Origin of the sequence: Veillonella infantium (assembly GCF_002959895.1) — a bacterium.
GTDB classification, from domain to species: domain Bacteria; phylum Bacillota; class Negativicutes; order Veillonellales; family Veillonellaceae; genus Veillonella; species Veillonella infantium.
Genome location: NZ_PPDD01000012.1, coordinates 173014 through 230684, shown reverse-complemented (window position 1 = coordinate 230684; position 57671 = coordinate 173014). Strand labels below are relative to the sequence as shown.

61 protein-coding genes and 2 riboswitches (2 of these 63 only partly in view) are annotated in these 57671 nt (G+C 38.9%); of the genes, 10 read left to right on the top strand and 51 right to left on the bottom strand.

Annotated elements, in window-relative coordinates; genetic code table 11:
• A protein-coding gene (locus VCHSUH03_RS08360; RefSeq protein ID WP_105094713.1) for an OPT family oligopeptide transporter crosses the window boundary here: on the bottom strand, positions 1–1438 show its 5' portion. 500 nt of this gene lie to the left of the window's left edge; only the first 1438 of its 1938 coding nucleotides appear in the window; its start codon is at positions 1436–1438; the stop codon falls past the left edge of the window.
• Between the two features lie 244 nt (positions 1439–1682).
• On the opposite strand from VCHSUH03_RS08360, the gene pepT reads away from it, so the two are divergent.
• A complete protein-coding gene (pepT, locus tag VCHSUH03_RS08355; protein ID WP_024065715.1) occupies positions 1683–2906 on the top strand; it encodes a peptidase T in 1224 nt (407 codons plus the stop codon).
• 184 nt (positions 2907–3090) lie between these two features.
• Here the strand turns inward: pepT and VCHSUH03_RS08350 are convergent, their stop codons facing one another.
• The 13 genes from VCHSUH03_RS08350 to VCHSUH03_RS08295 all read right to left on the bottom strand — a co-directional run bounded on the left by VCHSUH03_RS08350 (position 3091) and on the right by VCHSUH03_RS08295 (position 16129).
• Complete coding sequence (locus VCHSUH03_RS08350) at positions 3091–4341, bottom strand: MFS transporter (RefSeq protein WP_105094712.1); 1251 nt, start codon at positions 4339–4341, stop codon at positions 3091–3093.
• Positions 4342–4659: 318 nt separating this feature from the next.
• Complete coding sequence (locus VCHSUH03_RS08345) at positions 4660–5253, bottom strand: hypothetical protein (protein ID WP_005387830.1); 594 nt, start codon at positions 5251–5253, stop codon at positions 4660–4662.
• Between the two features lie 83 nt (positions 5254–5336).
• A complete protein-coding gene (locus tag VCHSUH03_RS08340; RefSeq protein WP_105094711.1) occupies positions 5337–6275 on the bottom strand; it encodes a hypothetical protein in 939 nt (312 codons plus the stop codon).
• A gap of 54 nt (positions 6276–6329) precedes the next feature.
• The gene (locus VCHSUH03_RS08335; protein ID WP_005387826.1) at positions 6330–7061 is read right to left on the bottom strand and encodes a COG3415 family protein; all 732 of its coding nucleotides are present in this window, start codon (positions 7059–7061) and stop codon (positions 6330–6332) included.
• Positions 7062–7348: 287 nt separating this feature from the next.
• Positions 7349–8098 carry a hypothetical protein gene (locus VCHSUH03_RS08330; RefSeq protein ID WP_105094710.1) on the bottom strand — a complete coding sequence of 250 codons (750 nt, stop codon included), beginning with the start codon at positions 8096–8098 and terminating at the stop codon, positions 7349–7351.
• An 8-nt stretch (positions 8099–8106) separates the two neighbouring features.
• Complete coding sequence (gene floA, locus VCHSUH03_RS08325) at positions 8107–9063, bottom strand: flotillin-like protein FloA (RefSeq protein WP_167388615.1); 957 nt, start codon at positions 9061–9063, stop codon at positions 8107–8109.
• Positions 9064–9099: 36 nt separating this feature from the next.
• Positions 9100–9564 (bottom strand): NfeD family protein, encoded by a 465-nt coding sequence (locus VCHSUH03_RS08320; RefSeq protein ID WP_005387820.1) that lies wholly within the window; start codon positions 9562–9564, stop codon positions 9100–9102.
• Positions 9565–9862: 298 nt separating this feature from the next.
• On the bottom strand, positions 9863–11146 hold the full coding sequence (uraA, locus tag VCHSUH03_RS08315) for a uracil permease (protein ID WP_105094708.1): 1284 nt from the start codon (positions 11144–11146) through the stop codon (positions 9863–9865).
• A gap of 110 nt (positions 11147–11256) precedes the next feature.
• Complete coding sequence (locus VCHSUH03_RS08310; RefSeq protein WP_105094707.1) at positions 11257–12600, bottom strand: FtsW/RodA/SpoVE family cell cycle protein; 1344 nt, start codon at positions 12598–12600, stop codon at positions 11257–11259.
• Between the two features lies 1 nt (position 12601).
• Positions 12602–13261, bottom strand: coding sequence for a tRNA (guanosine(46)-N7)-methyltransferase TrmB (gene trmB / locus VCHSUH03_RS08305; protein ID WP_105090170.1), 660 nt, complete (start codon positions 13259–13261; stop codon positions 12602–12604).
• Between the two features lie 161 nt (positions 13262–13422).
• Positions 13423–14106: a carboxymuconolactone decarboxylase family protein gene (locus VCHSUH03_RS08300; RefSeq protein WP_005387811.1), complete on the bottom strand. Its 684-nt coding sequence runs from the start codon at positions 14104–14106 to the stop codon at positions 13423–13425.
• A 278-nt stretch (positions 14107–14384) separates the two neighbouring features.
• Positions 14385–14987 (bottom strand): transketolase C-terminal domain-containing protein, encoded by a 603-nt coding sequence (locus VCHSUH03_RS09575; protein WP_241567169.1) that lies wholly within the window; start codon positions 14985–14987, stop codon positions 14385–14387.
• On the bottom strand, positions 14984–16129 hold the full coding sequence (locus VCHSUH03_RS08295) for a 1-deoxy-D-xylulose-5-phosphate synthase (protein ID WP_241567167.1): 1146 nt from the start codon (positions 16127–16129) through the stop codon (positions 14984–14986). The genes VCHSUH03_RS09575 and VCHSUH03_RS08295 overlap by 4 nt, the downstream gene beginning before the upstream one ends.
• A 241-nt stretch (positions 16130–16370) precedes the next feature.
• On the opposite strand from VCHSUH03_RS08295, the gene VCHSUH03_RS08290 reads away from it, so the two are divergent.
• Complete coding sequence (locus VCHSUH03_RS08290; protein ID WP_105094706.1) at positions 16371–16868, top strand: MerR family transcriptional regulator; 498 nt, start codon at positions 16371–16373, stop codon at positions 16866–16868.
• 92 nt (positions 16869–16960) lie between these two features.
• Here the strand turns inward: VCHSUH03_RS08290 and VCHSUH03_RS08285 are convergent, their stop codons facing one another.
• Complete coding sequence (locus VCHSUH03_RS08285) at positions 16961–17209, bottom strand: putative Se/S carrier protein (protein WP_105094705.1); 249 nt, start codon at positions 17207–17209, stop codon at positions 16961–16963.
• A 17-nt stretch (positions 17210–17226) separates the two neighbouring features.
• Positions 17227–18288: a YedE family putative selenium transporter gene (yedE, locus tag VCHSUH03_RS08280; protein ID WP_105094704.1), complete on the bottom strand. Its 1062-nt coding sequence runs from the start codon at positions 18286–18288 to the stop codon at positions 17227–17229.
• Positions 18289–18408: 120 nt separating this feature from the next.
• Between yedE and VCHSUH03_RS08275 the strand changes: the two genes are divergently transcribed.
• Positions 18409–19566, top strand: coding sequence for an aminotransferase class V-fold PLP-dependent enzyme (locus tag VCHSUH03_RS08275; RefSeq protein WP_105094703.1), 1158 nt, complete (start codon positions 18409–18411; stop codon positions 19564–19566).
• Positions 19567–19614: 48 nt separating this feature from the next.
• Here the strand turns inward: VCHSUH03_RS08275 and VCHSUH03_RS08270 are convergent, their stop codons facing one another.
• From VCHSUH03_RS08270 to VCHSUH03_RS08230, 9 genes are all read right to left on the bottom strand, one after another.
• Entirely contained in the window at positions 19615–20445 is an 831-nt protein-coding gene (locus tag VCHSUH03_RS08270) for a radical SAM protein (protein WP_105094702.1), read from the bottom strand.
• Positions 20446–20447: 2 nt separating this feature from the next.
• On the bottom strand, positions 20448–21254 hold the full coding sequence (locus VCHSUH03_RS08265) for a 4Fe-4S binding protein (RefSeq protein WP_105094701.1): 807 nt from the start codon (positions 21252–21254) through the stop codon (positions 20448–20450).
• Positions 21247–22110, bottom strand: coding sequence for a substrate-binding domain-containing protein (locus tag VCHSUH03_RS08260; protein WP_105094700.1), 864 nt, complete (start codon positions 22108–22110; stop codon positions 21247–21249). Before VCHSUH03_RS08260 ends, VCHSUH03_RS08265 begins: the two co-directional genes overlap by 8 nt.
• Before the next feature lie 329 nt (positions 22111–22439).
• Positions 22440–22670, bottom strand: a complete 231-nt coding sequence (gene rpsR / locus VCHSUH03_RS08255; RefSeq protein WP_004693795.1) for a 30S ribosomal protein S18 — start codon at positions 22668–22670, stop codon at positions 22440–22442.
• Positions 22671–22709: 39 nt separating this feature from the next.
• Positions 22710–23108: a single-stranded DNA-binding protein gene (locus VCHSUH03_RS08250; protein WP_004693797.1), complete on the bottom strand. Its 399-nt coding sequence runs from the start codon at positions 23106–23108 to the stop codon at positions 22710–22712.
• A gap of 19 nt (positions 23109–23127) precedes the next feature.
• Positions 23128–23412 carry a 30S ribosomal protein S6 gene (gene rpsF / locus VCHSUH03_RS08245; RefSeq protein WP_004693799.1) on the bottom strand — a complete coding sequence of 95 codons (285 nt, stop codon included), beginning with the start codon at positions 23410–23412 and terminating at the stop codon, positions 23128–23130.
• Between the two features lie 142 nt (positions 23413–23554).
• Complete coding sequence (locus tag VCHSUH03_RS08240) at positions 23555–24739, bottom strand: multidrug effflux MFS transporter (RefSeq protein WP_105094699.1); 1185 nt, start codon at positions 24737–24739, stop codon at positions 23555–23557.
• Between the two features lie 466 nt (positions 24740–25205).
• Positions 25206–26381 (bottom strand): MBL fold metallo-hydrolase, encoded by a 1176-nt coding sequence (locus VCHSUH03_RS08235; protein WP_105094698.1) that lies wholly within the window; start codon positions 26379–26381, stop codon positions 25206–25208.
• A 2-nt stretch (positions 26382–26383) separates the two neighbouring features.
• On the bottom strand, positions 26384–27460 hold the full coding sequence (locus VCHSUH03_RS08230) for a hypothetical protein (protein WP_105094697.1): 1077 nt from the start codon (positions 27458–27460) through the stop codon (positions 26384–26386).
• A 339-nt stretch (positions 27461–27799) separates the two neighbouring features.
• Between VCHSUH03_RS08230 and VCHSUH03_RS08225 the strand changes: the two genes are divergently transcribed.
• Both VCHSUH03_RS08225 and VCHSUH03_RS08220 read left to right on the top strand, forming a co-directional pair.
• Positions 27800–29029, top strand: coding sequence for an LL-diaminopimelate aminotransferase (locus VCHSUH03_RS08225; protein WP_105094696.1), 1230 nt, complete (start codon positions 27800–27802; stop codon positions 29027–29029).
• Positions 29030–29282: 253 nt separating this feature from the next.
• Positions 29283–30257 (top strand): diaminopimelate dehydrogenase, encoded by a 975-nt coding sequence (locus VCHSUH03_RS08220; RefSeq protein ID WP_105094695.1) that lies wholly within the window; start codon positions 29283–29285, stop codon positions 30255–30257.
• 194 nt (positions 30258–30451) lie between these two features.
• On the opposite strand, the gene VCHSUH03_RS09675 is transcribed toward VCHSUH03_RS08220, so the two are convergent.
• Positions 30452–30529: a putative holin-like toxin gene (locus tag VCHSUH03_RS09675; RefSeq protein WP_227721402.1), complete on the bottom strand. Its 78-nt coding sequence runs from the start codon at positions 30527–30529 to the stop codon at positions 30452–30454.
• Between the two features lie 245 nt (positions 30530–30774).
• On the opposite strand from VCHSUH03_RS09675, the gene ychF reads away from it, so the two are divergent.
• Positions 30775–31881 (top strand): redox-regulated ATPase YchF, encoded by a 1107-nt coding sequence (gene ychF / locus VCHSUH03_RS08215; protein ID WP_008602886.1) that lies wholly within the window; start codon positions 30775–30777, stop codon positions 31879–31881.
• 81 nt (positions 31882–31962) lie between these two features.
• Here ychF and VCHSUH03_RS08210 read toward each other — a convergent pair whose 3' ends face one another.
• The 10 genes from VCHSUH03_RS08210 to VCHSUH03_RS08165 form a co-directional block, all read right to left on the bottom strand.
• Positions 31963–33075: an IS1249 family transposase gene (locus VCHSUH03_RS08210; RefSeq protein ID WP_105094542.1), complete on the bottom strand. Its 1113-nt coding sequence runs from the start codon at positions 33073–33075 to the stop codon at positions 31963–31965.
• Between the two features lie 224 nt (positions 33076–33299).
• A complete protein-coding gene (locus VCHSUH03_RS08205; RefSeq protein WP_105094694.1) occupies positions 33300–33542 on the bottom strand; it encodes a CsbD family protein in 243 nt (80 codons plus the stop codon).
• Positions 33543–33606: 64 nt separating this feature from the next.
• Positions 33607–33846, bottom strand: a complete 240-nt coding sequence (locus tag VCHSUH03_RS08200) for a GlsB/YeaQ/YmgE family stress response membrane protein (RefSeq protein WP_105094693.1) — start codon at positions 33844–33846, stop codon at positions 33607–33609.
• Positions 33847–33999: 153 nt separating this feature from the next.
• On the bottom strand, positions 34000–34710 hold the full coding sequence (locus tag VCHSUH03_RS08195) for an NAD(P)H-dependent oxidoreductase (RefSeq protein WP_105094692.1): 711 nt from the start codon (positions 34708–34710) through the stop codon (positions 34000–34002).
• Between the two features lie 39 nt (positions 34711–34749).
• A complete protein-coding gene (locus VCHSUH03_RS08190) occupies positions 34750–35076 on the bottom strand; it encodes a winged helix-turn-helix transcriptional regulator (protein ID WP_105094691.1) in 327 nt (108 codons plus the stop codon).
• A 56-nt stretch (positions 35077–35132) separates the two neighbouring features.
• The gene (locus VCHSUH03_RS08185; protein WP_241567165.1) at positions 35133–35660 is read right to left on the bottom strand and encodes an SRPBCC family protein; all 528 of its coding nucleotides are present in this window, start codon (positions 35658–35660) and stop codon (positions 35133–35135) included.
• A gap of 133 nt (positions 35661–35793) precedes the next feature.
• On the bottom strand, positions 35794–36051 hold the full coding sequence (locus VCHSUH03_RS08180; RefSeq protein WP_105094690.1) for a putative Se/S carrier protein: 258 nt from the start codon (positions 36049–36051) through the stop codon (positions 35794–35796).
• A gap of 41 nt (positions 36052–36092) precedes the next feature.
• On the bottom strand, positions 36093–36689 hold the full coding sequence (gene yedF, locus VCHSUH03_RS08175) for a sulfurtransferase-like selenium metabolism protein YedF (protein ID WP_105094689.1): 597 nt from the start codon (positions 36687–36689) through the stop codon (positions 36093–36095).
• Positions 36690–36857: 168 nt separating this feature from the next.
• Positions 36858–37889, bottom strand: coding sequence for a selenide, water dikinase SelD (selD, locus tag VCHSUH03_RS08170; RefSeq protein ID WP_105094688.1), 1032 nt, complete (start codon positions 37887–37889; stop codon positions 36858–36860).
• 9 nt (positions 37890–37898) lie between these two features.
• Positions 37899–38102 carry a DUF951 domain-containing protein gene (locus VCHSUH03_RS08165; RefSeq protein ID WP_105094687.1) on the bottom strand — a complete coding sequence of 68 codons (204 nt, stop codon included), beginning with the start codon at positions 38100–38102 and terminating at the stop codon, positions 37899–37901.
• Positions 38103–38730: 628 nt separating this feature from the next.
• Between VCHSUH03_RS08165 and rbr the strand changes: the two genes are divergently transcribed.
• Positions 38731–39276: a rubrerythrin gene (gene rbr, locus VCHSUH03_RS08160; RefSeq protein ID WP_105094686.1), complete on the top strand. Its 546-nt coding sequence runs from the start codon at positions 38731–38733 to the stop codon at positions 39274–39276.
• 193 nt (positions 39277–39469) lie between these two features.
• Here rbr and thiM read toward each other — a convergent pair whose 3' ends face one another.
• From thiM to thiW, 3 genes are read right to left on the bottom strand one after another with little or no spacing between them, the layout of a single operon-like run.
• Positions 39470–40987 (bottom strand): hydroxyethylthiazole kinase, encoded by a 1518-nt coding sequence (gene thiM, locus VCHSUH03_RS08155; RefSeq protein WP_105094685.1) that lies wholly within the window; start codon positions 40985–40987, stop codon positions 39470–39472.
• 4 nt (positions 40988–40991) lie between these two features.
• The gene (thiD, locus tag VCHSUH03_RS08150) at positions 40992–41834 is read right to left on the bottom strand and encodes a bifunctional hydroxymethylpyrimidine kinase/phosphomethylpyrimidine kinase (protein WP_105094684.1); all 843 of its coding nucleotides are present in this window, start codon (positions 41832–41834) and stop codon (positions 40992–40994) included.
• On the bottom strand, positions 41834–42313 hold the full coding sequence (gene thiW / locus VCHSUH03_RS08145) for an energy coupling factor transporter S component ThiW (RefSeq protein ID WP_105094683.1): 480 nt from the start codon (positions 42311–42313) through the stop codon (positions 41834–41836). The genes thiD and thiW overlap by 1 nt, the downstream gene beginning before the upstream one ends.
• Positions 42314–42376: 63 nt before the next feature.
• Positions 42377–42471: riboswitch (TPP riboswitch) on the bottom strand.
• 81 nt (positions 42472–42552) lie between these two features.
• Positions 42553–42658, top strand: a riboswitch (TPP riboswitch).
• A 52-nt stretch (positions 42659–42710) separates the two neighbouring features.
• On the opposite strand from thiW, the gene cytX reads away from it, so the two are divergent.
• Complete coding sequence (gene cytX / locus VCHSUH03_RS08140; protein WP_105094682.1) at positions 42711–43907, top strand: putative hydroxymethylpyrimidine transporter CytX; 1197 nt, start codon at positions 42711–42713, stop codon at positions 43905–43907.
• A 289-nt stretch (positions 43908–44196) separates the two neighbouring features.
• Here cytX and VCHSUH03_RS08135 read toward each other — a convergent pair whose 3' ends face one another.
• From VCHSUH03_RS08135 to modA, 3 genes are all read right to left on the bottom strand, one after another.
• Positions 44197–44826, bottom strand: coding sequence for an ATP-binding cassette domain-containing protein (locus tag VCHSUH03_RS08135; RefSeq protein ID WP_105094681.1), 630 nt, complete (start codon positions 44824–44826; stop codon positions 44197–44199).
• 8 nt (positions 44827–44834) lie between these two features.
• Positions 44835–45503 (bottom strand): molybdate ABC transporter permease subunit, encoded by a 669-nt coding sequence (gene modB, locus VCHSUH03_RS08130; protein WP_105094680.1) that lies wholly within the window; start codon positions 45501–45503, stop codon positions 44835–44837.
• A gap of 122 nt (positions 45504–45625) precedes the next feature.
• Positions 45626–46414, bottom strand: a complete 789-nt coding sequence (modA, locus tag VCHSUH03_RS08125) for a molybdate ABC transporter substrate-binding protein (RefSeq protein ID WP_105094679.1) — start codon at positions 46412–46414, stop codon at positions 45626–45628.
• A gap of 379 nt (positions 46415–46793) precedes the next feature.
• Here modA and VCHSUH03_RS08120 point away from each other — a divergent pair, with 379 nt between their 5' ends.
• A complete protein-coding gene (locus VCHSUH03_RS08120) occupies positions 46794–47783 on the top strand; it encodes an AEC family transporter (protein WP_105094678.1) in 990 nt (329 codons plus the stop codon).
• Between the two features lie 106 nt (positions 47784–47889).
• Here VCHSUH03_RS08120 and VCHSUH03_RS08115 read toward each other — a convergent pair whose 3' ends face one another.
• From VCHSUH03_RS08115 to glmS, 9 genes are all read right to left on the bottom strand, one after another.
• Positions 47890–48180 carry an ArsR/SmtB family transcription factor gene (locus tag VCHSUH03_RS08115; RefSeq protein ID WP_024063797.1) on the bottom strand — a complete coding sequence of 97 codons (291 nt, stop codon included), beginning with the start codon at positions 48178–48180 and terminating at the stop codon, positions 47890–47892.
• A 193-nt stretch (positions 48181–48373) separates the two neighbouring features.
• Positions 48374–48820 carry a universal stress protein gene (locus VCHSUH03_RS08110; RefSeq protein WP_005387768.1) on the bottom strand — a complete coding sequence of 149 codons (447 nt, stop codon included), beginning with the start codon at positions 48818–48820 and terminating at the stop codon, positions 48374–48376.
• A gap of 169 nt (positions 48821–48989) precedes the next feature.
• Positions 48990–50261, bottom strand: a complete 1272-nt coding sequence (locus VCHSUH03_RS08105; protein WP_105094677.1) for a hypothetical protein — start codon at positions 50259–50261, stop codon at positions 48990–48992.
• 8 nt (positions 50262–50269) lie between these two features.
• Positions 50270–51028, bottom strand: a complete 759-nt coding sequence (locus VCHSUH03_RS08100; RefSeq protein WP_105094676.1) for an amino acid ABC transporter ATP-binding protein — start codon at positions 51026–51028, stop codon at positions 50270–50272.
• Positions 51029–51141: 113 nt separating this feature from the next.
• Complete coding sequence (locus VCHSUH03_RS08095; protein ID WP_005387763.1) at positions 51142–51798, bottom strand: amino acid ABC transporter permease; 657 nt, start codon at positions 51796–51798, stop codon at positions 51142–51144.
• A gap of 123 nt (positions 51799–51921) precedes the next feature.
• The gene (locus VCHSUH03_RS08090) at positions 51922–52734 is read right to left on the bottom strand and encodes an amino acid ABC transporter substrate-binding protein (RefSeq protein WP_105094675.1); all 813 of its coding nucleotides are present in this window, start codon (positions 52732–52734) and stop codon (positions 51922–51924) included.
• A gap of 199 nt (positions 52735–52933) precedes the next feature.
• Positions 52934–53410 carry a hypothetical protein gene (locus VCHSUH03_RS08085; protein WP_105094674.1) on the bottom strand — a complete coding sequence of 159 codons (477 nt, stop codon included), beginning with the start codon at positions 53408–53410 and terminating at the stop codon, positions 52934–52936.
• A gap of 36 nt (positions 53411–53446) precedes the next feature.
• Positions 53447–54433 carry a tryptophan--tRNA ligase gene (gene trpS, locus VCHSUH03_RS08080; protein WP_005387758.1) on the bottom strand — a complete coding sequence of 329 codons (987 nt, stop codon included), beginning with the start codon at positions 54431–54433 and terminating at the stop codon, positions 53447–53449.
• Positions 54434–54491: 58 nt separating this feature from the next.
• Positions 54492–56324 (bottom strand): glutamine--fructose-6-phosphate transaminase (isomerizing), encoded by a 1833-nt coding sequence (gene glmS / locus VCHSUH03_RS08075; RefSeq protein WP_105094673.1) that lies wholly within the window; start codon positions 56322–56324, stop codon positions 54492–54494.
• 538 nt (positions 56325–56862) lie between these two features.
• Between glmS and VCHSUH03_RS08070 the strand changes: the two genes are divergently transcribed.
• Positions 56863–57671: the 5' portion of a hypothetical protein gene (locus tag VCHSUH03_RS08070; protein ID WP_105094672.1), read on the top strand. It continues 667 nt past the right edge of the window; the window shows 809 of its 1476 coding nt (coding positions 1–809); the start codon lies at positions 56863–56865; the stop codon falls past the right edge of the window.

Sequence of the window (57671 nt, the reverse complement as noted above, 5' to 3'; positions counted from 1 at the left end):
TCAAGAGGATCATAACGCCTACAGAAAGGACTGCACAAAGAATGGTACCAACGATTTGCCATTGTTCCATTTTCTTAGGTGTCGCACCTGTCATGTGCGCTACTTTGAGTTCAGACATGAAGTTACCAGCCATACCGATGGTTGTACCGATGAAGGATGCCATCATGAGGACTGCAATCATGCCTACCTTACCAGTCATACCTGCAGCTGTTAAACATACAGCGGAAATGATAATCATGAAGATTGTCATACCAGATACTGGTTCTGTACCTGTATAAGCAATGGAGCTGATACCAACTACAGATAATAGGAAGGACATAATTAGAACGATTAAGAATGCTACGATTGTTTGGGAGAAGCTTTCAGCATACATAAAGTGGAAATATGCTGCAAATAAAACTGTACATAATAAGATGCCAGCGCCAATCCAAGATGTAGGAATGTCGCGTTGTGTACGAAGCAAGTTAACATCAACAGTTTTGGAACTGAAAATATCAAGTACTGCATTTTTAACAACACTAGCTACTACCTTGGACATATTGAGCAATCCGATGATACCTGCCATAGCAAGCATACCGATACCAATATGGCGAACATAGTCTAAGAATACTTTACGAATAGGAGCTTCTGCAAGTGGAACTGCATGCCCATTGATTTGCATGATGTGTTCCGGAGCTAAATAGTATACGATTGGAATACATACGAACCAAGAGAAGAAGGAACCAGCTGCGATAATCGCTGCATACCGTAAGCCTGTGAAGTAACCAAGACCAAGCAATGCTGCGTCAGTATCTACAGCTGCAGTCAATTTAGTTTGATCAGCAAGCGCTGTCCCCCATTTAAATGCGGTAGTACGGATAACCTCTTCCCACCAGCCGAGGCTGTTAAGAATAAAATCATATACAAGAGCGATAAGGCCAGAACCAAGCATGAGTTTCGCTTTGCTACCTTCATTACTCATTAGCACTTCAGCAGCAGCACGACCACTTGGGAACGGATACACATAGTGCATTTCCTCAACAAAGTAGCGACGGAACATAACGCATAATAGAACACCAAGTACGCCACCAAGGATAATAGGAATCGCCATTTGTACAAAGGTTACATCTGTAACATTCCAAATGTATAGAGCTGGTAAGAAGAACATGGCACCAGCTAATGTGTTCGTACTAGAACTAGCGATAGCCTGAATGTGAACCGTTTCGGCAAAAGCATTTTGCCGTTTCAAAATAACTGCTGTACCCATAGCAAGTACAGATACTGGAGCAAAGGCATCTACTGTTTGACCAATTTTCAAACATAAATACCCTACAGCCAGTGTGAAAATTGCCGCATAGAATAGGCCCCAGAATACTACATATGAGTTAATCTCTACGTAATCCTTCTTAGGATCTAATACGGGTTCTACGGGCGGAATAGAACGAGTTTCGTCCGACATGGTAAAACCTCCTCACAGAAAATGTACAAACGTATAACTATTCACCTTTATACTAACACGGCACTATATATGGTTCAATGGTTTTCTATGCATTATGCGAATAAAATATCACACCTTCCGTAAATATTTATTTTGCATTTTCATCGCCCCTGTTCTACAATGAAAGTATATTAAGAATCTTTGTTATATACAGCATTTATACCAATATGTATAACACGTATGTTTACTTACGAGGAGGCTCATTATGGAATCAATGGTCGAACGTTTTGTACGCTATACAAGCATAAATACTCGGTCAAACGAAGAAAGCACTACTATTCCGAGTACACAAACACAAGTAGATTTTGCAACTAATGTACTTGTTCCTGATTTAAAAGCAATCGGTTTAGATGAAGTTATTTACAACCGTGAAAATGGTTTTGTTATAGGCACATTAAATGCTAATACAGATGAAAAAGCACCTGCTATTGGCTTTATCGCTCATATGGATACAGCAGACTACAACGCAGAAAATATTAAACCTCGCATTGTAGAAAACTATGATGGTAGCGATATTTGCCTCAACGAAGAGCATCAAATCTACACACGTCGTGCAGATTTCCCTAATTTAAAGAACTATATTGGTAAATCCTTGGTAGTAACCGATGGTCTTACACTACTAGGCGGTGACGACAAAGCTGGCATCTGCGAAATCATGGAAGCTCTCGCCTACCTCGTAGCTCATCCAGAAATCAAGCACGGTAAAATCATGTGTGCCTTTGGCCCAGATGAAGAAATCGGTACCGGTGCAGATCACTTTGATGTAAAACAATTTCCTGTTGATTTTGCTTATACTATTGATGGTGAAAGCCTTGGCCAACTTGAATATGAAACATTTAATGCTGCTGGCGGTACTGTTACATTAAAAGGTGTATCAGTTCATACTGGCACTGCGAAAGGCATTATGATTAACTGTGCTAAATTAGCAATGCAATTCGATGCTCTATTACCAGGTGCTGCTGTTCCAGAACACACATGCGGTCGCCAAGGTTTCTTTATGCTCATGAGCATGGAAACACAAGTAGATACAGGCAAAATGAACTACATCATTCGCGATCATGACAAAGAATTGTTCGAAGCGAAAAAAGCATTCTTCTTACAAGCTGGTCAAACATTAAACGAAATCTATGGCCGCGAAGTATGTGAAGTATCCGTAAAAGATCAATATTACAATATGTACGATATCATCAAAGACAACATGGAATGTGTCAACGTAGCTAAAGCAGCTATGGAAAAAGCAGGTATTACTCCTATTTGCGACCCTATCCGTGGCGGTACAGATGGTTCTAAAATTTCCTTCATGGGCATCCCTACCCCTAATATCTTCACTGGCGTAGAAAACCTACATGGTCGTCACGAATTCGCATGTATTGATGACATGAAAAAAGCCGTAGAAATTATCGTAAACATCGTTAATATTGAGAAATAATAGGTTACGATGTAACTTCTCATGCACCTATACTACTAGATGGCATTTAAACGATATTTAAATACGAAACTAGTAGTATAGAATACAATGGAATACTAAGATACCTGAACAATAAATAAGGACTATACGATATCTCGTATAGTCCTTTCTATATGTTATGTGCTTGTAAGTAATATAGCTAATGTTATGCTAATTTTCCATTACGTTTACGATTTCTGATTTGTTCTTCTTCAGCGCGAGCTTTCAAAGAAAGATCTTTTTCAGTACCTACATAACGGCCATAGAGGAAATAATAAGCAACGAATGCAAGAAGTGCTACTACAACAGTAACATGGAACATACTTGTATAACCGACTACCTCTTTAATAGCACCTAAAATGTATGGACCAAAACCTAGGCCCATATCTAAGGCAATGAAATATGTAGATGTGGCAACACCAATGCGGTGAACAGGAACGATTTTAACAGTTACTGCTTGACCGTTTGACATAAATGTACCGTAACCAAGACCAACAAACACAGCAGATAAGAGTATAAGCCATGTAGAGTGAGCGATGGACAATAAGAAAATACCAAGTGCTAAAGATATGAAGCAAGGGTAAAGAACGAAGTTTTCCCCTTTCATATCAAATACAATACCAAGTAATGGTCTTGTTATCGTAATAACTACAGCATATACGACGAAGAAGAATGTACCTGCTAAGATAAGGTTTAAATCTTTTGTATAAGCTGCCATAAAACCGATAACACCAGAGTATGCAAAACCTACTAGTATAGAAACAATACTAATAGAATTCATACGTGGTTCGATATAATCGGAAATTTTAAAGCCTTTATGTTCTTCAGAATCAATATCGAGCTTAGGTTCATTAAATTTCATGATAACGGAACCGATACCACAAAGGATGATAAGGGCAACACAGAAGGCGATGATAAAGTCATAGCCAAGGCTGTGAAGCATCAAAATACCTAAGAACGGACCTACCGCAGCTGCAAGAGATGTAGACAAACCATAGTAGTTAATCCCTTCACCACGACGTGACATTGGAATAATAGCGGCTATGATTGTACTTGTAGCTGTAGATGTAATACCGTAAGCAAAACCATTTATGAAACGAACACTGTAGAGCATCAATAAATTAGGTGTGTAGAAGTACATAGCTGTTGAAACTAAGTAAATCAATAAACCTAAGTACAACATCTTACGACAGCCTAAAATACTAATAAACCGTCCTGCTAACAAACGAGCAACAACAGTACCAATAATATAAATACCAACAGCCAATCCAGCTTGACTTGCTGTGGCATGAAGATTATCCTTTGCTACTACCGCAATAATAACGATTAATAAATAATAAATCAAAAATACTAGGAAATTAATCAAAGTATCAAGGACAAAGGCTCTTGTCCATAAGGCCTCTTTAGCCTTATCCATAATATCAACTCCATTTTCTTAAACTATTGTCAACCATTTGCAACAACGGTTAATTATAAACCTCTCACTATAAAAATCAAGAATTAAAATGTTATACACCTCATTACTTTTATTTATAACAGGATATATATAACCAATTATAATATAGTTATTGTCGTTATTTTTATTTACATTAATTTTTAATAATAAAAACACCTTTGATCATTATATTGCATCCGTAAGGATACGATATAACATCAAAGGTGTTATTTATAACTATTTAGTTAATGACTTTTCTATATAGCTGATACATCTATATGCTCTACATATCTACCTATATTATTTCGTTTTTAATCCACACGCCTTAAAGAAGTTTTTATAAGCTTCAGCTTTTTTAGCAAGGCTCAACGGATACGCACGAGATGTAGATGGTAATCTTGTTAACGTCAATTCGCGACCATTAAACACAAAAGGAATTGTCTCCCCTGTTTTAGGTAATTTAACCTTTTCTGGTAAAAGGCTCAACAAAATTTCTGTGGCCTTACCACCTGTGGTACCAATGTGTTTACAGTCTGGAATTTGGTCCAATACCTCTGCCAACGGTACAGGTTCAACAACCTTAAGAAATGCATCTGATGCATTCCCCTTTTCGCGTATAGCTTTTAATACAGTAGGACAAGAAGCAATCCCCACTTCAGATAAGAACGCTTTAATCTTATCCGCATCAAAGGCTTTTTCCTCCCCTTTTCTAAAGTGTTCCTTATCGTCAAAGAATACTAAGCCATACACGCGCCACATGTCATTTTGAAAGTTAGGATAATGAAATTCCATAGATCGCTTTTCGGAAGTTGGTGGGAATGTCCCCATCATCATCACCGTCGTATTCTTTGGTAAGAACGGTGGAAATGGTCTCGTTTCAATTGTTTCTGCCACAGAGCATCAACCCCTTTCACAATCTAGTATGAACTCAACTTTCAGCATAATATATGAATTATATCACTAATCATATATAGTCTTTATTGACCGATTGGTTGAGATACTAATGTATTAATATGATCAAAGCCTACTGGTGTAGGAGATACGAGATACAAGCATACAACAGCAGCTACAGCAAAACCAATCGCTAAGAAGGAGAAGCTGCCATGACGTGGAAACTCATACATACCAAAGAGACGAATACCAATAGCCGCACCAATAGCGGTAATCAAGGATGGTATGGAGAAGATATTGTAAATACCAAATACCACCATAAGACCAGCGTATCCACCTACTACGGTAATCATTGGTAACATGCGGTCCATTGGATTTGGAATGGAACGTGTAAGCGCTGCTGGATAATAAGAGGCTTCTACACCAAACATACCCAAGAACAAATTGAAGTCAGCCCAAATTGTTTCCCATGCACCTCTAAAGGCATCTCGATGGTTGCCTACGTACCAAGCAAAGCCCGTAATAATTAAGATGGCTAAACCAGCACAGATGAAATAGTATTCACTAGGAATTTTAGGGCCCGCATAAGCACCTACAGCAGTTACAACAGCACTTAAAACGGATGTAACAATAACGCGATGCAAGCGAGGTCGTTTATTTTCTGGAATGCGTTTGTATACAGTAGCTAACAATTCTAGGACAAAGCAGGCCATAAAGATGGCAATCCCTGCAGCTGGTACAAAGAACGCAGCAACTAAACTCAAAATAAATGGAATACATAAGCGCCATTTAGGGAATAATACAAGGTCTTTATAATCTAATCGAACGTCTTGTGTCTCCATTGTAAAGTTGTTGTACACCACAAATAGCAGCATAAAGGCGATAACATCAATCGCGTTAGCTCCCCAAATCAATAGTGTTGGTACTATGATCATCGACAGTGCCACCCCAGATACACGGGATAAACCAGCGGCCGCTATGCCAAGTAAGAAAAACGGTATTAAAGCAGATATAATTTCAAGCATAATATTCCTCCCATCATTGTATAAATTTAAGTATATAGTATCTACCGCACTACATCAAGGAGAGATATATTTTTTCATGGCTAGTCGTTTTCTTACGGCAGAAGCAGAGCAGCCCATCATCTGTGCAATTTTGGCAACACCATACCCTTGAGCACGTAAGTTTTTTATCCTATTTTCGTCTAATTCTAATATATTTGAACGAATTTCTATACCTTGCTCCCGTAAATACATGGCCACTGTTGACCCTCGTATACCGTAAGCTAAACCTATATCATCCGTACTCATATGATGATGAATATACAAGTAAGCCATCTCGTCCACCTTTCGAGATGGTTTTACTTTAAGCGTTGTACACATTCCCATATGACGCAATACATGATGTACTTTCCATCGGGATATGCCATACATGCGTGCAATTGAGTCTGACGTATTTCCACTTTTATAGGCCCTACAAATACGCACCGGATCGATAGCTACATTCTTGGTCGAACGCTGACAAGCTAGTCCATATTCTTTCATCCGACTTGCCATCGTCGTAATCGATACATCATAACGCTTCGCTAAAGAATGTAATGACCACTTACCTGACTCATATAGAGCTTGTACATGAACCATATTTATATCCTTCTTCAACGGTCTTCGCTCAATATCATATGCCTTCATACGCCGCATAATAGTATCTACACTACACTGAAAATACTCTGCCACCTCGCGAACACTCCACTGTTTCTCTACATATAATTGTTCCAGTAACTGTTTAGGTATAACGCGCACATTACGATACATACTATCACCTTTCCTTGTAGACGAACTCCTTTCCCTATTATTGTGAAAGTTCCATCAAAAAAAGACAATAAAAAAGAGGTTCCTAATAGTCACATAGGTGACCAATAGGAACCTCTTTCCATATGTAATTATATGCACCACATAGGATATGTGCCGTTATAATTGCTATACAACATCTATCCCCGAATAACGATGATCATGAATCACCAATAATCCAGTAGACGTTATGACCAATATTTTGATAGCCATATTTTCTAATGACTAATAAACGTATTGGCTACCCCAACTTAACGATATCTGCGTTCAAGAGCCTTAGGCTTACTCAAGATAATAGACCATTTCATGCCTTCTTTTAGAGCATGATTTGATATACGTTTATGACTTGATGTATGAACACTGGTCGAAGTGATTGGCGAAGTCGTTACCATATTCGTATCAAGGAGTACCTTTCCTTCTTTAGAAGCCTTATCTCGCTTGAATTCGGCCAATCGTTCACTTAAGGTTGGCCCTGTAACAGACTCTCTACTTAAACGAGTTGTACTCGTACTAAAGCCAGTTGATTTACTTGAAGTTTTCTTGGATGAAACATGAGTACCTTGTTGCGTTGTAGACGCTTCATCGTAATGATGCTCGGAAGCTAAAACTGTTTGAGCTTTATCATTACTTGGATGCTCTTCAACATGTTTTTCAGATGTCTCCGAATCATCATATTGAAACAGTCTTCCCCCCTTCGGTCTTAAGGGAGCCTCAGGGTGCTGATTTTCAATCGGTCTATTTTTAAATATTTCTCGATAGAAATCATCATCATACAACAAGTCCTCAGGCGAAGGTTCTACAGGCTTTTTCTCTATAGAGATACCATATTCACGTTCCATATCCTCCCAAGTCTGGCCTGAGCTTTCATTATTGTCATACTCATCAGACTCTTCTGTATTCTTGCTTTTTATAATGGAAAAAGCAATATACGCGATGATACCTAGCACAAATATAGGGTTATGCGAAAAGATGGATAGCACAGAAGACAAAATAGAGTCCATAGCTACTCCTATTCACTATCTGCTAAATTTTCACGCATTTTAGTGTCTGCAATAATATTATTCATATTGTAGTAATCCATAACGCCAAGATTACCATTTCTGAAAGCTTCTGCCAATGCTTTAGGTACTTCAGCTTGTGCTTCCACAACCTTAGCTTGCATGTCTTGTGTTTTAGCACGCATTTCTTGTTCTGTCGCAACAGCCATAGCACGACGTTCTTCGGCGCGAGCTTGCGCGATTTTCTTATCCGCTTCCGCTTGGTCAGTTTGCAATTGAGCACCGATGTTACGTCCTACGTCTACGTCCGCAATATCAATGGACAAGATTTCAAATGCAGTACCCGCATCAAGGCCTTTACCCAATACAGTACGAGAGATGTGATCTGGATTTTCTAATACGTCTGTATGCTCTTCAGAGGAACCTACAGTTGTTACGATGCCTTCACCAACGCGGGCGATAATCGTAGCTTCACCAGCACCACCAACGAGGCGGTCAATATTAGCACGTACAGTTACACGAGCACGAACCTTGAGTTCGATACCATTTTTTGCTACTGCAGAGATAATTGGTGTTTCAATCACCTTAGGATTAACGGACATTTGAACTGCTTCCAATACATCACGACCTGCAAGATCGATAGCTGCAGAACGTTCGAATGTCAAAGGAATAGATGCGCGTTCAGCGGCGATCAAAGCATCTACAACGCGGTCAACGTCACCACCTGCAAGGTAATGTGCTTCAAGCTGATTTACATTAACATCAAGACCTGCTTTATTTGCTTTAATCAAAGGCATTACAATTTGAGATGGATTTACACGACGTAAGCGCATACCTACGAGTGTAAAGATACCAACATTAACGCCTGCTGCAAGAGCAGATACCCAAAGGCCTAATGGCACAACATACAAGAACACCATAATCCCAATCAGTAGAATGGGAATCAAGATTAAAATACTTACATCCATAATAACCTCCATTATATACGACGATGTGGTGAAAGCTTAATCGCGCTTTCTAACTATATTGCGGCCGCCCACAACACGAAGCACCACAATAGGTGAACCGGCATCGATGAAGTCCCCTTCGGTCACAACATCCACCAAATTACCATCAATTTTAGCAATACCTGCAGGGCGTAGTGTAGTATGAGCTACGCCTTCTTTACCGACTAAGTCATCTAATACATCATTAGATACATAACCAGCTTTTGTCGTAGATCGTTGCCCTAAGGTAAACAATTTGCCTATCCAAGTCTTTTCAAAGTGATTAAAGAACACGATGATAAGGACAATCAACAAGGCTGTTAATCCTAGTACGGCATATAGCGCCACCGTACCTTCTCCAAGGGCTACATACACACCCCAAAGGAATGTACAATAACCGATGAGTCCCAAAATACCACCTGGAACAACAAGTTCTACAGCCATTAGGGCAATCCCTATAGCCATCCATACTAAAAACTCCATAGGCCCTCCTCTCTTTAATTAATTTTATACAACTTATATATTCATTATACAATATAAATAATAAATTATAAAGATAACCCTTATCATATAAATCTATTTCATATCAAATAGTCTTACATCCTAAACCTATTCGGTTCACAAGTATTAAACGATGATATGTATAAGATAATAAAAACGACTACTTTCACAGGATCATACCTGATTCAGTAGTCGTTATTTATAAAGTATATTAGTTTAAAGCTTTACTATTGTCAGTCATCATCGTAAGATGCTATTTCATCAATAGGTTTGACTATAATTATACTTCTGTTTTTTTCAATTGGTCATTACCAACGCCTGTTTTTTGAAGAATCAATAGGATGATACTCATTGCCATGCCTACTACAGTCGCAAGGCCCATGCCTTTCAACACAACAGGACCTACAGCAAGTTCAGCACCGCTAAGGCCTACAACAAGGATAACAGATGTTAAGATCATGTTCACAGGATTTGTATAATCTACCTTGCGTTCTACAAGCATGCGCAAACCGGATGCTGCAATGATACCGAACAAGAGAATGGATACACCCCCCATAACCGGTACTGGGATAGCATGGATAAGAGCAGCTACTTTACCTACAAAGGAGATAATCATAGCAAGAACAGCAGCACCGCCGATAACCCATACACTGAAGCAACGGGTGATAGCGAGTACACCGATGTTTTCACCATATGTCGTATTTGGTGTAGCACCAAAGAAACCAGATAAAATATTCGCAAGACCATCACCGAGCAAAGAACGTTGTAAGCCTGGTTCTTTCATCAAGTCTTTGGATACGATGTTACTAGTTACAACCAAGTGACCTACATGTTCTGCAAATACTACAAAGAGTGCTGGCATAATCATGATGATTGCATTGATATCAAATACAGGCATGCCATAGAACTGCGGTAAGGAGAACCAAGGTGCAGCCTCTACGCTAGAGAAATCAACAACACCCATAAAGGCGGATAATATATAGCCGGAAACAACGCCAATCAAAACAGGGATAACTGCTAAGAAACCACGGAACACAACAGTACCAAGCAAGGTAACAACTAAGGAAAACATAGAAATAAATACAGCTTGGCTGTGGCTCATGCCCAAATCTTGATTACCAATAAGGCCAGACATGCTCATCGCTACTGGTGCCAATTCCAAACCAATAATAGCAACGATAGCACCCATGGCAGCCGGTGGGAATAACTTATCAATCCAACGCGTACCAATATAGCGAACTAGAACAGATAAAATCACAAAGGATAAACCAAATACAACGAAGGCACCTTTAGCTGCCTCATAACCGAGGCCGGCAGATAATACACCAGCTACAGGAGCAATGAAAGCAAAGCTAGAACCGAGGTATGCAGGGATTTTACCTTTACATACGAATAGGTATAGCAATGTACCGATACCATTCATAAATAAAGCTGTTGCAGGATCTACCTTTAACAAATATGGTACTAATACAGTAGAGCCAAACATAGCAAATAAATGTTGGAAACTAAGTGGCAACATACGCCCCCAAGACGGGCGCTCTTGAATATCAATATAATCCTTCATTTTTTCCTCTCACCACAATAACAACACTAGGTTCCAACGCTATACCCGGTATGATATAGCATTGGATTTTACACATATATGTTACTCTTATGAAACATAAGAATTACACATCAATTTTTAGGTCTCGGACGTCTACGCGTTGGTCTTCTAGGCTCTCTAGGTCTAAACGGACCAGGCATTTCAGTCTTGTCTGTTTCTTGAGTCGCCTTAGGTTTGAAGCGACTTTGTGTCTCTTCACGCAAGGATGGTAAATCCTCAGCCGTACCAACTTGTTTTACACCTTCTACATTACGGCGACCAACACTGGCTAACAAGCCTATGGCCATAAAGTTCATTAACAATGAAGAACCGCCATAACTAATAAATGGCAAAGGCACACCTGTTACCGGCATAATCCCGCAAACCATGGCAATATTAAATAATGCTTGTCCACTGATGAGCAAGGTTATGCCCATAGCTAACCATCTGCCAAATTCATCACGAGATTTATTAGCAATGCGGAAACCAAAGTATGTAAAGGCCGCTACCAAGAGAACGACAAAGACAGCACCGACAAAGCCCATTTCTTGAGCCCACACGGCAAATGCAAAATCTGTATGAGCCTCTGGCAAGTAAAAGTACTTAGATGTACCTTGCATAAAGCCTTCCCCAAGAATACCACCAGAACCTACGGCCAAAAGACCTTGTACAGTTTGATAGCCCATATCTTGAGCATGCGGCCAAGGATCGAACCATGACTGAATCCGTTCCCAACGATATGGCGACATACGAGCTGCAATGAAGCCGATCACACCAGCTACGGCAAAGGCACCACCAAAGAATCGCCCATCAAAGCCTGCTAAGTAAATTAGTATGAAGGAGAACCCAAAGATTAGTACAGTAGTCCCCATATCTGGTTGCAAGATGGTTAGAACTGCAAAGATTATCGGCCAAACTAACATTGGCAACATATAACCTACCCGCTCACTCACATAACCTTGTAAGTTTGTGAGTGGATTATTATATCTTGATTTACCCCATTTTCTCATGGTACTCAATTTAGCGGATGTCCATATTATAGCAGCTAACTTGGCAAATTCCGACGGCTGTATCGATACGGGACCGATAACGATCCACCGACGCGCACCATTAATGACAGAGCCCGCCACAAGGACTAACACCATACCTATTAGGGTTGCAATCATTATGCGTTGCAACATATGTGGCTTTTGTAGTTGCCTATAATCATACCGATATAAAATAACACCTATTGCCATTGAAAGAAATAGGAAGCCTATATGTTTTGAAAAGTACCCTAAAAGCCCTGTATTTTCGTAAATAGAGTTAATATAAGTGGCACTGAAGATATTCACACTACCTATAATCGTGATAAGCAATATAGGTAAGAGCATACCTTGTAAATCATTTTTAAAGAGTGAGCCCCACCGACTATCCCCCTTATTCGGTGTTTCCATGTTAAGCCTCCTTTTGTACTTTTGGCTTAATTGCTTCTAAGCGGAAAATAGGTTGCCCTTTAGCACTAAACTTTTCTTCATACTCAGTTTTTACATTTGGAAGGTCTGTACTATGTAAATCATAGGTTACATTTTTAAGTTCCCATCCACATTCTTTGAATTCTTCAAGAGAGAACATAAATAAACCTTCATTATCAGTTTTAAAGTGAACCTCACCACCGTCTTTTAAAAGACGAGCATAACGATCAAGGAATGTATGATATGTGAGGCGACGCTTAGCATGTTTTGCCTTAGGCCAAGGATCACAGAAGTTGATATAAAAGCGATCTACTTCACCTGGCGCAACAACCTCTTCAATACCAGCAATATCAAAGAGAGATACCTTAGCATTATCTCGCTCTGCTTCAAAGATTTTTTGTGCTGCGTAATAAATTACCCCAATTTGCACTTCAAATCCTACGAAGTTAGCATCTGGATACGCTTCGGACATACCGGCAATAAAACGACCCTTACCTGTACCAAGTTCCATATATAATGGTCGTTCAGGATGGGCAAATAACTCACGCCATTTGCCCTTGTACTGTTCCTGGCCGGACAAAATAATATGAGAGTCATATTCGTGGATAGCTTCATCAATCCACGGTTTTCTACGAAGGCGCATACTTTCTCCTTACATCTATGTTAACTATTAATTATATCTATTATTACAGATCATATACCTATCTTATTAATTATAGAAAAGGGGGAGTTAAACGTCAATTACATTTCCCTTCTCATATACATAAAAAAGACCTACTTCCAAAGAAGTAGGTCTTTATATTCTTAGAAAATCAAAGATTCAAGATTTTCAATTTGATATTTGCTGAGGCCAAGCTCAGATAAACTCTTTTCAGATGCAGCGAATAGATTATTTTTACCTACACGCGTACCTAAAGCTGCGGCAGCGACCAATTCACGGTCCAACTTACCAAGGCGAGAGCGATTACGATTTTGCGGTTTTGGTTTCTTCATACGGAACGTATTGTATTGAACCGCTTCTTTTGTATCCTCATTTTTAGCCTTAGCCAAAGCAGCCCCATTAGTGCCATTCCCCAATAAAGCACTAAGTCCTGTTTGCTTTGGAACCATTTTTTCGTAATCAGCGCCAAACTCAGGACGCTCCTCACGTAATTGATCAAATGTAGCTAATGCTGCATTCATTTGCTTTAAACCAGCAGCAGAGTAAAGTTGGCGAATCGCAATACTCACCTCTTGCGGTGTCAACGTACCTCGCTCAATAGCAGAGGCGATTGTACTTTTCAATGCACCTTGATCACCGGATGCTGTATAGCGACCGATATCAACCAAGTCTTTTTGACGTGCATTGAGTTCTTTAGGCGTATATATGTTTATCTCAGATATAGACGGTGCCTGCTTAGAAGGCTGTTCTCCCGCCCCATTAGCCTCAGACATATAGCCACCGGCGACGATGGCCACGGCTAATGTTAAGGTTAATACTTTTTTCAACGTCTTACAATCTCCCTTTTCATTAATACTTACTTATATAATACTGTGATATTTTTGTACATTAACAACAAACTTGTTCTACTGTAATACATACTGTAGATAATATTATATAATACTTCATCTAATTTTTATAGTCCTATTCGAAAAAAATCTATAATCTTTTAACAAATTTTATATTTTTATAAAATATAAAACTAGAAATAATGCAGTAGAAACAGGGTAAACCCATATTTCTACTGCATTTATAGATAAAATTATTTATTTAATATTTCATCGAACTAAACGGATAAAATTTGTTTAGCATCCGCTACAATCTGATCTAAAGAAACGCCATTTTCTCGTAACAATTCCGTTGCATCATAGCGATCGTGGAATTCTTTAGCAATACCATAGTTTTTAACACGCACATCAGATGGACCGTAGAAGCTAGCTACACGTTGTCCCCAACCGCCTTCAACTACACCATCTTCCAATGTAAATACTACAGAATGATTTGCTTTCAATTCTTCCAGTAATGCTTCATCAAGACCAGAAGCAAATTTAGGATTTACTACAGTTGCATTGATACCGTCTTTAGCCAATGCATCAGCCACTTGATTTGCCAAATGGTAGAAATTACCAAGGCCTAACAAGGCAATGCGTTCACCACGACGAGTCACCTCAGATTTATTTAAAATGCTGTAATCAGTCGTATCGGCTACACCAGTAGATGTAAATTCACCTACAGGAACACGAATAGCCACAGGATGCTCGTGTTGATGCACTCCATATTCCGTCATAGCCAACAATTCTTCATTATTAGTAGGTGCTAAGTATACTAAGTTAGGAATGCTTGTAAGCATAGGAATATCAAAGAATCCTAAATGCGTAACATCGTTCATGCCATATGATTGATAATAACCGCACTGTTATTATTGACGCAAAGATCTTGAACCAATTGGTCATAAGCGCGTTGTAAGAAGGTACTATCTACACTGAACACTGGCTTACCGCCATTTTTTGCAATACCAGAACTCATCGCAATGGCATGTTCTTCCGCAATGCCTACATCGATATATTGTTTACCAGCTTCGTTACGCCATTCAGAGTTAAAGCCAAAGCCACCTGGTGTCCCTGCATTAATAGCTACCACTGTTGGATCTACTTTAATTTGTTCCATCAAATAGTCCGCAATTGTACCAGCATAGGTCGGACCATGATGTTCCTTTTTGAGTTTACCTGTTTCTAAATCAAATGGCCTTGTCCAGTGGAAGGCCTCTTTATTTTGCTCTGCAATAGCATAACCCTTACCTTTTTGAGTAACAATATGTAAAACTATAGGATGGTTAATATCTTTTACATCCTTAAACACATTGATTAATGTTTCCAAATCATTGCCATCGGCTACAAAACGATAATCCAAACCAAGAGCCTTAAAGATATTGTTAGAGCTTTCACCATTAGACTCGCGTAATTCACGAAGACCACGATACAAGCCACCATGATTTTCTGCAATGGATTGGTCATTATCATTGACAATAATAATCATATTGCTGTCTAATGTGGCCGCATAATCAAAACCTTCAAATGCTTCACCGCCAGACAAAGAACCATCGCCAATGATAGCGATAATATTTTCAGAGTCCCCTTTTAAATTACGAGCTGTTGCTAAACCAGATGCTAAAGAAATAGATGTGGAGGTATGACCAATATTGAAGAAATCGTGCTCACTTTCAGTATGATCTGTATAACCCGTTACGTCATCATAATGATCGTGATCTAAGAACGCCAATGCACGACCTGTGACCATTTTATGTACATAAGACTGATGAGACACGTCATAAACAATCTTATCTACAGGAGAATTAAATACATAGTGCAAGGCCATAATCATTTCCGCTACGCCCATAGGAGGGCCAAAATGACCACCATGCTCAGAAACCTTTGTCATAAGAGCTTGACGAGCTTGTGCTGTTAAGTCTGTTAATTCAGAAATAGATAAGCCTTTTAAATCGGCTGGAGATTTTATATCAATTAAGTTCATATGTGTTCCTTTCATTAGGTGTCATATAACAATACAACCTCTAGAATTTGTATTGTATTACTAACCGTGCTATACTGTATGTCCAGCATGTAATAAGTATAGAACTTAAAGTTAGGTTTAAGTCAAGCGAGAACGTAAAACTTAACTCTAACCTTAAAAATATACGTATATTATACGCTTAATACATTACTCCTGACACTAAATCTTTTACGAATTTAATATGAACCCAAAAGGAGGTCCTATGACATATACTGTTGGCGAAATCGCAAAAAAACTAAATGTGGCACCTTCTACATTGCGTTACTATGATAAAGAAGGTCTATTGCCCTTTGTAGAACGTTCTGCTGGTGGTATCCGTGTATTCCATGACACAGATATGGATTGGTTAGAATTGATTGAATGCATGAAGCATACCGGTATGCCTATTAAGGAAATAAAGCATTTTATCGACTACTGCGTCGAAGGTGATAGTCGCATTAATGAAAGATTATCTATCATTAGAAATCAACGAGATCGCGTATTAGTAGAAATCGAAAACCTACAAGCACGCTTGTCCATGCTAGAATTTAAAACATGGTTTTATGAACAAGCTCAAGCAAATGGAACTACTAGTTTTTATGAAAGCTTAACACCTGATGATGTTCCTGTAGAGTATCATAAATATTTCGAACGCAAATGGCGCGCTGATAAAGAAGCCGCTGAAAAAGGTGAATCACCTAAAAAATATAGAGCTGTATAACAAAGAGGAGCTATCCAACGGATAGCTCCTCTTTTACATTACAAAATGATTATAGAACCGCTTATATTAGCAACGCTAAGAGGCTGTAATGTTTATTTATTGGGACTTTCAAATATAGTTCTATACCCCTTATCAGTGACAGCAACGATTTGCTCAATCTCCTCTGTAGGATCATCTGTAAACGTAAAGCTTTCACCGGCATCAAATGATGCACTTGTACCACAGGAAGAACTCAAATCGCGTGGCACCGGACGAAGTTCTATATTTGTTACCCCTTCAGGAGCCTCTCGTTTAAAACGAATGGCTCCAAAGTGAGAGTAAAACGTAGCAATATATTTCATAGTCACTCATTTCTAACTCAAGCATTGGCACGTTTTGTATTAACTACAGCAATAATAAATGCTACTACAAAACCAACAACTACAGCAATTTCACCATTTAATGTAGGGCCTGCACCAGAAGCGGCTAAGCCAAAATTATGAGCAAATGCTGCACCAGCCCCGAGGCCAAGTACTGTAACAGCAGAATCGGAATTACCTTCACCAGTCATAATTAATTGACGCAACGGACAACCGCCAAGCAATATGCTACAGAAACCAGCAAGCGCCATGCCTAGGAAGTTCCACAATCCATCTGTATGTGCAATCGGTTGGTTTTCAAAGCCAAGATGGAAATTACCAAAGCTAATATTTACAACGAATACACCAACGAGAACAGCTAAATAACCAAAGATAAGGATAGATTTTTTGAACAAGAATAAATCGCGGAAACCACCAACGGTACAAAGACGGCTAACTTGAGATAAGCCACCTACCACGAGGCCTGCCGCCAATGAAATTAACCAAGGTGCATGCATAGCACCAGGACCTTTTTGACTAAAGAAGATAAATGCTGGAGCCGCTACTACTAAAACTAGCAAACCAACTTGGATAGCAGGCATCATAGCGGACTCTAATTTACTCAATGCATAGGTACGCTGTAAAGAATAACCTTTTTTCAAGAATATAGTACCAAAGCCGATACCACCAGCAAAACCAGCAATGCCGAACAACGCATTTAAGTCACCGCCGCCAAGTCTTAAAATCATACGAATCGGACAGCCGAGGAACATCAAAGCACCAATCATAACAAAGAAGCCGAGAATAAATCGAATAATTGGAGAAGAACCACCTTTGCTTTGGTGTTCACCACGAATCATGGATAATAAATAAGCCCCTAAAATAAGACCGATAATTTCTGGGCGAATGTACTGTACCGGCGCAGCACGATGTAGACCTAGGCCACCGACAGTATCGCGAACAAAGCAAGCAATACAGAAGCCCATATTGCCCGGATTGCCAGCCAATACGAGGAAGCCTGCAATAGCGCCAATAATAAGGCCTGCAATAATTAAATTCCTTTTTTCATGAGACCCACTCATAATAAACTCCTTTCAAACAAACTACACTACAAATGTATGAGTATATACTCCTACCCTATCAAGCATATGACTCATGATATAATAACCATAAATACACCTTGTTATTCATGGAGATTACCTATGGACTATATCTATTTAGATAATGCAAGTACCACGTTTCCTAAAGCACCTAATGTGGCTAATGCCATGGCAAACTATATAACGAACTACGGTATTAATATTAACCGTGGATCCTATGCTCTCGCCTACGATGTAGAGGATATTATCTATACAACAAGACAACGACTAAATACCTTATTCAACGGCCATGATCCATCGCATGTCATCTTTACGCAAAATGTGACGATGAGCTTAAATATGGTCATCAAGGGCCTATTGAAAGCAGGTGATCATGTACTCGTTAGCTCTATAGAGCACAATGCAGTTATGAGACCTCTTACCCAACTACTGGATAAGGGCATTACCTTTGATATTATTCCTTGTGATGTTACAGGCTCTATTGAAAAAGATGCCATTAAGTCTCTTATCCGTCCAAATACAGTGGCTATTATTACCAACCACGCATCTAATGTATGTGGTACCATACAGCCTATTGAATCAATAGGTGCTATCTGCAAGGCTCATAATCTACATTTCATTGTAGACGCAGCCCAAACAGCTGGTGTTATCCCTATTGATGTGAAAGCATATCATATAGATGCACTTTGCTTTACGGGTCATAAAGGCTTATTGGGACCACAAGGTATTGGTGGCATTATTTTAACCAAAGAAATGGCTCAAATCTTAACACCTCTTATCGCCGGCGGTACAGGCAGCTTTTCACATTTAGAAACGATGCCTACTAACATGCCCGACGCCTTTGAAGCAGGCACGTTAAATCTACCTGGCATTATCGGCCTCAATGAAGGAGTTTCCTACATCGAATCGATCGGCATGGAGAATATCCACAACCACGAACTAGCTTTGACAAAAGCCTTTCTCGAAGGTTTACACTCAATAACTGGAGTTAACATCATCGGCAAACAAGATATCCAAGATAGAACAGCCGTCGTATCCATCACAATTGATGATATGGATGCTGCCAGTATTGCATATGAACTAGAGTCAAAGTATCACATCATGACACGCGTCGGACTACACTGTGCCCCACGAGCACACCAAACGCTAGGTACCTATCCAGAAGGAACTGTGCGATTCTCCTTTGGCTATGCTAACACATATGAAGATGTGGAAACCGCATTATCTGCGCTACATAGAATCCTTAAAAATACTAAATAATACATAATCGTTAAGGCTATATACTCTGGTATATAGCCTTTTATGCTTCTACGCTTCACACAAACGACCAATAGCATCAGCTCTACAACGTTTACAGTGCGTCATCTGCGGCACATAGTGACCAATAAACTGACGCATATTGTCAATCTCTTCTGCAGTCGGTCCTCGATGGTTTTCAAAGGCTGTATCATGAACTGGAATCATAGCAATACAGTTCATCAAATCTACGCCCCATGCTTCTGCTTGTTTAGCGATAGCTGGTACATGGTCCATATTTACATCAGGTACTACTACAGTATTAATCTTAACGATGATGTTCTTTTCCTTTAATTTACGAATACTTTCAGCCTGACGTTCTAATAAGATACGGGCCCCATCAATCCCCTTATAGATGTTCCCATCATAGCGAACCATGGAATACACATGTTTAGCAATCTCTGGATCAATAGCATTAGCCGTAATCGTTACATGAGTAATCCCTAAATCAGCGATTTCATCGACATAATCAGGCACTGCCAAGCCATTACTAGATAAACAGAGCATGACGTGAGGGAAATCTTTTTTTACAAGACGGAATGTTTCAAGTGTCTTATCCGCATCACACATAGGATCTCCAGGTCCTGCAATGCCCACAACAGAAATATCCTTACGTGCATCAAATACCTTATGCACAAAGACTGCTGCCTCTTGTGGCGTATAAACATGTTGCGTCACGCCCGGTCTATTTTCGTTAGCGCAATCGTACTTGCGATTACAATAATTACATTGAATATTACAATTCGGTGCAACTGGCAAATGTAAACGTCCCCAATTAGCGGCAGCATCCTTGTTGTAACATGGATGATTTTGTAGGAAACTTTGTCCTTGAACTTCTTTCATAATTAACCTTTCCGACCAAATCTAATAGCATCTTTATGGCATACATGCAAACAGTCACCACAGTTGGTGCAATTCATTTCATTTGGTCGTGTACCCATTTCACAAACACGTAGACACGCATCACAATCGTCACAATCACTAGTTTTATATACTTTAAAAATGGAAATTTTCCGTAATAATTCCATTACCCCACCAAATGGACATACAAAGCGACACCAAGCATTGGCGATGATAAGGGAACCAGCAATGATGGACACGACCGTTATAGTGCGAGCCGCCCAATACCATTCGGAGAACTGCATAGATAAAATGACTGCATTAAAATATTCATCGCTCGTCCGAATAGGAATCATAATACGGGGATTACCAAATTTGAAATACACAATAAGACCTAAAATTATAGTAGCTACCATGCCGAGTTGTAGGAATCGCATGTAATGTTTACGATTTCTTAAAGGCCCCATAGATATTTTTCCCAGCATTTGGTTAACCCACCCACTTGGGCAGAACCAACTACAGAATGCTCGACCAAAGAATACGACCATAATTGGCAGAATAATCCACCAAGCATAGAAATATGTCGTAATACGGCCCCAGCAGGTAATCATGGAGCAGCTTTCACAGTTTACAAACGGCACGATATAAGGGCATCGGAATATACCATAATATACCCATTTCCCCATAATAAAGAGGAATATAAACTGTACGATACGACGCCAAAGCGTTAAATTCTTAGGGGCTTGTTTCCCAGATACACCAGAACTACCTTGAGACCCACAGGATGTAGATGACGGACAATGACTACACATCTTTTACACCAAACCTTTCTATCAAATCGAGACCTCTCGCACTATGAACGGATGTAAATCCGTGATTTTCTAAAATTTGTTGTCCTTCTTGGGACCGTGTAAATTCAATATAATCGGCAGCTAGTGCACGATCTTGTACGTATTTCATTGTATTAATGGTGAAAGTAAGTGGTGCAGGCGGCACAAATTGTGCAGGAATGGGGAAGTACTCAATCCGATCCTTGAATCGATCATGTGTAGTAAGGCGCTTTTCAATAATAGATACATCTGCTTTACCTTCTACAAGGTCACACATCATGGAGATTACACAAGCATTTTCGGCTATCATGTTTTTCATAATACCATCGGTTAATCCTGAGAGCTTCATAATCCCTTTTACAGAGGCACTACCAGGAGGTGATGCACCTAATGGCAACATAACGCGCACACCAGGCTCTGCCATATCCTTCAAGTCCCGAATCCCTGCGGGATTCCCCTTAGGAGTAACGATGACGTAATCCGTAAAACATAATGGTTCAAAAGCGATGCTTACGCCCTTTTTGCGCATGTTCTTTGCCAGCTCTAAACCACGAGCACCAAAGACTTCGGTACGGCTCTTTTCAGCCAATAAGGATTTACCAATGGCCCCCGCAAAGGCACCGGTGTACTGAATATTGTGCCCTGTGTGCATCGTGTAGACTTGGTTTAAATCTAGAAATGCTTCCGATAATCCACCACAAGTCCATACTTGCAAGGAATCGGATTGTGTTGGCTTATAGGCACCGCGTATAAATGACGGTACAGCTGACGCAGCTGCTAACGCTAAAGCACCACCAATAAACTGGCGACGGGATATATCCTTTTTCAAAAATCCCATGTACTTACCACCTTTCACTGAACTTTACAGTATTAAGCATATACTCACATTATAGTATAAAAACCATAAGCTTTTCTGATTATATGCATTAGTTTTATTAATTCGGCTATATAGATTAATCATATAGGCTCCGTTTTTAAAGGTATAATTATAAATTTTCATCATATATTTTTATATCTATTATATTGAATATTTATTAAATTTAGTAAATATGATAATCCCTGAGAATCAAAGGAATATAAAAGAGACTATGCGTTTAAAGCATAGTCTCTATTCATAAAAGCAAAAAGGCGATACAACCAAATGGTTGTACCGCCTTGATTCATCAATTATTCAGCAGTGAATGGCAATAAAGCGATTGCACGTGCACGTTTGATAGATGTAGTCAATTTGCGTTGATGTTTTGCGCAAGTACCGGAAATACGACGAGGTAAGATTTTGCCGCGTTCAGTCGTAAAACGACGAAGTTTAGCAACGTCTTTATAGTCGATTTGATCGATATGGTCTGCACAGAAAACGCATACTTTTCTTCTTGGCTTTCTGCCTCTATCTCTTCTCATTGCGAATCCTCCTTTTCGAATTAGTAGGAGTCCCTGACACTAGAACGGGATGTTTTCGTCATCGCCGCCTGTACTGAAACTATCAAAATTGGACCCACCTTCGAAAGAATTAGTATTCATATCAAGGGATTGGCCCACAAAGTTCGCTACTACTTCAGTAACGTACCGTTTTTGACCGTCCTGAGTCTCGTAAGAACGAGTTTGCAAACGACCTTCTACAAAGCAACGACTGCCTTTACGAAGATTGCCTGCCGCTTCACCAAGTTTACCCCAAGCAACGCAGTTGATGAAAGCAGTTTGTTCTTTCGTCTCATTTGTTGTGGAATCAATATAGGTGTTTGTAGCAGCTACTGTGAAAGTTGCTACTGCACGACCAGTTTTGGTATAGCGTACTTCAGGATCACGAGCTAAATTACCTAGAATTTGTACAGAGTTCATGTTTTCCTCCAGGCTTTAATTATGCTTCGTGTTTAACAATTAGATGTCTTAGGACTTCATCGTTGATTTTCAATACACGATCGATTTCTTTGATTTCAGCAGGTGCTGCTTCAAAGTTGATCAATACATAGAAACCGTCAGTGAATTTCTTCACAGCGTAAGCAAGACGACGCTTGCCCCAACGATCTACCTTTTCTACTGTGCCGCCTACACGAGCAATTAAAGCTTCTACTTTTTCAATAACAGCGTTAGTTGCTTCCTCTTCAGCTGGTTTCACAATAAACATGACTTCGTATTTGTTCATACAAAATCACCTCCTCTTTCGGACTAATGCCCCTATCGACACATAGGGGTAGGAAGTGCTTACCATCAATAAGCCTTACTATTATAACCTAAAAAAAGAATGAAAGCAAGAGTTCAATTTTAAACCCTTGCTTTCACTAATATTATATACGATTATATTTTTCATCCTCAGGAAAAGCGATAATGGCGCAAATAATAACAAATAATGTAATAACCCCCATCATAGGATCTGCCGTATCGTTTGGTAAGAAGGTAAGCATCAACGATGATACAATACCACTACCATATTGCATAGCCCCTAATAATGCTGCCCCAGAGCCAGCCATTCTACCTGCTCTATCTAAAGCTAATGCATTCGTTACAGCCGCAATGATGCCGTTCATAGAGAAGAATAAAAAACAACCAATAACGATTAACCACAGCGAATGGTAGCCTAAGACAATCAGGCCCATTACAACGGATACACAAATAGCAGCAAATAAGGTGGCAAATCTCAATAATCTATCGAGACGTATAGCACTTACAATGCGTCGATTGATGGCGCTTAATAACATGACGCCAATAATATTAACAGAAAAGAGATAACCAAAGTACTCTTTTGGTACCTCATAGACATCAATATATACATAAGGCGAACCTGTTAAAAATGCATAGATAGCAATATAAAAGGAACTGACACATAGCGTATACTTCATAAAGCCTTTATTGCGCAATAAAATCCAATAATTATTATAGGTATGAGCTATAGACTTTTTACTACGTTTCTCTACAGGATGTGTTTCAGGAATGACTAATACGGCAACAAGCATTAAAATACCGATGGCAACAAGCAACCAAAATATGGAATGCCATGTATACCATACGAGTAAATGCCCTGCTAACATCGGCCCTGCTATAGGAGCTATGGCCATAACAATGGCTAATGTAGATAACATTTTTGCAGCCTCAGTCCGACCATATAAGTCACGAATCATAGCCCGTGATAACATAGGCCCTACGCAGGCACCAAAGGCTTGAAATACACGCCAAGCTAGTAATTCCAGCATAGACGAACTTAGAGCACAGCCCACAGAGCCTATAATAAATAAGCCTATCCCTATAACCAAAGGCTTCTTACGACCAATTTTATCGCTAACGGCGCCCCAAAACAGCTGTGCCAACGCAAAACCAATTAAGAAGCCCGTCAACGTAAGCTCTGCATCACCATGGAGATCACGCCCCATCTCTGGCATGGCAGGCAAATAAATATCCGTCGACAACGACGTAAACGCCATCAAAGCACTTAATATAGAAGTAAAAAGCCATCCTTTATTGCTAATCGTCAGCATAAAGACACCACTTTCATATAAAATCGCACGATAATATGTATTTATTTAGATTATATCAAAAACAAAGTTAATCCTATATAGTTTTGATATTTTTCAATAAAAAAGCGTAGTAAAACACTACGCAAAAATTGGTATATAACAAAATGTCAATTCTATTTTTCCTAAAATTACATTGATATACTAATGCTAAGAGTCATCACGTGAGTTAGGCTCATCACCGAAAGGTGGTGATACTATGAGCAAATTCGAAAAGTACTACTTAATTCTTTTTGTAATTTCCATAGCAATATCACTCTTTGCACTATTCAAATAGTATAAAGACAAAAGCCTAACGCAACAGAGTATTCAAAATACTCGCACGCTAGGCAATCATAAGAAAACATTTATAAGATGAGCCTAACGCAACCACACGTTGATGGCTCTCTTTTTATTTATTATACATCAAATGCGAAATTTCTTAAAGGAATTATATGATAAATGGCTCATTATCATTAACGATATACACATTTCTATTAGGTACTAATGCCTCTAATCTCTCAGGATTATCAGTGTGAACCGGAATAATAACGTCAGGATTAACTAATTCTATAAACTTAATCAAATTATCTTTAGACACATGACCACTGGCATGACATATATAAGATGGATAGATATTTAGTAGATTTCTTAACGGAAGATTTTCCTCAATATATCCTGTCCACATTGAATATATAATACGTACATCATCTTTAGGGAACTCTTTAATTTTAGAAATAAAATTTTCTGTCCCTCTTACTAAGGATACAAATCCATGTTCCATATAGTATTTAGGATACTTGCCTTTATCAAGAACTAGCGGACTATCATGTCTACGATACAAAGAACTTTCATAATATACATTGTTAATCACAGTATCTAATATTCTTTTCTGATAAGCATCACAAATGAGTACTTTATCAGTTGGCATATTCTGCCAAATCCCCATAATACGGTCAATATTCGTAGAGGAACACATAACAAAAACATATTTCCCATCTTGAATATATGAAGAAATATCGTCTAACACTGTGGCTTCAGATATATAATCACCTGCGTCTCTAGACAATGAGGTGCCCTCTGTAATTAATACATCAACCTCACCTATATAGGTATTAACTAATTTGTCTAATACGTGATGGCGCAACCCATGCATCCGGAAATCACCTGTATATAAGACACGTTTACCTTCTGCTTCAATGACAAACATATAACTATCCGCAGCACTATGATCGATAACTAAAGGTCTGATACGTATATCACCAATAGAAAAGACATCTCCGCCCCGAAATGTATTAGCACCTAATAAGCGCAAGTATAAACCTCTATCTTGATACTCAGCACCTATTAGCGCGATTTCCTTACTTAATTCACCCATATATAATGGAATTTCTGATAGTGCAGAGGTTAGTTGGCCTAAATGATCCATATGATAATGAGAAATCACAATACCGTCACAATCCGGCATTCCTTTTGTAACACCGTCTATATCCAGATTTATAGGTGTGTACTTTTCATCTAAACTTAATTCATTACCAAAATCTAACATAATGTGAGTAGATGCTGTACTAATTTCTATGGCACTACCACCAATCTGATGAGTGCCACGATGGATAATTATATTCATACTTAACCTTTGCTAGGAATAGTTAGCAATGTTTCTGCTCGATATAATCGATCAAATTTTCTAGACCAACCTTTTATATTTGTTGGATAAGAAGATTTACTATCTGTATCAGCACGTAATACAACAAATCGAATTTGTTTCAACTTAGGCTCTTGTTCTAAGATTCTGTCACACAAAGTTCGTAAAGAATTACGTTTATCGGAATTAAGTAAATCTTGACACTCTTTATGCTGCTGGCTTTCAACTGTTTTAGACGGATAATTTGCTTTCTTTGTTTTATCTGCTTTATCTTTATTCGGCAAATCTATCCGTAGCATTAAATTTAAGTTTTCTCCGCCATCGTCTTTAGCCCGAGACTTCTCATCAAATAAAATTACTAATTCAGCGTTCTTAGTATGTTTATAATCCTTTAATGCTCTCAATTCAGTTATACCGTTATGATCTTGAGCAGATTCTATCTGATTCAAATCAAATAATTTGTAATATGTATACGCCTCTAAAACACATCGCAGTAAAGTTTCATCGCTCCCAGATGGACGATATTTCAATTCAATTATTGAATAACATTTATCTTTGGAGTTATAACCTAAAAGATCTATTTTGCCATACGAATCACTTAAACTTGCTTTCAGCGGTGTTTGATAATCAAAAATATAACCTAAATCCTTAACGTCACGTTGATAGAATAATAGTTTTGCTAAGATTTCTTCTTTTCGATTACTGCTCTGCAACTTATTTATATCCACACTTTCAGAATGATTATGACCTGTATCAAAATGTTTAGGTCTTAAAGGTTCTAATTCGAGCCATGTTTTAATGTAACCTTTTGATACAAGTGTATCTGCAATAACTTCGCTATATCGAGTATTATTGACTTTTGATTTACCTGTTACATGCCCTTTGTAGTTAATAATAGGTGCTTTATAAAAGTTTGCCGCAAATTTTTGCACCTCTGTAAGCTTTACGTTCTTGTCTTTAGAGCCTTGTTTAACACTAAATATTGTTTCAAAGTCTTTTAATTTATCGCTCCTACTAATTTCTTTGCAAATATTGTTATAAAACTGCTTACAATCAGACATCTCTATTCTCCCTTATCAATAATTTCCCCAATATTAAGAATAACTAGCTTATATGTGATATCCGTTAGATTTATACTATAAATTAATTATATCAGCAAGAATTTTATGAGTAAATGATGAAACGCCCACCTCAAATCAATAATAACTAAAGTTAATGTAAATTTATTATGCTTTTACTATACTATTCACTACGAGTAATAAATTCCCCATATTATAATCTTTTATATTAAAAGTACTTATACTGTTTAGATTAAAGAAAAATTCTATAGAAAATCCTTGCGTCATTATTCTATATAATTTACTATATATAGAGAAATCTGATTATAAAAAGGAGTCATCATGGCTAATATTAATGAAAACTATTTAAACCTACAAGGTTCTTATTTATTTGCTAATATCGCTAAAAAGGTTGCAGATTACCAAGCAGCGCATCCAGATGCAGACATCATTCGTCTTGGTATTGGCGATGTTACATTGCCGCTTGTTCCTGCAATTATTGATGCTATGAGCAAGGCTGTCCAAGAAATGGGCAAAGCTGAAACATTCCGCGGTTACGGTCCTGAACAAGGTTATGACTTCTTACGTCAAGCTATTGTTGATGGCGACTACAAACCATTAGGTGTAGACATTGCGATTGACGAAGTATTCGTTTCCGATGGTGCAAAATCTGATGTTGGTAACATCCAAGAATTATTCAGCGAAGATAACATCATCGCTATTACTGATCCAGTGTACCCAGTATACTTAGACTCTAACGTTATGGGCGGTCGTACTGGCGAAGCAGTAGATGGTATCTTCCAAAAGGTTGTATACCTCCCTACTTACGCAGAAAACAACTTCTCTCCAGAATTCCCTTCTGAACGTGTAGATATCGTATATCTTTGCTCCCCTAACAATCCAACTGGTACTGTTTTGAGCCGTGCTCGTTTAGCAGAATGGATCAAATGGTGTAAAGATAATGATGCAATTTTGATGTTCGACTCTGCTTATGAAGCTTTCATCAGCACAGAAGACACTGTAAAATCCATCTACGAAATCGAAGGCGCTCGTGAAGTAGCTATCGAGTTCCGTTCCTTCTCCAAAACTGCAGGTTTCACTGGTACTCGTTGTGCTTACGCAGTTGTACCTAAAGAAGTGACTGGTAAAACTAAATCCGGCGAACGCCAAGCACTAAACCCTATGTGGAACCGTCGCCAATGCACTAAATTCAATGGTGTTCCTTACATCATCCAACGCAGTGCTGAAGCAGTATACACAAAAGAAGGCCGCGAACAAACTCGCGCTAACATTGCATACTACAAAGAAAACGCTCGTATTATCAAAGAAGGTCTTGAATCTATCGGCCTTACTGTATACGGCGGCGTTGACGCTCCATACATTTGGCTAAAAACTCCTGGTAATATGACTAGCTGGGAATTATTCGACATCTTGCTCGAACAAGTTCAAATCGTATCTACACCAGGCTCTGGCTTTGGTCCTCACGGCGAAGGCTACCTTCGTTTAACAGCTTTCGGTAGCCGTGAAAATACAATTCGCGCCGTTGAAAGAATTAAAACATTAAAATTCTAATAGGATAATTAGCATACAGCTTATCCCCTATAGAATCTAAAAAGACAACGAGACCGATTGTACACCTATATTAGGAGTATAATCGGTCCTTTTTATGTTAGTTAAACGTTATGATCTATCTCAGCATCAATATGATAGATAGTATTATATATTTAATTTTATTTGATTCTATAGAAAAATATTAATAACTATCATTTTATGCTATAATGATTATGTTAATTATTAAATTTCTCGATTTATATAGGAGGCTAATATGAGCAAAATTCGTATTGGTATCGTTGGCTACGGCAACTTAGGTCGTGGCGTTGAAGCATCCGTAAAATTACAACCTGATATGGAGCTTGTTGGTGTATTCTCTCGCCGTAAAGGTTTAGAAACAGTGTCTGGTGTTCCTACATATACTATGGAAGATCTACCAAACTTCAAAGGTAAAATCGATGTTATGGTTCTTTGCGGTGGTTCTGCAACAGACCTTATCGAACAAACTCCAATGGTAACAAAATACTTCAACTGTATCGATTCCTTCGATACACATGCACGTATCCCTGAGCATTTCGCAAACGTAGACAAAGTAGCTAAAGAAGCTAAAACTGCTACATTGATTTCTTGCGGTTGGGACCCAGGCATGTTCTCTTTACAACGTGTATATGCTGAAAGCATCTTGCCTCAAGGCAAATCTTACACATTCTGGGGCCGTGGTGTTTCCCAAGGTCACTCCGATGCTATCCGCCGTATCGATGGCGTTCTTGATGCTCGTCAATACACTGTTCCTAAAGAACAATACCTTGAAGCAATCCGTAATGGTGAAACTCCAGACGTTGATGGCTATAAAGGTCACCTTCGTGAGTGCTATGTAGTAGCTGCACCTAATGCTGACAAAGCTAAAATTGAAAATGAAATCAAAACTATGGAAAACTACTTCGTAGGTTATGAAACTGTAGTAAACTTCATTTCTCAAGAAGAACTTGATCGCGACCATAAAGGTATTCCACATGGTGGCTTCGTTCTTCGCTCTGGTGAAAGCACTGACGGCACACGTCATGTTGTTGAGTATTCCTTAAAACTTGACTCCAACCCTGAATTCACTGGCTCTGCACTTGTTGCTTATGCACGTGGTATCTACCGCCTTGCTAAACACGGCGGCACAGGTTGCTACACAGTATTCGACATTCCACCAGCTTGGATTTCTACTCATTCTGCTGAAGAATTACGAGCTCACTCTCTATAAGACACAAAATAAAATCCCACACTAGTGTGTGGGATTTTATCTACTTCTATGGTATACTACTTAGAAGAAGTGAGGCGTAGATGTTTTCCGGCGTCAGCTCTCACATCTCTTACTAGTTTGAAAATTTGGCCTGACGACAAAAGGGTCCTTTTCAAAGCCCTGCTACATAAAAGCTAACCTGAGTTAGAAGTCAATTATCTTGCTGCTATGATAATGGTAGCAACTAACATACCAAAAGCTATCATTAAAGATAAAACTTCGTAGGTCTTCATGCTATCACCGCCAATCCTCGAGAAATTGGCAAGACCTGACACATCTAGAGGCCTCGACATCAATATATAATTTGTCGATTTCTATGTAAAGGGATTTAGTGACACTACTAGTCACCAATGTGACTAATGGTGTCACTTTTTTAGTACAAATTTATAGCATCTATATGATATAATATTTATTTGATAGAGTTTCTACGGAAGCTTTCACAAAGAACGAAATCAATTAGTTAATAAAAGGTGGTACCATGAGCACAAATTTAGAAGTAGGCATCGTAGGCCTTCCAAATGTTGGTAAAAGTACATTATTCAACGCCATTACTAAAGCGGGCGCTGAAGCTGCCAACTATCCATTCTGTACAATTGAGCCAAACGTAGGTGTCGTTGATGTTCCAGATAATCGTTTAGCTGTATTGGCTGAAATGTTTGGTTCTAAACGCATCCTTCCTGCTGCTATGCGCTTCGTAGATATTGCAGGCCTTGTAGAAGGTGCGTCCAAAGGCGAAGGTTTAGGTAATAAATTCCTTAGCCATATCCGCCAAGTAGACGCTATTGCTCAAGTCATTCGTTGTTTCGATGACCCTAACATCACTCACGTTTCTGGCTCTATCGATCCAATTCGTGATATTGAAATCATCAACACTGAGCTCTGCCTTGCAGACCTTGAATCCGTGGAAAAACGTAAACAACGTATTGAAAAAATCGCTAAATCTGGTGACAAAGATGCGCGTGCTGAGTTACCATTACTAGAACGCATCATCGAAGGTCTAGGTGAAGCAAAACCAGTTCGTGCACAAGGTCTCGAAGAAGAAGAATTAGAAATGATCAAAGAGTTGACATTGCTTACAGCAAAACCATCTCTTTATGTAGCTAACATTTCTGAAGATGAAGTATCTGATTACTCTTCCAATGAATATGTAAAACGTGTTGAGGAATATGCGAAAAACGAAGGCGCTGGCATCGTTGTTGTTTCTGCTCGCATCGAATCTGAAATTGCTGAATTATCTGAAGAAGAATCTGCTGCATTCCTTGAAGATCTTGGCCTTGAAGAATCTGGCTTAACTAAACTTATCAAAGCAAGTTATGCACTTTTAGGTCTTATCAACTACTTTACAGCAGGCGAAATGGAAGCTCGTGCATGGACAATTGTAAATGGTACCAAAGCTCCACAAGCAGCGGGTAAAATCCACTCCGATATCGAAAAAGGCTTTATCCGTGCTGAAATCGTATCCTTCGATGACTTACAAGCTTGCGGTAGCCAAAATGCGGCTAAAGAAAAAGGACTTGTACGCCTTGAAGGTAAAGACTACGTTATGAAAGACGGCGATGTAACTCACTTCCGCTTCAACGTATAATTAAATTTATAACAATAAAAAACCAGTAAATCGGTCGATTTACTGGTTTTTTTAGGGTTATAGGACAAAAAGTGTGTGTGACTAATCCCAATAAGTTGGAAAATCTGTAGACATATGTAGCTCATTCCAAACAGGAGCATCACCCCATTGAGGGATTGAACGATCTATTTGGCAATAATCAGATAACCGTTTGTAGATAGCAGCAATCGATTCATCTGTAGGCATACAATTTAATATATCTGAAATAGAAAGCGGTCTTGGTGAGTGCATATAGCACCACCAATAGACCGCTTTTAGTCTTCTTTCAAGTGAAAGGCCCCTATGAGCCCGTAACATACTTCTTAGTTGAGCATTTACTCCACCTTCAATACGATTATTTGTTGTAGGTACTGTAATATCAATGCATTCCAAAAATGTAAATAAAGTTTGTTGCCTAATCAGGCGCCATAATGATGATTCAGCTTTAAGCAAACGCTCATGTGTAGAGCGTTTGTTTCCAAATTCATCAATCGTCATTTCTCGTAAAAAATCAGAATATGTCATGCGCCACGCTGAAAGCTCATTAATCCATATAAAGGCTTGATCCATTGTTTTCACATTAAATAAAGCTTTGGCAAGACTATAAAGGTCCTTCCCAGCTAACGTTTTAGGTCTACTTGTCGTATATCGTCTAACCTGACAAAAAATATGAAATAGGCATCTTTGGTGGCTACTATGAGGCCAAACTTTTCGTAATGCTTTAGGTAAACCATTAGCACCATCAGACACAACGACTTTAGGTTCAACAATCCGTTCCATTAAGCACTGCCAAGCTCTAGCATGCTCATAACGGCAGACATACCAGCCTAGAACATGAGTATCATTGCAACAAATCAACACACATAAATTCCTAGATAAGTAAATTCCATCAAGATATACCACATCATGTACTTCTTCCACTATTGGTGGCAATGGCCATATGGACCAAAATTTAGCGGTTTTACGCCTAAATGTACGACCTTTACCAGGCATATCAGCTTGAATATCGGTACTGAATAACCAATTCAAGAATAGGTTTAACTCTCTACTTAAATTATTAATTTTAACGGTAAATGCCCCCTTACAATGTTTGCAAAACCAACGCTGAGAACCAGATTTTAAAATACCATGTTTAATACATTTTTCATTACAATCAGGACATTTTATTTGTCGCATAAACTCTTCCTCCATATTTGTTTATATATAGGAAGATATAACCTCATTTTAGTTAGCAATTACAAGGGTTAATTGATGTTTTCACCCACACTTTTTGTCCACCCTCAAACTTCTCCAGAAAAAGATTAAACCCTTATAACACTAGTAAATATCTAGTGTTATAAGGGTTTTTACACACACTTTTTGTCCTATAAGCCTTTTTTTATGCTACATAATAGCTTTATTTACTTTTCTTTGTCATCATCGCTTAATGCATTTTTAAGGCCACTAACCGCACCTTCTACAGCATCTTTAGCATCATCTGCAGCTTTTTTGATATCTTCAGCTACAGTGTTAGCAACATCTTTTACTTTTGCCACTGTATTTTCAATAGTCCCTTCTGCTTCTAATTGTTTATCACCAGTTAATTTACCAGCATTCTCTTTCAATGCACCTTTAGCTTGGTTCAATTTATCTTCTAATGCCATAATAGTGACTCCTTTCATGTAAATCACGTTTAACTATATTAAAACTACTTTTAAAAGTTGATTACTATCCCCTTTTTCCGAAGAAAAATGAGACTACAGCAACAACAATTACTGCACCTAATACAGATGGAATTAAGGACATCCCTGCTAAGCTAGGACCCCATGTACCAAATAGGGACTGACCTATGGACGAGCCAATTAAACCAGCTACAACTTTAGCAATAACGCCCATTGCACCGCCTTTGTTAGTGATGGCACCCGCTAGGAACCCGATAAAACCACCAACAATAATTGACCATAACATACAATCACTCCTTCCTATTTAATCAGACTATTCATAAATTCTATCCAATAACACAGTATTTATAAATATCCTAGAATTCTTATATATTTATAATATAGCATACAATTTTAAAGATTAAATGAAGAATTTCGATTTAGTTCTATATATAACGATCTATTCAACTACTGTTACAATTTCATCTAAAGTACGACGTGTTTTGTTACGATGTGGTTCTTCATCTCGGTAGCCGAAAGCTGCCATTACAGCAATACCAAAGTGTTTAGTATCGAAAAGGCCAAGTTCATCACCTAAGAGTGCTGTCATGTCATCTTGATTGAAGCCTTCTAATGGACAGGAATCTAAGCCTTCATAAGCGGCCATTGTCATCATGTTTGCCATAACGATATATGCTTGTTTTGAAGCCCAGTCAAAGGCAGCACGTTCAGATTCAAAAGTTTTATAGTCACTTGTAGTAAATTGAGCATATTTTTCGCGATATGCTGCATCTATTTCTGCAGGTAATTGCTTAACTGTTTCTTGAATGTAACGTACATAAGGGGAGTCAAACTCTAAGTCCTCTTTTTTACGTGCTAAGAATACCACCAAATGACTTGCTTCAAGGCCTGCATGAATGCCCCAACCATGAGCTTTCATTTTTTCTCGAATTTCTGGATTTTGGATAACTAGCAATTCAAAAGGCTCAAATCCAAGGGATGTAGGTGCCAAGCGAGCTGCTGCTAGAATAGCATTCCAATCTTCTTCAGAAATCTTCTTCGTACTATCAAACTTTTTACATGCATAACGATATGTCATAGCATATTCTAAATCTTTACGATCCAATTTAGGGGCTGTTAATTTTACATTTTCTATTTCGTACTTGCTCATATACACCTCCATAATGATATTAATTCTATCAGTATATACTTATTTTATCATATCACCTTTATAGGTTTTACCCCAATCACACATGGCCATGATAATAGGACGCAACGTTTCTCCAAATTCGGTAATACTATATTCCGTCTTTGGTGGCACCACAGGGTAAATCTCTTTGTGAATGATCCCCTCCGCCTCTAAATCCTTCAGTTGTTGTGAAAGCATTTTAATCGTTGCTTGAGGAATGAACTTTTGAATTTCATTAAATCGCAATATGCCTTCTGTCATTAAGTGATATAGAATAATAGATTTATACTTACCACCTACTACACTGAGGGATGCCTCTACAGGACAATTAAATAGTTTTTCTTCCATAGAAACCTCCTCTTTTAATAGTATCATGAGCGTTGATAAGTAACAAATAATTTCTATTATTTCTTAAAGCTTTTTGCGACACTGACCAAACCATCTAGCCATTCTTGATGTCCGTTAATCATAGGATTTGGTTTTGCTGTATGCAATGTTTTTGCTGGTTCCCCCACTTGTGTTTCTTGTGTCAAAATACGAACCACACCATAGTCTAGTTCCTCTACAAGCCATGCGTGAATTACATCTAACCGTTCAGCTGTACCAACTTCACCAGCCCAACCATGCCAGGAAATACGGCCCGGTTGATTTTCTCTAGGCGCTACATATTCTACAACCTCAGCATCTACAGGGAAGCCAAAGGTTTTAAAGAAGAAACGTGTATTAGATGTAAGATGGGTATCTTCTTGATTAAGCATTTTAATATCACTAGAATTACTGTAATATGAAGACCATGTAGCTACATTTGTTAAGTACTCCCACACAGCCTCTACAGTAATACCTTTTACAATAACCTCATTAGATGCGTAGTTATCAGTTAAACCTGGTAGATATTCTTTTGGCCAGTTAATCGCATTCATTGTTGTATTCATAAATAACTCCTTTTATATTCTTAATTTCAGTAGTTTCTTCAGCTGATAATGTCAGTATAAGCCTTACGATATCTTCCGACAAGAACGCACAAAAAAGTCACATAGTTACTTTTTTGTAACTATGTGACTTTTTTTAATTTTTATATGGTACAGCTAGCTCACCTTTTTCATACCAAAAGAGGCCAGATGTACTAATCTTATGTTCTTTCAAAATAGTCTGAACCTGCTCTACAATACTTGGATCTATTTGCACAGATAAACCACACATATCGTAAAGCTCAGGAGGTGTAGCCATCAATTGATGAGGCACCTCTAATTCTGTTAATACCTTGTCTGCTTTATCGCCAAAATAATAGGACGTAAAGACAACTAGTAATTTTTTATTTTCCAACGCCTCACCTCCTACTTATACCTCAAAATAAAGCGCTAACATTATAACTTAACAATATTATCTCCAAGGATAGCATCAGTAATAGAATACATATTCGTAATACTACCTACGCCAACATTTTCTTTTACCCCATAGAAATCAAGACAAATGCCACATGCTGCAATTTCAACACCTGCATCAGCTAATTTTTTAATATTTTCTAAATGAACCGAATCATTTGTTACCATCTTCACACTGCTGTTGATGAAATAGATCTTAGATGGCTTCACATCTGCTTCAACCATGCACACCCAGAACGTTTTCATTAGGTTACGGCCTAACTCTTCACTACCTTCACCAAGATAGTCCTTTGTCATCAAGATAACACGGTTGCCATAGCTCATTGGTTCACAAATTTCTGCTACTGGATTTGCATTAGGGGTCATAGTGAGGTAAAAATCCTTACCATCTTGTCGGATATCCACCCCATAACCACGAGACTTACCGAATTTTTCTACATTATCGCGACTAACCTCATTATCTACGATAGTAATAATAACATCACTCGGATTCGCATCACTTACCTTCTTAGTTTCAATAACAGGCTTTGGACACAAGCTACCACGTACATCTACAGTTAATTCCTTTGTATTGCTCATCATGCACCTCTATATTATATACATTATATGTTTTATAAAAGTATCAGCTATCAGCTATCAGCTATCAGCTATCAGCTATCAGCTATCAGCTATCAGCTATCAGCTATCAGCTATCAGCTAATGATATTTAATTTAACACCTTAAGGCTATATTATATTCTTCCTAATATCAGCTTGTTACGCGTACAGCCAATCCAGAGAAGCTTTCAACAGTACCTACTATAGTCGCACAGTCTATACCAGCCTTATGTAACGCCTCTACCAGTTGCTCACCTTCATTAGCAGGAACAGAGAACAGCAAACCACCCGAGGTTTGTGGATCAAAGAGAATGTCCGTCCATACAGGATCTAAAGATTCATCTACTTGTACGTCAGTTATAGCCTTGCGGTTACCATAAGACGCAGCTGGTACTAACCCCATTTGAGCCGCTTCGATGACATCATCAAAGAGAGGAATGTCGTAAGCCTTAATGTGTATTGTCACATCAGAGGCACTAGCCATTTCTACAGAGTGCCCCATAAGGCTAAAACCAGTCACATCAGTACAAGCATGCACAGTAAAGTTGTGAGCTACCTCTGCACCGACTCTATTTAAAGTACTCATACTAGTGATAGCTTGCTCTGTACCTACAGGGAATAAATCTGCTTTCAACGCATTGTTCATGATACCTGTTCCAATACGTTTTGTTAGTACCAACACATCCCCTACTTGGGCCCCTTTGTTTTTCCAAATACAATTGGGATTCACTTGCCCAGTCACAGACATACCAAAGATAGGTTCTTTATTTTCTATGCTATGGCCACCTACGATAGCCGCACCAGATTCGGCTACCATTGAGCCTGCACCGTTTAACACGTCTGTTAAGATTCCTTGCTCAACAAGAGGTACTGGGAAGCCTACGATGTTCATGGCAGTCAATGGAGTTCCACCCATAGCATACACATCGCTTAATGCATTCGCAGCGGCAATTTTACCAAACAAAACAGGATCATTAACCATAGGTGTAAAAAAGTCTAATGTTTGAACCAATGCTAATGTATCAGAAATTTTATATACACCTGCATCATCAGAACCGGTCATATCGGCTAAGACTTGATCATTTGTAACAGGTGTCACTGCTTTCAAAACACGATTTAATATATGAGGACCAATCTTACACGCACAGCCCCCATTTGTCACATAGTCGGTAAGTCGTACCATAGGACCTCCTTACTCATTCTCTGGCAATCGAGAAACGATTTTCTTCACAGCCTTTTCAAATTTAGGGCGCGGCATCAGCAGTTGATGACCACAGCCGCTACATACGATGAGAAAATCCGTGCCAATTCGCTTCACTTCCCACTCGTCACTACCGCAAGGATGTGATTTTTTCATTTTCACCACATCGCCTACATAATATCTAACAAATGCCATAGCGCCTCCTTTTTCAACGTTCAGTATTAATATACTTATTATACAAAAAATACAAAGTTCTATAAACATATCATAATTCTATAGTTTATATAGTAGTTTATATAGTAGTTTTTGTAGTTATTTTACGGGTAGTTATTAGTACATTTAACGAAAAGATTATTAATTACTAATCAATAATGATTTTTCATTTAGTTATCATTCTCAATATCAAAATCAGATTATTTTATAAATCCTATACTATCCTGTCTTTAAAAAACCGCATTTTCACTGCATTGATAATATTTATCATTTAGAAAATTTTCGAAATAAATTTTACAAAAACACTTGCATTTCTCATTTAGTATGTTACAATATAGTCAACAATGATTATTCGTTAAGTATACGGATAGCACATTGTATATAAAACTGTTAAGACGGTAAGTGCCGAAAAACACAAACAAGTAAGTACTATTTTAAGAGTTAGGCAAGTGTCTATTTGATTTAAGAATAAGTTTTCTTACTAAGGCGAAGTCGCCCACGAAAATTGTAGAATAAGTATTCTATTATTTGAATTCACAACCAAGTGGTTATGAATATATAAGTTAAGTAACAAATTTGAAAATTATCGTAAGTACAAAGGAGTATTAAAATGGCAGAATTAAAAGGTTCTAACACTGAAAAAAATCTTCAAGCAGCATTCGCTGGCGAATCCCAAGCATTCCAAAAATATACTTTCTACGCAGCAGCAGCTCGTAAAGCTGGCATGAACGAAATCGCTGATTATTTCGAAGAAACAGCTCACAACGAATCCGCACATGCTAAATTGTGGTTCAAAGCTCTTCATGGTGGCGACGTATCTTCCGATATCGAAGCTAACCTTCGTGACGCAGCAGCTGGCGAAAACTACGAACACACTACAATGTACAAAGATTTCGCTGACGAAGCTGAAAAAGAAGGCTTTGCAAAAATCGCTTTCCAAATGCGCGAAGTTGGTAAAATCGAAGCTCGTCATGAAGCTCGTTACCTTGCATTAGCAGCTCAAGTATCCGGTAACAAAGTATTCCACAACGACGAACCAGTTGCTTGGATCTGCGCTAACTGCGGTTATGTACACGTTGGTGAAGAAGCTCCTAAACTTTGCCCAGTATGTGCTCACCCACAAGCTTTCTTCCACCGTTTCGTTGAATCCATCTAATCTGTAAGTACTACACTAACTAAACTAACAACCTGTAAGTACAGATTTAAATTAAACATACCTGTAAGTACAATATAATCTTACAGTAAGTACTAACAACTTCCTTAACAAAAAGACGATGACTTAGGTCATCGTCTTTTTTGTGTTCTATTCGCTATTAAGGTTGTGTTTTGGTTGTGTTTTGTAAGAGCAACTATTTAGTACTATCTACTAAATGCTTAAACTGTTGTACCGCCTCATAAGGGTTATCTGCATGAGCAATAGCAGATATGATGGCAACACCACAAGCTCCTGCTTCCAGTATAGGCTTCGCATTGTCTAAAGTAATTCCCCCAATACCAACACATGGTAAGGTCAAGCCTTCTGCCTGTAGTTCAGCGACACGCTCCGGTCCACATGGCTCTTGTGCATCAGGTTTACTACTTGTAGCATACATAGGACCTACACCTACACAGTCAGCATAGATTATATCAGTCTTATGAAGTTCCTCTACGGAATGAATAGAGATGCCAACCACCTTATGGCCTACAAGATCACGAACTGCTTCTAGGCTCATATCCTCTTGCCCTACGTGAACGCCATCAGCATTAACAGCTACTGCTAAGTCTACATCATCGTTGATAATATAGAGTACGTTGTATTTGGCACAGATTTGTTTTAACTGTTGGGCTAACTCTAGTTTCTGTTGCCCCACTAAGGTACCTACGCCCTTTTCTCTAAATTGGAAACAAGTCACACCGCCGCGACAAGCGTCCTCTACGATAGAGAGCAAACGATGTTCATTCAGTTCCACATTTTGTGTACCACTGATGAAATATACTTCTAATTGATCTGGCACAACTACAGGGCGTATACGATTTTCAGACATAAGCACCGCATCATCCAGTGTATATAAACTATCCATAAAGGCTATACTAAAGCCACCAGGTTGTACGCCACTTACCTGCACGGCACTTTCACCAGCTAAACCATAGTAAGCCAATGCATAGGCGAGAAACTCACCGATAGATAGTCTGTTTTTACATGGATAATAAGCGCTGAAGAAAGCCGCCAATACAGCGCCTAATAGACAACCCGTACCCGTTACAGCCGTCATAATAGAGTGTCCGTGTGGCACTGCAAATACTCGAGTTCCATCGGACACATAATCCTCTTCACCAGTAGCTACAACAGGGCAGTTAATAAGGCGCGCCAGACGATATACGACAACAGCACTATCCTCGACCTGTCCTCCATCTACACCTTTACCGTTAGTGGAAGTATCTGCCTGATTATTAGGACTTAAAGCATCGTAGATAGCTTTAATTTCGCTTTGATTACCTCTCAATAATGAGATGTCACCAGTCTTAATCAAGTCTAACACCACAGATAAACGATAAGCCCCCGCATGACAACCTACAGGATCTAAAACGATAGGAACCTCATGTTTCTTCGCCAGCACTATGGCATCTTTGTAGTAACTAACCTTGTCTGGCGTAAGAGTGCCAATATTGATGAGCAGCGCTGCCGCATGAACGATGAGGTCTTTCAAATCTTCACTACACTCACTCATCACCGGTGATGCGCCAATAGCTAATAAACCATTTGCCGTAAAGGTTCTCACTACATCATTGGTAATACAAATAACGAGAGGGTTTCTCTGGCGCAAAATTTCTAATATATTGAGTTCAGGCCAAATTTGACCGTTCATATATGGATTTTCATAGATCATATCACTATCTCCTCTCGTCGTTTTTCAAGAGCTCATCCATCGTTTCAGGTCCATTAGATAACAGTCCATACGCCATATGATTAACGGGGCCACAGCCATTACCCAGTCCAGGATTATATTTAATAGCAAGGGCTATATAGTCCTTGGCAATACCAATGGCATCCATTACATCACGGCCCTTTGCAAGCTCCGCCGTAATCACTGCGGAGAAAGTACAGCCCGTACCATGTGTATGCATCGTATCGTATTTAGGACTAGTCCAAGTACGGACACTGCCATCTTTGGTGAAAGCATAATCCGTCGCATCTTTACCGATGTGACCGCCTTTAATGATAACGACTTGAGGTCCTAAGTCCTGTAAGATACGATTCGCCGCTGTTGTTATGTCACTTTCACACGTAATAGACATGTCCGCTAAGACCTCAGCCTCGCTGCGATTAGGGGTAATAACAGTTGCGGTAGGAATGAGTTTAGATTTTAAGAAATTCACCGCTTCATCTGATACGAGTCTATCACCGCTAGTAGCAATCATAACGGGATCCATTACATAAGGAATTGCTTTACTCACATAAGGATAGATGAGGTCCATCATCTCCGGCAACGCAATCATACCCGTCTTAACGGCTTGCGGTTCAATATCGGAATACACATCGTGTAATTGTCGGTCAATACTCTCTAGCGATAAATGTTCTACGTGGTGAACGCCCGTTGTATTCTGAGCCACTACAGAGGTCACAACAGCCATGCCGTATACGTGACGACTTTGGAAGGACTTCAAATCGGCCATAATACCAGCACCACCGCTAGGGTCGGTACCAGCAATTGTCAATGCAGTATGTAGTTTCATTATGCCTCCTTATGTAATAAATGACGACGAGATAAAATTTGTAATACTATGAAACCAATGCAAGCACCTGCCACAGAGCTCATGGAGAAAGATGTAATTAAAGTCAACAATGCCAAAGGTTTACCTAGTAGGAAATGGGCTATTGGATAACTCACGAGAGCACCAATAAGTCCGGTACCAATAATTTCACCAAGAGCGGCTGCCCATAGAGCGTTATATTTTTTATACAAATACGCAGATAACCAAGCACCGATCATACTGCCAGGGAAGGCTAGCGGAGAACCTAGTGCCAATACATTCCGTAAACAAGATGTACTAAAGGCAGCACCTACTGAAAATCTTGCGCCTACCACAACGGCTAAGATAACATTAATCATATGTTGAAACGGAAAAATACGAGCTGGTCCAACAGGAATTGATGTAGTAGATAACACTACGCCTAAGGCCACACATATGCTAGCAACAATCAGTTTTTTCATAATACCTCCAAACATATAAAAACAAGACCACTCCAAATGGAATGGTCTCGTAATAGTTTAGTATTATGTTTCACTCCACTTCCCTCCGCCAGTATTATCTGGATCAGGTCTAGGGTTTTGAATGGTCAATCTCAGCTAAAGCACCCCTAGTGGCAATATATTTTTATACTCTAGTTATAACATTATTATACAATCTATGCAACAAAAGAATTGACGGTTTCCTATTATCCGCATATAATGAAGCCATAACGGGGTGCTCACAAGAGTGGGCTGAGAGTAAGCTAACGCTTTAACCCATAACCTGATTTGGATAATGCCAACGTAGGGAACATAGAGGATTAATAGCCGAGTTCCTATGAACTCGGCTTTTTCTATGACTTCCTGGCAAGGAGGACGTATGAAAGATACACACATTACACAACCACAGTTCGCCATGATATGGTTTGGTGCCGCCCTATCTATAGCGGAAATTATGACAGGGACTTACCTGGCCCCCTTAGGGCTCACCCAAGGTCTATATGCCATCATTCTGGGACATATCATCGGCGGTATATTACTCTTTGGAGCTGGCCTCATCGGTGGACGGCTGCGGCAAGGTAGTATGAATACTACCGCCTTCAGCTTTGGTCCACTAGGAGCTAAAGGCTTTGCCTTTTTAAATATGCTACAACTCATCGGCTGGACTAGCATCATGATCTACGATGCTATGCTAGCCTTACAAGAGCTAGCACCCCTATCCCCTATGATTTGGACGATAGCTATCGGAGCGCTTGTCATCCTATGGCTTTTCATCGGCCTCCACAATACGGGCTATATTCAAGCCATCGTTTCTGTGCTATTGCTAGGCCTCACCCTCTACATGGGCGTTCACATGATTTCACAGTGGCCTAGTGAAGCTAGCCTTCTAAGTAGCGGAAACATGAGTTTCATCGCGGCTCTTGAATTATCTATTGCCATGCCACTATCTTGGCTACCGCTCATCAGTGATTATACTCGTGAAAGCAAAAAACCTTTCTCCGCATCACTTACAAGTGCTACAGTCTACACTATAACAAGTATCGTTATGTACACCTTAGGGCTTAGTGCAGCTATCTTTGGCGGTGGCGACTCCATCATTACTATCATGATGAATGCAGGACTTGGCCTTGCGGGCCTCATCGTTATCATCTTTTCTACCGTTACTACAACCTTTATGGACGCTTACTCTGCTGGCGTATCTAGTACGACTATCTATAACGGTGCATCTAGCAAAGGCATCGCCGTCATCGTTACTATCGTAGGCACTATTGCAGCTATTCTATATCCAATGGATGATATTACAGACTTCCTATACCTCATCGGCTCTGTATTTGCACCGATGATTGCCATCTTATTGGCAGACTACTTTATCAATCGCCAACAAGTACAAACATTATCCGCATATCTCGTACGAGGTCTTATTTGGGCCGTATCCGTTGGTTTATACCACTATATGTTACATAGTGAAAGCACAATAGGTGCTACATTACCAGCCTTTACAATGGCATTTGTCGTTACAGCTATCGTTGGATTTATAAGTAAAACAGCACACACATCGGCAGAAATTAAACAGTAACAACAACAAAAACCTAATGTACGTATACTAAATCAATAATAAAGATTATAGTAATGGCATAATAGAGCAATAGCATACTAGAGTAATAGCATACTAGAGCAATAGCATACCAGAGCAATAACATACTAGCAAAAACACCTTCACAAACAGTCATCATAATAAGGACCTATTCAAGTTGAATAGGATATACCATATGATAACGTTTATGAAGGTGTTTTTATGTATCTGTTCTTTAATTTTCGAAATATTTTACCATTACATCAAAATTATATGTTCTTAAGTTTTACTCTTATTTAGGAATTGTAATAATTCCGTTTTCACAGGTCCAATGTCTATCTCCGACGCTTTCTGCTTCACTTTCATCATGGGTAACCCATACGCAAGGTACATCCCATTCACGGATGATAGATACGAGATCCTCACGAACTTGTTTTCTCAAGTTCCAATCTAGTGCAGATAAAGGCTCATCGAGGAGCAAAATAGTCGGTTTAGAGTAAAGGGCCCGCCCCAGCGCAACCCGTTGTTGCTCACCACCAGATAAACTGCCCGCCTTAGTTTTTCGGTATTTCTCTAAACCTAATCGCTGTAATAGCGTATCACACATATCAAGTGTACCGCGTTTACTGTAGGTAATATTATTTTCTACAGATAAGTGAGGAAATACGATATTACCTTGTGGCATATAGCCTACTTGACGGTCTTGCGCAGGTACCCAGATTTTTTTATCTCGATCAACCCACGTTGTATCATCACATTGAATACTGCCAGTTGTGGGTTTTACAAGGCCCGCGATACATTTGATAAAAGTACTTTTACCACTACCGGACTGTCCAGTCAGCACAGTAATACCAGACGGCAGCGTACCATCGGCTTTCACAATCACAGAAGGTCTATCTACAGTAAAGGAAAATGTAATCATAGAACCTCCTAATTAGTATCTGTATGGCGGAACAAGGAACCTTTTGTGATCAGGTGAATCCCGCTCAGTAACGCCAATGTAAGAACACAAATATAAATAACTAGCTCAAAGGCATCCATGTACTGACCAGCCTCTACATAGGAGTAGATAGCCAACGGCATCGTACGTGTTACCTTAGGAATATTACCTGCAATCAAGATGGTAGCACCAAATTCGCCCATAGCACGGCAGAAGGCTAAAATACTACCTGTTACAATGCCTTTCCATGCGAGCGGTACAGATATGGTAAAGAAAATGCGTAACTCTGAAGCACCTAATGTTCGAGCTACATCCTCCATATTATGATCTACGGACTGTAATGCAGAACGAACAGTTTGATAAAACAGTGGAAACGCAATAACAGAAGAGGCTATGACGGCACCGGAAGCAGCAAAGACAACGCTCATACCATGAGCTTCAAGCCAAGCCCCAAAGGCATAGCCCGGTGTAAACACCATAAGCAGCGCAAAACCAACGACTACAGGAGGTAGTACTAGAGGCAATGTAATAAGGGCATCAAGAATAGCAATGCCGCCCCATTTACAGCGTTTCATCCAATAACAAGTTGCTAAGCCACTTAAAATAACTATAATAAGAGCAATACTCGCCACCCATAATGATAACCAAAATGGACTCATGCTATCCCCCCTTTCTATTTAATAATGCTGACATCATATATTTCCAGCTAGGACTAACAACAATAGTAATATATATATTGTATCATAAGAAAACGCTAGCCTCGAAAGCTAGCGTTTAACTCTTATTTAGAAGTAGAAAAACCGTATTTCTCTAACACTTTTTGGCCCTCTGGGCTCATTACGTATTGGTAAAAGTCTTTTGCCAATGCATTGTCATATTTTTTAATGATACCGATTGGATAGATAACTGGATCATGAGAGTCTGCAGGTGTTACTGCGGAAATTTGAACCGCATCACCTGCTGCAATAGCATCAGTTTTGTAGATAAATCCTGCATCACCAGCGCCTTGGCTAATGGATGCGGTTACTGCTTTTACGTCTTTAGCATATACTACATTAGGTTCTACTTGTTCCCAAACGCCTAGTTTTGTTAATACTTGTTTACCATAGTTACCAGCTGGCACTGTTTCAGGGTTACCCAATACAATGCGTTTCGCTGTAGCGATTTGATTTAACTCAATTTTAGGTTGACCTTTTGGAACTACGAGAACGAGTTCATTTGTAACGAATGGTTTTACATCTGTTACAAGGTCTTTATCTTGCAACATTTTCATATTCTTTTCGTCAGCAGAAATGAATAAGCTAGCTGGTGCACCTTGTTCAATTTGTTGACGCAATGTGCCAGAACCAGCAAAGTTAATAGCAATTTGATCATCTGCTAAATTATGGCTTTTCTTGTAAGCATCAGCGAGTTCTGTAAGAGCCCCTTTAAGACTGGCCGCAGCTTGTACTGTAATCTTTTCAGATGTACTCGGTTTAGCAGATTCAGCTTGTTTACTTGCATCATTACCACAGCCTACCAGAAAAGCAAGCATGAAAACGCTCATTAATACTAATAAAATTCGTTTCATAATTCCTCCTGTGCATCCCTCTAACATCCACACTGTGAAAGCTATGGTCAAACCTAGAGACACCTCAACTAACAAAAAACTAAATATACGATATATGCACATTATACTATAATTCTAATAATTAAATTGTATGTAAAAGCTCACATTTTTCATATATATTTCTGATGAATATAATAAGTAATCATAATGTATCAACTTTTAAGCCCTAAAACAATACATACTATGGTATGATAATACTATAGAGGATAAGAAAGTCCTGATCAGATTTTGAAACTTATCCACTATTCATTCATATAATACTAACTGTATATTTACTCTATACGGTTATATAATAAGTTAAAACTATGTCCTATTTTAATAAGAAACTCTAGGTGAGATAATGAATTTACTCGTATTAATAGGCCATATCTTTATGAATTCCATGATTCCTATTTTAATACTTATAGGGGTTGGATTTATATTAGATAGAAAATTTAAACTCGATCTGTATACGCTGAGTAAGCTGAACTTCTACATATTATTACCTACTTTTATATTTAGAGCTATGTATGAAGCAAAACTTAACGCAGGTACGTTAGAAATTGTATTTGTTGCACTCTGTGTACTCATACTAAACTCCATACTAGCTGATGTAGTTGGTCGAATGCAGGGTTATGATGTAGCCAAGATCGCGACCTTAAAAAACTGCGTTATGTTTAACAATGTTGGGAATATGGGCGTTGCCCTTGCTATATTTGTATTTACAAACATACCCTACGTTATTGATGGAACCACTCCCTATGCAAACTTAGGTCTTGTCAGTGTCGTATCCATTATGATTATTCAAACCATCAGCAGTAATACGTATGGGTTCTACCAAGCTGGTGCTGGCAGACTCAGCCCACGAGATGCACTAAAAGTCGTGTTCCACATGCCGATGGTATATGCCATCCCACTGGCTCTACTCTGCCAGTTTCTCCCCTTCGATTTACATGGTCTCTTCTTCTTTGCACCGCTTAATATCTTCGCCAACGCTTTCGTCGGTGTTGCTATGATTGCCTTAGGTGTGCAGATTAATAGAACGCCGTTAAACTTCTTTAAGCTTGATGTTATGCTTGCTTCAACCTTACGTCTTGTTGTAAGTCCGCTCATAGCCGCTGCTATGACCATACTATTTATCAAGTTCTATGGTCCTATGCACCCAATAGCAGCGCAAACTATTATCATAACCTATAGTGTACCAACAGCTATCAATATGTCTCTCATTGCCATTGAAATGAAGAATAGTCCTGAATATGCTACACAAATCGTTATGGGCACCACAATTCTATCGGCAGTAACTATGCCGCTATTTATTACAATCGCCTATTACCTTTTCCCATTATATTGATACTAGTATACCTATACAAAAAGGAGTCCTTTTAAAGGGCTCCTTTTATTTTGCTTTTAAATGTATAAGTCAATATACTTATTGATGAAATACATGTTATATATTCTTATTGATGAGATACGTGTTCCATACCCATTCTTACGAGACCTTCCACATGATCATCGTTAAGAGAGTAGTATGCAGTTTTCCCTTCCTTGCGATAGGTCACAAGGCGTGCTTGACGTAAAACGCGTAGTTGGTGTGAAATAGCGGATTGACCCATTCCCATTGTTTCTGCGATGTGATTTACACACATTTCATTTTCTAATAATAATTCTACTATTTTAAGGCGTGTAGGGTCACCTAAGATTTTAAACAGCTCTGCTAGCTTTAGCAATGATTCTTGTTTGTCGCTCATATAGTCCCCCTCAATTTCATTCATATTCATGCTTATAATCTGTATTTCTTATGTATAACTAATCGATGTTGCTTAAATTAGATTTCTCATATATAGAGCATATATATAAATATTATATCATTTTTATTATATTAAAAAAGAGACTTTGTAAAAACAAAGTCTCTTTTTGTATCATATCAAAACAGGATATGAATTATTTAATGATTAATACAGGGCAAGTGGAGTGGCTAGTTACATAGCTACTTACGCTACCCATGAATAAGCCTTTCAATGGACCAAGGCCACGGCTACCCATTACGATAAGATCAGCATTGTATTTTTTAGCTACTGCCAACAATGCAGGACCAGGGGAGCCAACTTCGAATACGCTTTTAACTTTTACACCTGTAGGAATTTCTTTCACTACATCGTTAAGAATTTCTTTACCAGTTTCTTCCATATCTTCCGCAATTTGTTCAGATACGTAGCCACCGGAAATTGGTGTTTGATCGAAATTGGAAATAGCAGACACAATGTTTGCAACGTGAACAACAATCAATTCAGCATGGTTGCGGTCCGCTACAGCGAGAGCATGTTCCAACGCACGTTTAGCATTTTCAGAACCATCAGTAGGTACGACAATAGTTTTGTAGGTAACCATAATAACCCCTCCTATTTCTAATCCCTCAAAGGGGATATGATCAAAGATCGTTTAGCCTATATTATTATATTCTAGACCATCAAGGAAAACTCCTCTTTTTCTAGAGGATTTCTTTTATTATAGCACAACTTATACAGAATTATACAAATAAAAGAATATTATGTGTATATTATAACACTTGCGAAGATTGGTTCGTATTCAATGTAGTAGTCAACTTGAATCCATCGAGCACATCGATAAGCTCTGGTGTGCTAAGGCTTGTGCCTGCTGGGCCAATCATACGAGCCACAGCCACATTGCCTTCATTACCTAAGATAATAGTAGCTGCGAAGGATACCGGTGCCGCTACGGATGTATCAGCTGTATTAGGATTCTTCATATGACCTGCCAAGTAGAACATAACATTACCATCGATGATATGCGTTTCGTATCGAGTGATGGTTGCCTTATTTACCTCAACCAATTGTTTAAGATAGTAATCACCTAGCATTTGTTTGCCCATCATCGTAGGCATGCCTGTGCTAACTGCTTGTACTGGAATTGTAAAGGATTCAATATCTAGGCGTACATTATGCTTAGTGAAAGCAATTTTCCCCTTTTCATTAAGACGGGTAAATCCTTTTGGATAATTAAATTTGATGCCTTCATCTACGCTAATGTCACTAGTGCCAGAGATAAATTGTTTAACACCTTTAATCGTACTAGAACCAGTTTTATTTAATAATTCAAAGGACGGAATCGTATGTTCCATCAAACCTTGTTCCATAAACTCCCCTTGAATAGGAGCATAAGTACTAGCTAAATTATAGCGATGTGTTGGGTCCTTATCCATGATGAATTCCGCTTCAAATACGGATTGAACAGGCTCTGTAGAGGTCATTTCAGCATACGATTTTGGTGTCGTCTTATCCCAACGCGCTGATATAGCCCCTTTCTTGTTAAAGAAGCCACCAACAATATCATTATTTTCAAAGGCATTACTATGTTGACGCCAAATGCTCAAGTATTCTTCATCAGACATGCCCTTGATTGGCACACCATACCAAGTCGTATTCCATTCTTTTTGAGATACCCCGTCTTGCGGTGTATTATTGCGCTTTGTAAAAGACACTGTATAGGAATCATCTTGAGTTGGACCAGCTAAGTTGAAAGAATAGCCTTGAATATGCTCACTTTCACTACGTACATCCATATCAAGCTTAACACCATCAGCTACACGCCATGGAATCGTAAAGGTATAGCCATTTTTATAGTCTTTAACTACCGTATTCATCGTAGTAGCATAGGATTTATATTGTTCTGGCAAAATAGATGCAGAATCTTTTTGGGAATCTACAATAGCTAATGGAGTTTCAGGTGTTCCCTGCAAACCTTCCGCCATAATAGAGGTCGTGCCCATAGCCATTACAGCTAATGTAGCGGCAATAAAACGTAACTTCATAAGACCTCCTATAACATATTCTCCAAGAACGCTTTCGTTCTATCGTTCTGTGGATTATTGAAAATTTGCTCTGGTGTACCTTCCTCTTGGATGACACCATCGGCCATGAAGATGACACGGTCTGATACTTCACGAGCAAAGTTCATTTCATGAGTAACGATAATCATCGTCATGTGATCATCGGCCAATTGTTTAATAGTCTTTAAAACCTCACCTGTTAACTCTGGGTCAAGAGCGGATGTTGGTTCATCAAAGAGCATAATTTCTGGATTCATCGCCAATGCACGAGCGATGGCCACACGTTGTTGTTGGCCCCCAGATAAACGGGATGGATACATATCGCGCTTTTCCCATAGGCCAACTTTATTAAGTAATCGCTCTGCAATCGGTAAAATCTCATCATCTTTCATGCCTTTTACCATACGCGGTGCGATCATAATATTATCGAGCACTGTCATATGCGGGAATAAATTGAAAGATTGGAACACCATGCCCATGTGTAATAGCAAGTCATGTTGTATTTCTTGGCTTGCATAGTTTACAGTGCCATTAGCATCAGTACTAGCAAGAACAGTGCCATCTACAGTAATAGAGCCCCCGTCGATAGTCTCCAATTGACCTAAACAGCGCAAGAATGTAGATTTACCAGACCCAGAAGGACCGATAATAGAAACGATTTCCCCTCTATTCATTTTGAGCGATACATCGCGCAATACAGTTTGATTGTTAAAGCGTTTTTCAATACGCTCCATATTTACAAATGTCATAAGTACCTCTTAAATCGTCGCATCCTTTTATCTAAACATACTAATCATTAGGTATTAGTTTGCTATATCAACAATAATTGGATGTAAAATACGACAAGCAACTACAGAATAGATTAATCTTCGTATACAGCAAATCTTCTTTCTAAGTAGTTGAAGATATTTGTCAAAATAAAGGTAAAGATCAAGTAGAACAAAGCTGCCACCAAAAAGGCAGAGATGTCAAAGTCACGTTGTACGATAGATTTTGTAATACGCAAGATATCGTTCATAGCCAATACGTACACGAGAGAAGTATCTTTCAACAAGTTAATTGTCTCATTCGCAAGTGGAGGCAATACGCGTTTAAACATTTGTGGCAAGATGATCTTACGCATCGTTTGAGCATAAGTAAAACCAAGAACCTTTGCCCCTTCGTACTGACCACGAGAGATGGATTGAATACCACCGCGGAAAATTTCACATAAATACGCTGCGTAGTTTAATACGAATGTAAGCACCGCTGCTGTAGCATCATCCATTTGGACAGCACCATCTGTAATGATAGGTAATGCATAATACACGAATAAAATTTGAAGCATTAGTGGTGTACCGCGCATCAAATATACGAAGGCTTCAACGATTTTGTCGAGCACTGTAAATTTAGATAAACGTACCAAAGCAAGTAGAATACCGCCAGGAATGGATAGGATCCATACAATACAGAATAGCGATACGGTTACCTTCAAACCATCAGCGATGGTTGGGATAATCTGCAATAAATAATCTAACATGGAATACTCCTTCAAAACACGACTAGAGAAGAGGCATCTGGCCTCTTCTCTAGTGTACATTTCGTTCTTTAATTATCTGTTGTACAAACTGACCATAGTACTATTAGTATATCACGAATTGTACTATTTAGCATCGCTCTTATCTAGGTCTGCGCTAGAGCCCAACCATTTTTCAACAATTTTATCAGCAGTACCATCTTTTTTCATTTCAGCTAAGATACCATTGATTTTATCACGTAATGCAGTGTCATCTTTACGGAAGCCAACAGCGAAGTTATCAACACCGTAATCAGTACCTTCTACGATTTTGTATTTACCAGGTTCTTTTGTCATGAGGTAACGAGCGATAACACCATCAGCGATAACTGCATCAACACGACCAATACCTAGATCCATGAAAGCACTTACGAAATCAGCATAAGATTTAATTTCTTTCACAGTTTTACCGCTTGGATCGTTTTGCAATGCAGATTCACCAGTACTTGCTTGTTGAACACCTACTACTTTGCCTGCAAGATCTGCCTTAGATTTAATGGATTCATCTTCATTACGAACGACGATGTATTGTTTATCCTTCATATATGTGTTGGAGAACAAGATATTTTTCTCACGTTCAGGAGAAACTGTTAAGCCATTCCATAAAGCGTCGATTTTTTTAGATTTCAACTCAGCTTCTTTACTGGACCAGTCGATAGCTTTGAATTCCACATCCATGCCAGCGTGTTTAGCTGCTTCTTTAGCCATATCGATATCAAGACCTACGATTTCGCCTTTATCATCTTTAAAGCCCATTGGAGGGAAGCTATCATCTAAGCCGATAACGATTTTTTTAGGTAATTCTTTATTAGCAGTTTTAGTATCACTACCACAACCCGTTACAAATACCATCATAGATACTGCTGCAAGGCCAACGGCCATCATTTTTTTCCAATTCATAACTATCCTCCACGGTGTATTACACCTTTAACTACTTGCTAATATATGCTGTACAGAACTCATGTCCATACCCGATGATTGTATTATACTTTAGTTCGTTAAAGTTGTAAATAGCTAATTTGATGAATTTTAGAATTTTTTAGTTCTCCTATGGTTCATACAGGATTATAGTACTAAATCCTTTGTATATACGCATACATTATGTATCTGAATGCTTATGAATTGCTTCAATCATGGCCATTTTATCTTTATACCCTACCTGTGCGAGATCTAATGGTATTACATAAATCCCGCCATGACCATTCATGGCCTGCAACTCACGCCAACCTTCAGTAAATCCAATTATATGCTCATAATCGATAAAGACAAAATATTCATCGCCATGAAAGAGACTGTGAAAGTATTCTTTCACAGAAAAAGGCCTTCGTTTTAACACGAGGCCCTTTTCACAGATAAATGCTTGACTTTCACCTAATCTATGAAGGGTCCACAATATGACAATTAACAACAGATAATACCATATACGCTCAGCCCAATAGGAGGGCATATATTTTACAATTAAGGCACAAACCAATAGACCGATGATACGACCGGCCCACTGAATTCCACGATGTATTTCTAAGCTCTGTTGTACGGTACCTGATGAAAAGCGTTCCATCGCCTCTTGTTTCGTCATGGCTTACCTCACAAATTGAAAGTCTACTATATGATTTTATTTACGGCATAAGCCCATAGCTTGCTCTACTTTACGATACATTTGACTTGCTTTAGCATGAGCCTTAGCAGCACCTTCATCGAGAATAACATCGAGTTCAGGGCTTGTAATCAATTCATTGTAACGTTGTTGAATTGGCTCAAGAGTTGCCACTAATAGGTCTGCGATATCGGATTTGAAAACGCCATAACCTTTACCAGCATACATTTCTTCGATAGCTTCATAACTGTCTTTTGTGATAGCACGGTAAATGCCCATCAAGTTAGAAATGCCAGGTTTGTTTTCTTTATCGTAACGCACCGCGTTATCAGAGTCAGTTTGAGCGCGTTTCAATTTTTTTACAATCAAGTCTGGTGCATCCAAAAGACGAATTGTAGCATTTTGGTTATCATCAGATTTACTCATCTTCTTAGTTGGCTCTTGTAAGCTCATAACGCGAGCACCACCTTCGCCTACCTTAATATCAGGTACTACGAAAGTTTCGCCAAATCTACGGTTAAAACGCTCTGCCAAATTACGAGTCAACTCAAGATGTTGTTTTTGGTCCTCCCCTACAGGAACATAGTTAGTACCATATAACAAAATATCTGCCGCCATCAATGGTGGATACGTAAGCAACGCTGTAGGGATAGAGTCACCTTGCTTTTGAGACTTATCTTTGTACTGTGTCATACGCTCTAATTCGCCAACATAGCTGATAGATTGCATAACCCAACCGAGTTTAACGTGTTCAGGCACTTCGGATTGTACAAACAATGTTACCTTTTTTGGATCGAGGCCAACGGCAAGGTACAATGCAGCCAAATTGCGAGTATTTTGGAATAACTCTTTTGGATCTTGCGGTACGGTAATCGCATGTTGGTTAACGATACAATAATAACATTCATCAGTATCTTGATAGTCCAAGAAATTACGTAAAGCCCCCAAATAATTGCCAAGTGTTAATTCCCCACTTGGTTGGATGCCGGAAAATATAACTGCCATAATAGTCTCCCTATATTGAAATAAACCAACAGTGCAGAAGCACTGTTGGTTATATATATTATTCTACGGTTACAGATTTAGCCAAGTTACGTGGTTTATCTACATCTGCGCCGCGTGTAATCGCTGCGTAGTACGCCAATAATTGCAATGGTACAACCGCAAGGATTGGAGCGATGAATTTATTAGCACGAGGCACATAGATTGTGTGATCTACGTGTTTAGATAATTCTTCATCACCTTTCATGCCGATACCGATTACAACAGCTTCACGCGCTTTTACTTCACGAATGTTGCTGATCATCTTGTCGTACACATCTTCTTGTGTAGCCAATGCGATAACAGGTACGCCTTCTTCAATAAGAGCCAATGTACCATGTTTCAACTCGCCACCAGCATATGCTTCAGCATGGATGTAAGAAATTTCTTTCAATTTCAAAGCACCTTCCATCGCTACTGCGTAGTCGATAGCACGACCCAAGAAGAACGCATCAGATTTGAAGCCATAATGTTTTGCAAAAGCTTTCATATCTTCGTCTACTTCAAAGATTTCATGAATCAATGTAGGCAAGTTTTTAACACCGCAAAGGATTTCTTCGCCTAAAGCCGGATCCATTTTACCATTTAATTGGCCAAGGTATACAGCGAACAACAAGCCTGCTACTAATTGAGTAGTATACGCTTTTGTAGACGCTACAGAGATTTCAGGACCTGCCCATGTATACACAGTGTCATCTGCTTCACGGGAAATACTGGAACCTACTACGTTTGTAATTGCCAAGGATTTAGCGCCATGACGTTTAGCCTCTTTCAACGCTGCCAATGTATCGGATGTTTCACCGGATTGGCTGATAACGATACATAATGTTTTATCATCAGTCAACGGATTGCTATAACGGTACTCAGATGCAATTTCCACACTTACAGGAATGCGCGCCAAGTTTTCAATATATTGTTTTGTTACAAGACCTGCATGGTATGCTGTACCACATGCAACGATGAGGATTTTATTGAAAGCTGCTACATCGTCAGCAGTCCAATTCAACTCATCAAAGATTGCTGTTTTACCATCTTCAGAGATATGCGTACCGAATGTATCGCGTACAGCTTTAGGTTGGTCATGAATTTCTTTCAACATGAAGTGTTCATAACCGCCTTTTTCTGCTGCTTCTGCATTCCAGTTAACGTGGAATACTTCTTTATCAACTGGATTACCTTCACGGTCAAATACGGATACAGTATCGCGAGTAACGATAGCCATTTCACCATCGCTCAAGATGTACGTATCACGTGTGTAGTTAATGATTGCTGGAATATCGGATGCTACAAAGTTTTCACCTTTACCAAGACCGATAACCAATGGATTTTCTTTTTTAGTACAAATGATTTTGTCTGGCTCATCAGCACAGATAATTTCAAGAGCATACGCACCGTCAACACGAGCGAGCATGCGGCGTACAGTACCTACAAAATCACCATCGTACATATCCTCTAATAAATGAGCTACTACTTCTGTATCAGTTTCAGATTTGAAATGGTACCCTTTTTCGATGAGCTCTTCTTTTAAAGGCATGTAGTTTTCAATAATACCGTTGTGAACAACAGCAAATTTACCATCTTCAGATGCATGAGGATGGGCGTTCATATCGGATGGACGACCATGAGTAGCCCAACGTGTATGACCAATACCTACAGTGCCTTCATTAGGGTCTGCTTTTACAATAGCCTCAAGATTAGCTAGACGGCCAACCTTTTTTTGAATTTTGATTGCATTTTCAGGGCCGATAACAGCAATACCTGCAGAGTCATAACCACGGTATTCTAATTTCGCCATACCGTCCAATAAAAAATCAGATGCTTGATTAAAGCCAATGTATCCTACGATACCGCACATAAATATATCCTCCTATAACTGGGGGTATTCTAGCCCCAGCCAAAAAACTAAGGCTAACTAATTAATGTTCTAGATTAATGTTCTAGATTAATGTTTCAATTATGTATTAATTATTACTTTAATACAATTCATTCAGATACACTTTGTCTCCATTGTTACCAATGGGCTTTTTAGTATCTGTTACGACATGAATTTGCCGGAAGAGCATCCGCTGATTATTCGATCACTCTTCACCTCGTCTACCCTAACGACTGCCTTCGTGGGTACTTGCGCTATTCGCCTTTACGAATTCGGATCTCCTTTCTATGATATATGGCAGAATTAGTACAAATATGAAATATGTACTGAACACTATTATACTAAAAAAATCGATAAGATGTAAACTATCTCAAACAGGTCATAAGCAATAAAAAAGATTTTTTCTATACTTCATGGTACTTTCATTGCAAGAAATTATACTGCTATCAATCTAAATTTTATACAATTAGATTTTGCTATTTTCTCAAAATTAAATTTATACAATTTAAGGAGAATTATTATGAATAAAACAACTATAAAAAAGAAAAATAAACCACATAAAAATAGTATTCAATACAGAAAATTGCGCCGTTGGGTTCTACCTGCAGTATTAGGTGCAGCTCTTTCCACCTTGGCAATGCTTCCAACCTTTGCAGCAGAAACACAAACGAATGCTAACGTAGCTACTGTAACTACAACAGCACCATCTGCACAAGGAAGCACTCCACAAAACAGTGCTCCTCATGGTAAACCACCTGCAGGGCAACCGCCAACAGCGCCTCCAAGTGGAAATCAAAACGGAGCACCTCTAGCAGATATGCAAAACGGAGCACCTACTGGGATGGCTCCACATCCGGAAGTAGATCCAAGTACTTTCAAGGCCACAACTGTGGTAACAGAAGATAAATCTATTGCCCATGAATTGATTACTAACACAGTAGCTGATCAAAATGCTTTCATCGGTAAAAATAAAGCAGCCATAATTATCGAAAATAGCGTTTTTGATAAAACGGGGAATACCACTAGCGATGACAATAGTAATTTCCGAGGTCAAAACGCCGTAGTATTGGGTATTGAAGGCAGCCAAATCAACATTAAGGGTAGCAATATTACATCTAACTCTAATGGTTCCAATGCGGTCTTTGCTACCGGTGAAGGTTCTGTTATCAACGTAGAGAACACTAATATTCACACCAAAAGCGATTCTTCTCGTGGTCTAGATGCTACATACAAAGGCACAGTAAATGGCAAAAATCTAACAATCACTACTGAAGGTGCTCACTCTGCTACCCTTGCTACTGACCGTGGCGAAGGTACAATTACTGTTGA

Excerpts from the sequence above, each read along its gene's own strand:
- VCHSUH03_RS08190 (WP_105094691.1), bottom strand. The coding sequence starts at position 35,076 with ATGGAAGAAAAACTATTTAATTGTCCTGTAGAGGCATCCCTCAGTGTA.
- rpsF (WP_004693799.1), bottom strand. The coding sequence starts at position 23,412 with ATGAACAAATACGAAGTCATGTTTATTGTGAAACCAGCTGAAGAGGAA.
- VCHSUH03_RS08240 (WP_105094699.1), bottom strand. The coding sequence starts at position 24,739 with ATGCTGACGATTAGCAATAAAGGATGGCTTTTTACTTCTATATTAAGT.
- VCHSUH03_RS08265 (WP_105094701.1), bottom strand. The coding sequence starts at position 21,254 with ATGTGTAGTCATTGTCCGTCATCTACATCCTGTGGGTCTCAAGGTAGT.
- VCHSUH03_RS08285 (WP_105094705.1), bottom strand. The coding sequence starts at position 17,209 with ATGAAATATATTGCTACGTTTTACTCTCACTTTGGAGCCATTCGTTTT.
- VCHSUH03_RS08085 (WP_105094674.1), bottom strand. The coding sequence starts at position 53,410 with ATGACGAAACAAGAGGCGATGGAACGCTTTTCATCAGGTACCGTACAA.
- VCHSUH03_RS08225 (WP_105094696.1), top strand. The coding sequence starts at position 27,800 with ATGGCTAATATTAATGAAAACTATTTAAACCTACAAGGTTCTTATTTA.
- glmS (WP_105094673.1), bottom strand. The coding sequence starts at position 56,324 with ATGTGCGGTATCGTAGGATACATTGGCTTTAATCAAGCATCTGATTTT.
- floA (WP_167388615.1), bottom strand. The coding sequence starts at position 9,063 with ATGGATGTAAGTATTTTAATCTTGATTCCCATTCTACTGATTGGGATT.
- VCHSUH03_RS08250 (WP_004693797.1), bottom strand. The coding sequence starts at position 23,108 with ATGAACTCTGTACAAATTCTAGGTAATTTAGCTCGTGATCCTGAAGTA.
- VCHSUH03_RS08195 (WP_105094692.1), bottom strand. The coding sequence starts at position 34,710 with ATGAGCAAGTACGAAATAGAAAATGTAAAATTAACAGCCCCTAAATTG.
- VCHSUH03_RS08120 (WP_105094678.1), top strand. The coding sequence starts at position 46,794 with ATGAATTTACTCGTATTAATAGGCCATATCTTTATGAATTCCATGATT.
- modA (WP_105094679.1), bottom strand. The coding sequence starts at position 46,414 with ATGAAACGAATTTTATTAGTATTAATGAGCGTTTTCATGCTTGCTTTT.
- ychF (WP_008602886.1), top strand. The coding sequence starts at position 30,775 with ATGAGCACAAATTTAGAAGTAGGCATCGTAGGCCTTCCAAATGTTGGT.
- yedF (WP_105094689.1), bottom strand. The coding sequence starts at position 36,689 with ATGAGCAATACAAAGGAATTAACTGTAGATGTACGTGGTAGCTTGTGT.
- VCHSUH03_RS08310 (WP_105094707.1), bottom strand. The coding sequence starts at position 12,600 with ATGGAAACACCGAATAAGGGGGATAGTCGGTGGGGCTCACTCTTTAAA.
- thiD (WP_105094684.1), bottom strand. The coding sequence starts at position 41,834 with ATGAAACTACATACTGCATTGACAATTGCTGGTACCGACCCTAGCGGT.
- thiW (WP_105094683.1), bottom strand. The coding sequence starts at position 42,313 with ATGAAAAAACTGATTGTTGCTAGCATATGTGTGGCCTTAGGCGTAGTG.
- VCHSUH03_RS08165 (WP_105094687.1), bottom strand. The coding sequence starts at position 38,102 with ATGGCATTTGTTAGATATTATGTAGGCGATGTGGTGAAAATGAAAAAA.
- VCHSUH03_RS08185 (WP_241567165.1), bottom strand. The coding sequence starts at position 35,660 with ATGAATACAACAATGAATGCGATTAACTGGCCAAAAGAATATCTACCA.
- thiM (WP_105094685.1), bottom strand. The coding sequence starts at position 40,987 with ATGATCTATGAAAATCCATATATGAACGGTCAAATTTGGCCTGAACTC.
- VCHSUH03_RS08095 (WP_005387763.1), bottom strand. The coding sequence starts at position 51,798 with ATGTTAGATTATTTATTGCAGATTATCCCAACCATCGCTGATGGTTTG.
- modB (WP_105094680.1), bottom strand. The coding sequence starts at position 45,503 with ATGAGTCCATTTTGGTTATCATTATGGGTGGCGAGTATTGCTCTTATT.
- VCHSUH03_RS08275 (WP_105094703.1), top strand. The coding sequence starts at position 18,409 with ATGGACTATATCTATTTAGATAATGCAAGTACCACGTTTCCTAAAGCA.
- VCHSUH03_RS08205 (WP_105094694.1), bottom strand. The coding sequence starts at position 33,542 with ATGGCATTAGAAGATAAATTGAACCAAGCTAAAGGTGCATTGAAAGAG.
- VCHSUH03_RS09575 (WP_241567169.1), bottom strand. The coding sequence starts at position 14,987 with ATGAACGATGTTACGCATTTAGGATTCTTTGATATTCCTATGCTTACA.
- yedE (WP_105094704.1), bottom strand. The coding sequence starts at position 18,288 with ATGAGTGGGTCTCATGAAAAAAGGAATTTAATTATTGCAGGCCTTATT.
- VCHSUH03_RS08230 (WP_105094697.1), bottom strand. The coding sequence starts at position 27,460 with ATGTCTGATTGTAAGCAGTTTTATAACAATATTTGCAAAGAAATTAGT.
- trmB (WP_105090170.1), bottom strand. The coding sequence starts at position 13,261 with ATGCGCCTTCGTAGAAAACCGTGGATTGATGAAGCTATCCACGAATAT.
- VCHSUH03_RS08090 (WP_105094675.1), bottom strand. The coding sequence starts at position 52,734 with ATGAATTGGAAAAAAATGATGGCCGTTGGCCTTGCAGCAGTATCTATG.
- VCHSUH03_RS08290 (WP_105094706.1), top strand. The coding sequence starts at position 16,371 with ATGACATATACTGTTGGCGAAATCGCAAAAAAACTAAATGTGGCACCT.
- VCHSUH03_RS08200 (WP_105094693.1), bottom strand. The coding sequence starts at position 33,846 with ATGTTATGGTCAATTATTGTTGGTGGTTTTATCGGGTTCCTAGCGGGT.
- VCHSUH03_RS08105 (WP_105094677.1), bottom strand. The coding sequence starts at position 50,261 with ATGAAGTTACGTTTTATTGCCGCTACATTAGCTGTAATGGCTATGGGC.
- VCHSUH03_RS08330 (WP_105094710.1), bottom strand. The coding sequence starts at position 8,098 with ATGGACTCTATTTTGTCTTCTGTGCTATCCATCTTTTCGCATAACCCT.
- VCHSUH03_RS08220 (WP_105094695.1), top strand. The coding sequence starts at position 29,283 with ATGAGCAAAATTCGTATTGGTATCGTTGGCTACGGCAACTTAGGTCGT.
- cytX (WP_105094682.1), top strand. The coding sequence starts at position 42,711 with ATGAAAGATACACACATTACACAACCACAGTTCGCCATGATATGGTTT.
- selD (WP_105094688.1), bottom strand. The coding sequence starts at position 37,889 with ATGGTACGACTTACCGACTATGTGACAAATGGGGGCTGTGCGTGTAAG.
- VCHSUH03_RS09675 (WP_227721402.1), bottom strand. The coding sequence starts at position 30,529 with ATGAAGACCTACGAAGTTTTATCTTTAATGATAGCTTTTGGTATGTTA.
- VCHSUH03_RS08340 (WP_105094711.1), bottom strand. The coding sequence starts at position 6,275 with ATGCTTGAAATTATATCTGCTTTAATACCGTTTTTCTTACTTGGCATA.
- VCHSUH03_RS08320 (WP_005387820.1), bottom strand. The coding sequence starts at position 9,564 with ATGGAGTTTTTAGTATGGATGGCTATAGGGATTGCCCTAATGGCTGTA.
- VCHSUH03_RS08350 (WP_105094712.1), bottom strand. The coding sequence starts at position 4,341 with ATGGATAAGGCTAAAGAGGCCTTATGGACAAGAGCCTTTGTCCTTGAT.
- VCHSUH03_RS08110 (WP_005387768.1), bottom strand. The coding sequence starts at position 48,820 with ATGGTTACCTACAAAACTATTGTCGTACCTACTGATGGTTCTGAAAAT.
- VCHSUH03_RS08260 (WP_105094700.1), bottom strand. The coding sequence starts at position 22,110 with ATGGGATTTTTGAAAAAGGATATATCCCGTCGCCAGTTTATTGGTGGT.
- VCHSUH03_RS08210 (WP_105094542.1), bottom strand. The coding sequence starts at position 33,075 with ATGCGACAAATAAAATGTCCTGATTGTAATGAAAAATGTATTAAACAT.
- VCHSUH03_RS08270 (WP_105094702.1), bottom strand. The coding sequence starts at position 20,445 with ATGAAAGAAGTTCAAGGACAAAGTTTCCTACAAAATCATCCATGTTAC.
- pepT (WP_024065715.1), top strand. The coding sequence starts at position 1,683 with ATGGAATCAATGGTCGAACGTTTTGTACGCTATACAAGCATAAATACT.
- trpS (WP_005387758.1), bottom strand. The coding sequence starts at position 54,433 with ATGGCAGTTATATTTTCCGGCATCCAACCAAGTGGGGAATTAACACTT.
- VCHSUH03_RS08100 (WP_105094676.1), bottom strand. The coding sequence starts at position 51,028 with ATGACATTTGTAAATATGGAGCGTATTGAAAAACGCTTTAACAATCAA.
- VCHSUH03_RS08115 (WP_024063797.1), bottom strand. The coding sequence starts at position 48,180 with ATGAGCGACAAACAAGAATCATTGCTAAAGCTAGCAGAGCTGTTTAAA.
- rbr (WP_105094686.1), top strand. The coding sequence starts at position 38,731 with ATGGCAGAATTAAAAGGTTCTAACACTGAAAAAAATCTTCAAGCAGCA.
- VCHSUH03_RS08295 (WP_241567167.1), bottom strand. The coding sequence starts at position 16,129 with ATGAACTTAATTGATATAAAATCTCCAGCCGATTTAAAAGGCTTATCT.
- VCHSUH03_RS08135 (WP_105094681.1), bottom strand. The coding sequence starts at position 44,826 with ATGATTACATTTTCCTTTACTGTAGATAGACCTTCTGTGATTGTGAAA.
- VCHSUH03_RS08335 (WP_005387826.1), bottom strand. The coding sequence starts at position 7,061 with ATGTATCGTAATGTGCGCGTTATACCTAAACAGTTACTGGAACAATTA.
- rpsR (WP_004693795.1), bottom strand. The coding sequence starts at position 22,670 with ATGAGAAGAGATAGAGGCAGAAAGCCAAGAAGAAAAGTATGCGTTTTC.
- uraA (WP_105094708.1), bottom strand. The coding sequence starts at position 11,146 with ATGAAGGATTATATTGATATTCAAGAGCGCCCGTCTTGGGGGCGTATG.
- VCHSUH03_RS08235 (WP_105094698.1), bottom strand. The coding sequence starts at position 26,381 with ATGAATATAATTATCCATCGTGGCACTCATCAGATTGGTGGTAGTGCC.